This is a genomic window from Macrococcus capreoli, from assembly GCF_025628935.1.
GTDB lineage: Bacteria > Bacillota > Bacilli > Staphylococcales > Staphylococcaceae > Macrococcoides > Macrococcoides capreoli.
This window is the reverse complement of record NZ_JAOTIS010000001.1, coordinates 230,686-288,356: the sequence shown is the minus strand read 5'-3', so window position 1 is coordinate 288,356 and position 57,671 is coordinate 230,686. Positions and strand designations below refer to the sequence as shown.

Sequence of the window (57,671 nt, the reverse complement as noted above, 5' to 3'; positions counted from 1 at the left end):
CTTTAATACTTCATATTGTACTTCCGGGTTTTGTGTCGTCACGTGATTTCCCCCTCTTATTTGATTAATAATTTCTTTAATCACATCTGCTTTGTTGCCGACGTAATCAGTTGTTTGCTGATGTGTTTCAATTGCTGCAAGAATTATATGCTCAACGGAAATATACTGATCGTCCATCGACGTCATGATTTGCTCTGCTTTATTTAACAACGTATTTAATCCATTACTGATATATTGACCGTATTTTACATTCCCTTCAACGCGAGGCAGTTTGTGTAATTGTGTGGTTAAAAGTTGTTCATATCCTTTTATATCAATGTTACTTCTTTCGAACACGGTGTGTAACATACTATCACTTTGATTCACAAAGTGTTTCATTAAATTTTCAACTTCGATTGATTGTAACTTTTGTTCTACTGCGTCGTTTTGTGCAAATTCTAGCGCACTTTGAACGTTATAAGTCATCTTTTCGATATTCATCAATATCACCTCTTCATTAGATTCGTCAACACTAGTTTGACCATCTTTGACTATAATCATATTATAGAACCGAATGTGGAAAAATACAACTCATAAACCTCCTGATTCATATTATATTTTCATTTTGAATATTTTATTGTGTGCTATAATAAGGGTAATTATTATAAAACGCAGGTGAGACAAATGGTACAAGCTGAATACCACGAAGCAAGCAGTATAATTAACTACATAACAGAAGAAGGTAAGCTCGAAACATTTGATCAACATCAATATATTTATCAAGCTGAAGACTTAGCGAACGCAATTTATATCATTAAAAGTGGCAATGTTGTGATTCATCGTGTATTAGAAGATGGTAAGGAATTCTCATTGAAACTACTCGGACCAAGAAATATATTTGGTGCAACAACATTATTTTGCGGAACGAGGAAACATTCGTTATTTGCAAAAGCAAAGACGAAAGTATCAGTTTATAAACTTGATATTGAACAATTTGAAAATGCCATCTTAAATGATGACGTCCTCAATTATGAATGGTTGTTATGGATTCAAAATGAAAATGAAAAACAGGAATATAAATTAAGAGATTTATATACGATAGGAAAAAAAGGTGCCGTTTATTCAACTTTAATCCGCTTATCGAATTCATATGGTGTTAAGACTGAGGACGGTATACAACTGACGATTGATATGACGAACAATGAACTTGCTAACTTCGGGGGTACAACACGTGAAGGTGTTAATCGTATCATTAGTGAATTAAAAGCGAATGATATTATTGCAACGAAAGGTAAACGTATTACGATTAAAGATATTGATTATTTAAAGCAACAAATTAATTGCGATAGCTGTCCAGTTAACATTTGTAAAATTGAATAATATCCATTATGGAACACAAAAAAACAGAAATGCCGATAATCGGATTTCTGTTTTTTTTTCATGTTGATTAAGATACACCTAACGCAATCTTCGCGTAGCGGCTCATCATGTCTTTCGACCATACTGGCGTCCAGACGATGTTAACTTCAACATCTTTCACTTCTGGTAATTCACCAAGTGCTGTCTTCACCTGGTCGATGATTTGTGGTCCCATTGGGCAGCCCATTGACGTTAATGTCATGTCAACTGTCACTAAACCGTCGTCATCCATATCCACGTGATATACTAAACCTAAGTTCACAATATCTATACCTAATTCAGGGTCGATTACATTTTCCAGTGCGCCCATCAAACTATCTTTCATTGCTTCATCCATTCATATCACCTCAATCTTTGTTATAATCTTACTATATCAAAAATCATTTTCAATTCAAATAATATATTTCATATACATGATTAAAGGAGACGTTACTTTGGAACAGCATTTAATTTGTTTAGATTTAGATGGTACTTTATTAAATAAACATCAGAAAATTACACCATACACGAAAGAAATCATTCAAAAAGTACAAGCTTTAGGTCATAAATTTATGATTTCAACGGGACGACCTTATCGTGCCAGCCAAGTGTATTATACAGAGCTTGGTCTTGATACACCGATTGTTAATTTCAATGGTGCTTTCGTTCATCATCCGAAAGATATGATGTTTGAAACCTTTCACCAGCCTTTAGATTATCAAGTGGCGCGTGAAATCTTTGAGAAAATCCCACATTTAAATATTCAAAATATCGTTGCAGAAGTAAAAGATAACGTCTATTTACACTACCATGATGAATATTTATTTGAAGGATTCAGTATGGGGAATCCATTGATTGAAGTTGGGAATTTACTCGACAGTATTAAAGAACCCCCAACTTCTATATTAATTCAGGCCGAAGAAAGGGAAATTCCTGGTATTTATGAGCATCTGGATAATGTTTATGCAGAACATTTAGAACATCGTCGCTGGGGCGCACCATTCCCGGTAATAGAAATCGTAAAGAAAGGGATTAATAAAGCTGTCGGCGTCCAAATTGCATTAGATTATTTAAACATCAAACGAGAACATACGATTGCGTTTGGTGATGAAGATAATGATCATGAAATGATTGAATTTGTAGGTACTGGTGTTGCGATGGGTAACGCGATTGATGCGTTAAAAGACGTTGCAGATGATGTTACGGATACGAATAATGAAGACGGTATCGGTAAATATTTAGCACGCTATTTTAATATAGCGTAATAATCGTTGATTAAAGTATTGAAAACAAACAGAAACGAGGCGATAAGATGAAAGTGATTGTCGTCGGCGCAGTCGCAGGGGGTGCAACGGTTGCATCTCAATTAAGACGATTAAGTGACGCCGAAATTATCATTTACGAAAAAGACAGAGATATGAGCTTTGCAAATTGCGGTTTACCATATTACATTGGCGGTGAAGTGTCACTTCGCGATCAACTTGTTGCAACAACACCGGAACAATTTCAAAATGATAAGCAAATAACGGTAAAGACATATCATGAAGTGATGCAAGTGAATCCGATTGACAAGACGATTACCGTAAAAGACATTGCACACAATAAGACGTTCACAGATCATTATGATACTTTAGTGTTATCACCAGGTGCATCGCAAATTACGTTACCTGTATTAAATGCACCGCATGTATTTTCATTACGTAATTTAGAAGATACTGACCGAATTCATAATTATATTTCGACTGAAGGTGTGAAAGATATACTCGTTGTTGGTGCCGGTTATATCAGTTTAGAAATTATTGAGAATTTAAAGCACCGTGACTTAAATGTAACAATGGTCCATCGCAGTGACCATTTATTAAAGTCTATCGATAAAGATATGACAGAAACGATACCTGATTTATTAACGAACAACGCTGTTCGTGTGATGTTAAGCGATGAAGTGAAAGCATTAGATGGCAAGTCGGTTCATTTTAAATCCGGTCGAAAATTCAATTATGATATGATTATTTCAGCGATAGGTATTCAACCGAATACGGGATTTCTGCAAACGAGTGGCATTAAATTAACGGAAAGCGGACATATTCAAGTGAACGAATATTTTGAAACAAGTGATGCATCCATTTATGCTTTAGGCGATGCTATTCAAACGAAATATCGTCATGTTGATTATCCGGCACAAATTGCTTTAGCATGGGGAGCGCATCGTGCAGCAAATATCATTGCGCATAATATCGTCAAACCAAAAGCGCAAAGCTTTAAAGGATTACTTGGTACAAATATTATTCGACTCTTTGACTATACATTTTCAAGTGTTGGTATTACACCGGATTTGCTCGAACACTTCGATTATGAAGTCATTCGTCAAACGCAGAAGCAACATGCAGGCTATATGCCTGATGCGACACCCCTAACATTATCGGTTTATTTCGATAAGAAGACACGACAAATACTTCGCGCATCTGCATATGGTAAGGCAGGTGTCGATAAAAGAATCGATATTATTGCTACAGCGATCATCGGTGAATTAACGATTGATGATTTAAAAGATATCGAAATTGCTTATAGTCCTGTTTACAGCAGTCCAAAAGATATTGTGAATATGATTGGATATAAAGCTGAGACAAAATAAAAAAACCGCCGTAGCGGTTTTTTATTTTGAATTGAATTAGTTTAGAGATTAACGCCCATTCGACTGCCTCTAAACGGCGTCTCATGGGCAGACGCCTGATAAACTTCGACAAAGCTTTCAAATTCAAAGAGCAATTTTTCTGCTTTGTCTCCAGTTTACTTGCGTCTTAACGCCCATTCGACTGCCTCTCTGCTAAATATTTCTTTCTGTTACGCGATGCGCCGATAATAAATGCTGTAAATAATACGATAATAGTACCAGCAGCTATTAAATAACCGTTATTAAAGCCTTGATTTTTAACAATCGCATATAATTCTGCTTCTTCACGGTTCGTAATTAATGAGAAATGCTGATCTTTAAATCGTACACGGTCACCAATCAATAATCCGCTTAACATTTTATCTTTCGGTACTTGATCTGCTTTAAGCTGAACATTTGTCGCTTTACTCGTATTATTAATATTGTATACAAAATCTACTTTGTTCGTATTAAAATAAATCAATTGATTACCATCTTTGTTATAAATCACTTTTGATGTACCATCAAACATTTCACTATATTTCTCATATACTTTGTGCGTTTCAGCTAAATAATCGATTACTTCTTTATCCACTCGGAAATCAAGCAACTGGTGCATATCCGGCGCTTTATCCCCGTTCATAGCTATTTCTGTGCCATATGTCATACTGATTGGCATCTTTTGAATCATTAAATAGCTCATTAATTGTTTAATGCGCGTTCCCGGGAACATATTCTCATCTGCTGCATATTTAGTAAAGCGTTGCATAAAGAAATTGTCACTTGCCAGTAATTCATTAGCATCATAATGATCTGGAATCTTCTGATCTGTCGTCTTAAATGCATTCGCTAACGCTTTTGTCGTTGCTAATTTCTGTACATGTTTGAATCCTTCTACATGTATATCTTCATTTAAGATTGCAATCGTATCCACATTGTCCGGGAAGATAGCCTTCGCATCAACGCCGTCCTGCATCACATACATTGAAACACCATCAATATGATATTGCTCAACAAACTTTGTAATGGTTTGTTTGTATTTTTGCTGGTTGGCAGCATTCGTTAAATCAATAATTTTTGTATCTTTGAAATATGTTTGCTGAATATTGTTCATTTTTGTATTTGTAGCCGCCGAATAGCCTTCCGTTACAACTGCCGGCATATCAACATATACTTTCATATGCTGATCATGGGCTTTTTTGACTAATTTTTTAAACTGATTTTCGCCACCATACACTGCATCAATTGTTTCATAATTTTTAACTTTATAGCCTAAATAATCTTTTTGCTGTTTTTCAAATACTGGTGAAACATGAATCGTGTTAAATCCCATGTTTTGAATGTAGTCCATCTTATTAATAATACCGTTGAAATCTCCACCGTACGGAAGATTGTCATCCTTTTCATTATGAATATGTTTATTATTATCTTCATTTCCATTCATGAATCGGTCAACGATTAAACTATATATACGTAAATCCGGTTGTTGCGCTGCATAAGCACTATTATTCATTGTCCATAATAATGCCATTACTGCAATCAATGAAACAAGTTTCTTCATAATTCATTACCTCACTTTAGTCGTTACATTTGATTATACTAAAATAAAATGACATTGGGCTAAAATTCATAAAAAGTTCACGAATCAAAAAAGAACCTCAAACATTTGAGGTTCTTAAGTCATTATTTAAACATTGCAGTAATTGGGCCTAACGGTAAATGTACACCTAAGCCGATTGTAATAATCGCTGCTACAATCACCATATAGAAAAAGTTTCTTGATGGTTTCTTTCTTTTCTTACGTGCTAATGTCATTTCCATTAATCCGATTGTTAATAATCCAAATAAGAATTTAATACCATAGAGCATAGCATCTGCGTTCATTGCTTTAAAGAAGATGTAACATCCACTGACTACAGCAAGTAATGCAAATACACGTAATAGCATCATTAACGGTTTAAAGTATTGGCTAGGTCCTAAACGATCTGAAAAATTTTCATATGCCGCAAAAAAGACAATTAATAAAACAACCCAGCTCATGATGTGTAAATGTAACATACCATTAATCATATATGTTCCCCCTAATTTATATTTCATACTCATATAGTTTACCATACAATTTAAAATTAAGTGAATAATGTGTATGAATGAACATGTGTATGGGTTGTTTATCGCTCAGTCGGCATTTATTTAATATACGAGGGAGCGATATTACCGCTTTTTCTCTCCCACGACACTTCCCTACTTTACATAAACATTATCCATATAAATAAGACAGCATCATATATCATTCCGATGCTGTCTTATTCGTCTGTTTATTCTCCAACAGTATTCATTAACGTACCGATACCGTCAATTGTTACTTTAATTTCATCACCGCGTTTTAAATATAACGGTGGGTTCATCCCTGCACCTACACCACTAGGCGTACCTGTTGCAATCACATCGCCTGGATGCAGTGCAACATATTTCGAAATCTCAGCAATTAAATCATCAATCTTTAATACCATATCTTTCGTATTACCGTCCTGACGTATTTCATTGTTCACTTTCGTTACAATATTCGCATGTTCCGGTGCAGGTAATTCATCTTTCGTTACGATATATGGTCCCATCGGGCAGCCACCGATTAAACTTTTAGAAAGAAATGCTTGTGAATGTTCTTTCTGTAGGTCACGTGCTGTAATATCATTAATAATTGTATAACCATACACATAATCTAATGCCATTGCTTTCGGAATCTTATGTCCGTATTTACCAATGACTACTCCAAGTTCTCCTTCATAATCCAGAGCGTTTGTTACATCACTGTGTGAAGGAATGACGTTACCATCTCCAATTAAGCTTGACGGTGCTTTCGTAAATACATATAATTTGTCTACTTCATTATTTAATTCAGAAGCATGTTCTGCATAGTTACGGCCAACTGCAATCACATTATTCGTTGGTGTAACTGGTGGTAAGAATTGAATTGCAGTGAAATCATACTTATATTCGGCTTTCTTATCAGATGCCTCTACTTTTTCAATTGTAGCGCGTACTAATTCCTGAAAGTCGACTGTATTATTTTGTTGCAACGCTTCAAGTAACGTCTTAGGATAATCCCCTTCTTTGAAGTCTGCAAATACTTTCACTAAATCCCATGCTGCATCTTCACGTTTCACTTTAACGCCGTACGTTACTTTATCATTGATCTTAAATGTTAAAAACTTCATTCATCAACACTCCTCTTCTATGTTGTCCCTATTATACAGAATATTTGAATATCTTTCATGCTTTTATGTTTATTTAATGTGATTTCTTTTAATCAATATCACATTCAGCACAACATAAATGAAAGCAAACACGCAACCTGCAATGATTGAGTACTGTAATAACTGCACAATCGTTTGAGCTGGATACGGTAATTTGCCGATTCCCGTAAACAACGCATACACAACACCATCAACCAACAGTATCATCGCAATAAATAATGAAATGTGAAATGTTGGTACTGCCTGTTGCTGTTCAAAATATTGCACACAAATCAACACCATCAATATGAGTCCTAGCCCTTGTAAGCTTGATCCTGTCAATGTTAGCATAAACTGCAGAAATAATAATGATACTTTAAATACCATTAATTTCAAAGTTGTGCCGATGATGAGTGCAGTCAATGCCTGAATCATCATATTGATAGATTTATCGCGTTGCTTAGCATGATATTGTCCCATCAACATGCCAGGCATCAGTCCAGTGATGAATACGAATAAGTAATACGCCAAATGATGAATAAAGTAATCGATATTCAGCATAATATAGTCAACGATGTGATGTTTATTGTTTACCTCAATGAATTTCTGGAATTGATTAATATTCAAATATGATTCGTAATCCCAGTACATCATCGCCACAGGAATGATCACAACAAAAATTGCAATACTATAAATACCCATCGTAATAGATAATAACTTCATCTGGCTTAAGTGTTTGTCACGAAGTATTCTGGCAATCACCAATGCTAATGCAATCCACAAAATAATACTCATACGATGCATTAATAATGACAAACATAATCCAAACACGACAAATATAATTAGCGTCTTCATAGTAAAGCGTTCTATTTGTTGACTGTGATATCCGATAATAAATCCAATCATACTTACATTTATCAATAGAATCATCAAAATGTACAGTGCCATCGTTGGTAATTCCATCGCGTTGTAATATTCGAATGGATTAATCAGTTCTATCGGTTGATTCATAAAATAGGCAGCACTTAATGTGTATAAAATTAACGGTATTGCATACAATCCAGAAACAAGCCACTGCCTCATACTGTCACCTCTACTAATCCACCTTCAAAGAAATATAAATAAGGTGTCACTTGCACATTCAGTACTGCTTCAAGCGCTGCCTTGTAATATTTCATTTGTATCGTATATTTTTCTGCCATTGATTGTAACGTTGCTTCTTTTGAAAGGCCTAAACGCTGAATCACTTTATCCGTCTTATAATCCAGCATATAATAGTGCCCATCGTATTTAAATACGCAGTCGATCATCCCCTGAACAAGTTGATCTGGATGCGCATCCACTAAATATTGCTTACCGATAACGAACGGTAATTCGTGATATACTTCTTCTGCATTTATCATCATGTCAAATATGTTGGATTGCATAAACGTATGAATTTGTTCAATATTAATAAATGGCACATCTTCCGCCTGAATGAGTCTTTTATCAACTAAACTTTGTATGAACACATGGAGTTCTTGTTGCGTCATCTTTTGTTGTGGTAAATGTTGCATGATTAAATGCATTAACGTCCCGATTTCCTGCGCTGTCTTTTTCTGTTCAGCCATAAATTTCGGACGATCATATTGCTTCTTCCCAAGCTTATATTGATTTACGTATGTCCAGGTCATACGTTCATCGTCAGCTTCCGCTTTCTTAATATCCGACACACTTTCTTTCGTTGGTAAAGTAAATTCATGCTTATATCGATACTCATACTGATTTAAATCATCCAGCCATTCAACCGTTGTTGCTGCTGATTCATTTGTGTCAGCAAACTGCTTTGCTTCAGGTAATGTAAGTGAAGATATCATTTGCACTGCAATATTTAACGGTGCATCCGGCTGAAGGATAGCTGGTAATATAAATGATAAAGGAGATGAAGCATTCATTCGGTAAAACAAATCAAGCTTATGATCCATATCAATATTGCGAAACTTATCCATTGCTTCTTCAGACTTAATCGAACCTAATAATATTAACTTCTCACGCGCTCTCGTAAATGCGACATACATTAAGCGCAGTTCTTCAGAAATTTGTGATAGCTTTAAATAATGTTTAAACACTCCATTTAACATTAACGGAAATGATGCATTCGCACTGGCATCATAATAATTGATCGCAAGTCCCAAACGTTGATCGAGCAACACTTCCGATTGCGTATCTCTTAAATTAAACTTCTTATTTAATCCTGCATATATTACAAATGGGAATTCTAAACCTTTCGAAGCATGAACCGTCATCATTCGCACAACGTCCGCTTCATCTGAAATGATATTCACTTCGCCGAAATCTTTATTATGCTGCAGCATATTATCAATATATCGGATAAACTGGAATATCCCGCGATAACTCGACTGTTCAAAGTGATCAGCTAAACTCAACAAACGCTTTAAATTCGCTTCTCGTTGATGTCCACCAGCTAATAACAAATACTTCTCTATAAAATGCGTATCCTCATAAATATAGGCAATTAATTGTCCGACGCTCATTGTTTGCTGACACTGTCTGTAATCGGCAATATCACTTAATACTTTATTTACTTTTGTTTTTAATGCGTCATTTTGTCCACTCTCTTGATACTGTAATAAATTTTGGTACAAATATATCGTCGTATCATTACCACGTATTTCAGCTAATTCATCTGCACTGAACTGATAAATGATACTGCGCAGGACGCCAGCTAACGGAATATCTTGTAATGGATTATCGATAACGCGTAATAAACTCATCATCGATTCAATCTCATCTGTCTTAAAATAACCTTCTTTACTGCTGACATGGAACGGAATATTATATAACTTCATCACTTGCATATGATTTACCGCATTACTGAAACCACGCTCAAGAATTGCGATATCTTTATACGTCGCTTTACGGTAGGCTTGAAGTTTGACATCATATACTTGCTCTTCACGCACAATTTGTTCAATACGCTGTGCTATGTAATGACTTTCTGCATGTTCAAGCGTGACATCTTCTTTATTAATAACAACCATTTCTGTCGTTTGCGGTAATTCATCATAAGGTGCACCGTAATATAACTTTTGTGCATCATCATAGTCGATATCACCAACTGTGGCATCCATAATACGTTCAAAGATGGCATTCGTATCTTCAATGACCGATACACGTGAGCGGAAGTTTCTTGATAATTCAACAACCTTACCTGTTTGATTCGCTTTAAAATCGGCGTATTTCTGCAAGAATAATTCCGGTTCGGCCTGTCTGAATTTATAAATCGATTGTTTCACATCACCTACCATAAATAAGTTCCCTTGTGATTCGGGATGTTTCTTAATCGCCTGGATGATACTTTCCTGTACACGATTCGTATCCTGGTACTCATCTACTAATATTTCATGGTAATGGTCACGTAAGTTCAGTGCAATTTCTGTCGGTTCATTATTGTTTAATAATATTTTTAGAGCGAAATGCTCATAATCACTAAAGTCAATAATTTTACGTTCACGTTTTAATTGACTGAACCGATCAATGACTAGTTCTGTTAATAACGTGAGCGCCGAAACTTCTCCGTACATCGCCTGAATATCTTCTGCCATTTCAGCAGGTGGCGCGTAAACAAGTGATTGTAAATCGGCGATCATGGATTTCACTTGTGCTAAATCATTTGTAATATACATATTCATTACTTTCGCTTCCGGATCATCACTTGTCTTCACAGATGGCTTTCTGCCAAATTGTATACTTTGAATCTTTTCAAACTGAGCATCAAGGTTATCCGGCATTTCAAGTGCTGCATCTATGTCCTGTAAATACGATAATGTCTTATCAAATGCTTCACTGATACAATAATTTTCAGCGCGACGAATTAACTGACGGGCTTGTTGTAAAGTATTGTTTACGAGTATGCTCAGTTGTTCAAAATGTGCATCATGAACGTTTGCCGTTTTGTATGCATTGCTTATTGCATTGAGCCACTCATCGGGTGCACTATTTGCAATAGCATAGTAATACATCTTCTCCAGCAATTTACGTAAAGTGTCATCACTACGCTCATTCGTTAAATGAAGAATGAGCTTTAACTGATGTTCGTCTAAACTTTCATAAGCTTGTTCTAATACGTCATCTATTGCCTGCATCAGTAGTAGCGACATTTCTTCGTCATTACCCGTCCTGAATGTAGGATCTAAATCAATTGTGTAATAATACTTTTCAATTAAGTTCAGACAGAATCGGTGCAAAGTCGATATTTCTGCCTGATGAATCTTCACAAGTTGACGTTTCAAATGTTCTGTCGGATTGTCTTTCACCTCATTGATTAAACGTGCATGAATACGTTCCCGCATTTCTTTCGCACTTGCATTTGTAAAGGTAACAACAAGCATTTCATCGATATTGATTTGTTTGTCAATGATTTTTCGAATAATACGTTCTACAAGGACAGCCGTCTTACCACTCCCCGCAGCTGCAGAAACAAGCGTGTCCTGTCCAAATGTATCAATTGCCTGTTGCTGATCTTTCGTCCATGTCATGGCCATCTGTTTGTTCTCCTTTCAACAACGCTTCAATTGGATCGAGCTTTTCATCTTTCTTACGAATATCTTCAGCATTTAATATCGGATCAAGATGACAAACTGCTTTAAATTCACAAAAATCACACGGTAATTTATTGTCGTACGATAACGGTTTAATGCTGCAATCACCTGCGAGTACATTTTCAGCGGTACTTTTAAAATTGTTTCGATTGTGCTGAATAAAGCGCTGCAATACTTCTACTGGTAATACTTTTGACGCTGCTGTAAATTCCCCTGACTTTTTAAGGCTGACAGGAATCACTTCTGATTTATTCGTTTCTGTAATCAGTTCATCAAAGTAAGGTAACACATCATAATCATCGATGATATAGCCTTCCATTTTATATTGCGCTGCACGTCTCTGGATTAAATCCTGATCTAAATCACGTTTACTATCGAGTTTAAGCTTCGGTTCAAAGACATGGAAATACAACATGCCCGCAGGTATTGTATTGTCTTTTAAGCCGAGTGCGGATTTATTTTGTAATACGACATCCATATACGTCATCATTTGCATTTGAATACCGTAATATACTTTACGCAAATCAAGTTTCGTATGCCCTGATTTATAATCAATAATCGATACATAATCATGATCCAGTTGCTTTAATATATCAATCCTATCAATTTGTCCGCTAATTTCTATGCGCTTTCCACCTGATAATTCAAGGTGCTGGCTCTTTAACGCGCCATTCTTACCGAAACGTGTTTCAAATTTCGACATCTTAAATTGACTCTGTTTCTGATGTGCCTGAATCATCAGAAAAGTGTCTGTCAGCATAGCTTCAATCTTTAAGATCATAAAGCGATAATGTTGTTTAGAATACATGATTTCAAACTGAACAGCTGGTAAATGTTGCGCCAAATATTGGCGTATGGCTTGACGGATATCTTCTTTTGAAACAGTGAATAATTGTGTTTTGAATATTTCACCTAAATAAGCAAGTACTTCATGATAAATATTTCCGAGCTGGAAGCTTTGTAGTTCAAAGTTGTCACGTTGTCTTAATCGTAAACCATGGCCAGCAAAGTGTTTAAAGGCACACTGATTAAAGTTCTCAAAGCGCGAAACACTCGCTTTAATGACGTCACCATATAATGTATTGACATGAGCTCGCTGCAACGGTTCAGTTTGATTGCGATAACGACTTAAATCAAATATATCAGCATAACCATGCGTTTTATAATATTGAACAATCGGTTGCCAGATTTGCGTTTCATAATGATGCGCAACGGTACTAATCCCCGTTGGAATGGTCGTAATTAATTCGTTTGGTGCAAAGTCACGCGCGTATTTAAATGTTACACAATTTAATGCTTTCAAGTCATTCACGTATGGCGAAGGACGCATCGCTTCGTATGATGCATTCATTAAACTATAGGATAAATATAATTGATCCGTTGCATGTGTCATAGCAATATATGCCACGAATCGTTCATCCTGTGTTAATAGGTCAGTCGTTGGAGCGAGCTTCAATCCCCCAATATCAGAGATTTCGCGCTTTTCGTTGTCTGTAATAATCGCATCTTCTTTAATTCGACGTGGCAATATGTCATCATTAAAACCACAAATAAAGACAATTTTTTTATTTTCAACTTTCGCTAAATCCATATTTAAGATTTGAATTTGATCCAGACCTTGTGGTGCTGCACTAAATTCAAGCGCCTCAAAACCAACATCTAATATTTCAGCCATCGCTACATAAGATAATGTACGATCATGCAACACTTGTACGAAATCATCGAGTACTTGATTGATACCTGTGAGCAATTGATCAAATTCCAACGCTTTATAGTTCTGGCCGCTATCGCGCATTTTCTCTTTGTTTGACATTAAATATTCTGGGAGTTGTATCTTCAATAAAAATTGATATAACACTGTCGCAAACGATTTAGCATCACTTGCTGCTATTAATGATTGTCTTAACTCTTCAATTAACGTCACCGTTTGGTCAACATATATTAAGAATTGATCCCATACTTCTGTCGAATACATATCCTCTTTACTATAGTTTAATTTTCTTTTCTCAATTAAATCTTTGTAATGCATGCCTCGTGTTATCATGACATTTTCAAGCATATCGACAAATTGATGATGATTGATATCGACACTTTTCGACACTAAACCTGTCTTTAACGCTCTAAAAAAATGCTCAATTTGATATGTATGCTTAAAGAAATCGAGTAATGAACGGATTAATTCAATACTATGATGATGATGCATCGATTCCTTCTTATCCGTGTGATATGGAATTTGCAATATTTGAGCTCGTTCTATCAATGCTGTTGCAAAAGCTTCATCACGATATAATATCGCCATATCTTTATAACGGTAATTCTCTTTACCTAAATTATATATTTTATGCATAATCGCATTGACTTCTGCCTGTACACTTTCCGCTTCTAGAATCGTTATACTGTCCTGAGGCGTATCACTTATTTGCAGTGCATCAAAATTACTTTCTAAATGCTGAAGTGCCGGATTTTGATATCGATGTCTATGTTGCATTGGCTGTATTGCGTAGTCAATGTGAGCGTCATTTAAATACGCAATGATACTATCGTATGTTTCTTTCGTTTTGCGGAACAAATCACCAGGTACTTCCGGATCGATTGTTAATGCAATCGTCACAGACTTCGCATGTTGACAAAGCGCTAAAATGACTAAATATTCAATCGTCGTAAAGTTGTAAAAACCATCAATATATATATCCGCGTGTTGTATCGTATCAGATTGATTAATTAAATCAATTAAATGGTATAGCGTGTCTTCACTTTGCATAAATTCATTGTGCATTGCTTGATTCAGCGCATCATAAACGAGTGCGATGTCGTGCAATTTATCTTGCGTGCGAACATCGAGTTGGCCATCTGCTACCGCATGAAGTTGCGTAGCTGATACGTTATATTTCTTTAGTTCACTAATCGTCTGAGATAATTTCTGACTGAAACCATAATATTGACTTGACGTTTGAAATCGTTTGAGCGAGGACTGATGTTGCATCATCACATCATACGTCATCATCTCAATGCCTGCTTTAGAAATCGGTGTTAAATCCACACCGCCTAGTTCGCTCTTTAAACGCCAGTACAATCGGTCAAATGAGTAAATTGCTGTTCGCATACTCCCTTTAATCGATGAATCATGACTTAGCGCTTGTTCTATCGAAAATGTACTTTGCCTCGGCGCAATCATAATAATAGGATCACCTAAAGGCTGTTGTTTTAGCTTTGTCTTAATTGATTCGATAATTGTATGAGTCTTGCCTGTTCCACGTCTTCCTAATAAAAAGTTAACGGTCATCTTCGTTGCCTCCTAAAAAAAATACACTTTTTATAATTAAAATTATAAAAAGTGCGTGGCGCTTTACTTTGGATCAAAATTATAATGGAATGCGCTGAATGGCCAGTAACGCAATGTCACTTCACCAACAACATCCTTTTCGTTAATCAAACCGAAAAATCGACTATCTTTACTCATCTCACGATTATCGCCTAAAACGAGAAGTTTCCCTTTCGGAATCGTATCTTTTCCTTTAGTATTCACTAAATCTTTGACACTAAAATTTTCTGTAAGTAATATATTGGTCTTTGCTATTTTGTTTTCTTCAAGATACGGTTCTTCTACTTTCTTTCCATTAACAAATAAGTCATCTTCTTTATATTCAACAGTATCACCTGCACGTCCGATGACACGTTTCACATAATCATATTGCTTATCGGCATGGAAGACGATAATATCACCTTTATGAATATCACCAAGTGTATAGCCTATTTTATTTACAATTACTTTTTCACCATCTTTAAGTGTCGGGTCCATCGAACTGCCCTTTACGGTATATGTCACAAAAAGAAATTGATTTACAACAAATATTAAGGCTAATGCAACAACGATAGCAATCAGCCATTCTAAAATTTCTTTCTTCAAATTGCCACCTCTTAATTTTTATTATGCCAGTACGTATAGATTACTTTGCCTATCATTTGTTCTCGCTTAATACAGCCAAATGTTCTGGAATCCATACTTTCATCCAGATGATCGCCTAACACGATATAGCAGTTCTGTTCTACTGTTCTATCATGGGATGCTTCATATACGAGCGCTTGAAGCGATGCATCGTGATAACGTGTTCGATTGTCATTCACATAAAGGACGCCTCGATCAACTTTAATCGTATCACCCGGTGTTGCAACAATCCGCTTCACCATCACATCATTGGCATTCAATTTAAAAAAATATATATCATCGACGTGTGGTCGTCTAAAAATATCCATCCATTGATTGACGAGCACGCGATCTTTATGATTGAGTGTCGGTTCCATAGAGTGCCCATCTATGATGTAATTAGAAATAATAAAAGACCGTATAAAGACAATGCACAAAAGCGCAGAAATACAAGCAATGAGCCATCTTTTCACATTCATTTATGCACCTCATTGCGTGTCATTTGTCGCTCAATTATTTTTCCTAATCCCCACAATATAAATAATACTATAGCAACAATTATACTCTTTTTCGGTTCACGGACAAAGGAATAAATATCGTTCCCAATGAAACTTAACATAATGAGCATGACCGCTTTACTACACATCACTGCGATTAAATACGCTTTCTTATTCACAGTACTTAATCCCGCAACAACATTTACGACGCTGGACGGTGTGAACGGGAAACAGAGCAGTAGAAATAACGGCATCACACCTTTTTCATCGACACGCCGAATAAACTTTAACGTATGGGGGTGTTTATTTAAATGCCTAAGAAATTGATGTTGACCATACTTTCTCACGATTAAAAACACGATATAAGCACCACAAAAAGCGCCGAGCCACGTAATGATAAAACCCATAAATAGACCATATGTATTGACGTTAATAATTGCAAATAATGCAATCGGTAATATAGGTAAAAACGCTTCAATAAACGGTAATAAAAAGGCAATGATAATACCGAATGACTTGAACGTGTCAAAATAGCTTTGTATCGCTTCTTCACTAAAATAGTGCATAATAAAATCCATCAACGCCACCTACTCTCATCTTATTTTATCGAAATTTAGATGAAAGTGCATTAAAAAAGCCGGGACTTCTGTCCCAGCTTCTTGGCATTAATAAATTATTATTTTAATCGTGCTTCAAGTTCTGCTTTTTTATCTTCAAAGCCTGGTTTACCTAATAAAGCGAACATATTTTGTTTATATGCTTCAACACCTGGCTGGTTGAATGGATTCACTCCTAATAAGTAACCGCTCATCGCAACACTTAATTCAAAGAAATAAACCATATAGCCGAATGTAAACGCATCAAGTTGTGGCACTTCAACAACTAAGTTCGGCACGCCACCATCACTATGCGCTAAAATCGTACCCTGGAATGCTTTCGTATTTACGAAGTCTAACGTTTTACCTGCTAAGAAGTTTAAACCATCTAAATCGTTCTCATCTGCTTCAATTGTAATATCAGCACGAGGGTTTGCAACTTTAACAACTGTCTCGAAGATGTCACGACGACCTTCCTGAACATATTGACCTAATGAATGTAAATCAGTTGAGAAGTTCGCACTTGATGGATAGATTCCTTTAAAGTCCTTCCCTTCTGATTCACCAAATAATTGTTTCCACCATTCATTGAAATATTGAAGACTTGGTTCATAGTTGATTAACATTTCAATTGTATAACCTTTGTTATACAGTACATTACGAATCACAGCATATTGATAAGCAATGTTTTTCTGTAATTCATCTGAACTTAAATCAACTCGCGCTTGATCCGCACCTTGCATCATTGCTTCAATATCATGGCCACTAGCAGCAATCGGTAATAACCCAACAGCCGTTAATACTGAGAATCGGCCGCCTACGTCATCCGGTACGACAAATGTTTCGTAACCTTCAGTTGTTGCTAATGATTTTAAAGCACCTTTTGCCTTATCTGTAGTCGCATAAATTCTTTCTTTCGCGCCTGCTTTACCATATTTTTCTTCTAATAATTTCTTAAATACACGGAATGCAACTGCTGGTTCAGTTGTTGTACCTGATTTAGAGATGACATTGACTGAGAAGTCTTTATCTTTCACATATTCGATTAAGTCGCTTAAGTATGACGATGATAATTGATGACCCGCAAAAATGATTTGTGGCTTTCCTTGTTCAGACTTTAAGTGATCAAAGTGTTTGTTTAACATTTCAATCGCTGCACGTGCACCTAAATATGAACCACCAATACCAATTACAACTAATACTTCGCTATCTGATTGAATCTTCTTTGCAGCTGCTTGAATACGTGCAAATTCTTCTTTATCGTAATCTTTCGGTAAGTTAACCCAACCTAAAAAGTCACTACCAGCACCCGTTCCTTCGTGAATTGTACTGTGAATATTACTTACGATGGATTGCATTTGGTCTAATTCATGTGACCCAAAGAATGATGAAGCTGTACTGTAATCAAATTTAATATGTGTCATTGTAAGTCCTCCTGTTTATAAATTCACATTCATTGTACTCTATCCAAAGGTACATCTCAATGTTATCGCATTTTGTAAACGTATTCATATTTATAAATTTTAATATTTTATGACATTTTGTTTGTTGTTAAAATCATATTACTTTAGACGATACTTTTATGATAATAAAGCATAACAAACTAATATTTATACGATTTTCAGTATATTTAGCTTGATTATTATAATTTGATTTGTTAGTCTGTTATGTATATTCATTCAAAATAGTTAATAAAAATTAATAAAATTAACAAAACATAAATAAAGGAGAGATTGAAATGAAAGAAAAAGTTGTACTTGCTTATTCAGGTGGTTTAGATACGAGTGTTGCTATACAGTGGTTAATTGAAAAAGGATATGACGTTATTGCATGCTGTCTTGATGTTGGAGAAGGGAAAGATCTACAATCCGTTAAAGACAAAGCCCTCACTGTCGGCGCAATTGAATCAATAATGCTGGATAAAGTAGATGTTTACGCACAAGAATATTTAAGCTATGCCATTAAAGGTAATACTTTATACGAAAATACATATCCATTAATATCTGCATTAAGTCGCCCACTTATCGCAAAAGAATTAGTTGCAGTTGCCCATAAGTATCAGGCAAAGTATATTGCACACGGTTGTACAGGGAAAGGAAACGATCAAGTGCGTTTTGAAGTGGCGATACACAGTTTAGATCCAGCCATCAAGACACTGGCACCTGTTCGTGATTGGGGCTTTAGTCGTGAAGAAGAAATTGAATATGCAAAAGAACATAACATTCCCATTCCTATTAATTTAGATTCACCATATTCTATTGACCAGAATATATGGGGCAGAAGTAATGAGTGTGGCATTTTAGAGAATCCGTATATTGAACCGCCAAAAGATGCCTATGAATTAACGAAGTCACCTGAGGAAGCGGACGACACACCTCTTTATTTAGAGATCACATTTAAGGAAGGTCTGCCGGTTGCGATAGATGGTCAATCATTACCGCTTCATAAATTGATTCAACAGTTAAACCTATTAGGGGGACAGCACGGTGTTGGGCGTATTGATCACGTAGAGAATAGACTCGTCGGTATTAAATCACGTGAAGTCTATGAAGCACCAGGTGCAATGATAATTTTAGCAGCGCATCAAGCATTAGAAACGATCACATTAACTAAAGATGTACAACACTTTAAACCTTATATTGAACAACAATTTGCAAATTTGATTTATAACGGTCTTTACTTCTCTCCATTATCAGAACACATTAAAAATATGTTGAACGATATGCAACAATATGTGAATGGAAAAGTAAAAGTAAAACTGTATAAAGGGAATATTACAGTTGTTGGACGTAAAAGTGATAATTCTTTATATAACGAAAAACTTGCAACTTATACGAAAGAAGATGCGTTTAATCAACAAGCGAGTGTTGGTTTTATTGAAATTTATGAATTACCTACGAAACTTGCGACAGAAGTATATAGAGGTGATCTCAATGAGTGATGCATTATGGGGAGGCCGTTTTGAAGCTTCTATGGATAAACTCGTTGAAAAGTTTAACCAGTCTATTGATGTCGACAAGGCGTTATTTTATGAAGATATCGAAGGAAGTATCGCACACGTGACGATGTTAGGTGATTGCGACATTATTACACAAGAAGAAGCCCAGCAAATTAAAGGTGGCTTAAAAGAATTGGTAGCAGCATATGAAAACAATGAACTTACATTTTCATCACAATATGAAGATATTCATTTGAATATTGAACATCTACTTACTGAGCGCATTGGTGCTGTTGCTGGAAAATTACATACAGGTCGTTCTCGAAATGATCAAGTCGCTACAGATATGCACTTATATGCGAATAAAAAAGTAAAGTTAATCATAGATACAATCAATCAATTACAACGAAGTATAATACAATGTGCTGAGCAACATATCGACGTGATTATACCTGGATATACCCATCTGCAACGTGCTCAACCGATACTGTTCGCACATCATATGATGGCATATTTCTGGATGCTTGAGCGTGATAAACAAAGACTGACCGAAAGTTTAGCACGTATTAATGTTTCGCCACTTGGATCTGGTGCACTAGCGGGTACAACATATCCAATTAATCAACAGCAAACGAAAGATTTACTCTATTTCGATTCAGTCTATCCAAACAGTATAGATGCTGTAAGTGATAGAGATTATATTCTGGAAACAATGAATAATATCAATCTCGTTATGATGCATTTATCACGATTTTCTGAAGAAATTATATTATGGTGTTCGCATGAATTCAACTACATAACGTTAAGTGATGCGTATTCTACAGGATCATCAATAATGCCTCAAAAGAAAAATCCGGATATGGCTGAACTCGTACGTGGTAAGTCTGGCACAGTCGCAGGTAACTATATCGGTATGTTAATGACACTTAAAGCATTGCCACTTGCTTACAATAAAGATTTGCAGGAGGATAAACAACCTTTCTTTCACTCGATTGAAGCGTGTATTGATAGCTTAACAATATTCAGTGGTATGATAGCGACGATGACAGTTAATAAAGGGCATATCGCACAATTACTCGAACAAGACTTTTCTAATGCGACAGAACTTGCGGATTATTTAGCTGGATTTGGGATACCATTTAGAGAAGCACATGCGATTACAGGAAAACTCGTACGAGAATGTATTAAGAAGCATATCTTTTTACAAGACGTACCGTTAGAACATTATCAAGCGATTCATCCGGAAATTAATGATGAGATTTATACTATTTTACAGCCAAAATCAGCCATTGAAAGAAGAATAAATGAGAACGGTACGAGTACACAATCCGTACTCGCACAAATCAAAACAGGCAAGTCTAAGTTAATTTAGACTTGCCTGTTTTAAAAATCATTATAATGCCGCTTTATAAATCGCCATAATATCTTCTTTTTGTAATTTATAGAAGTTACCATATGGTCCGTAAATTAATGTTTTATCTGCAAATACTTCTAAGTCTTCTTCTTTCACGCCTACTTCAGATAATTTCGTTGGAGCTCCAAGAGATGACCAGAAATCTGAAATTGCATCGATACCGAAATTGATTTTCTCTTCATCAGAAAGATTTTGATCAACATTAAATACATCTTCAGCAAATTTAATGAAACGTGCTGGAGATTTCTTGCTAACGTAACGCATCCACTCAGGGAAGATGATTGCTAAACCAACACCGTGAGGAATATCGTAAACCGCACTAACTGCATGTTCTAAATTATGCGTTGCCCAGTCACCGTTGTATCCCATACGCATAAATCCATTTAATGCAACAGTAGCACCAAGCATTGTTGTCTCACGTGCTTCATAGTTCTCAGGTTGTTCCATTGCAACTGGACCAGCCATCATAATTGATTTCATTACGCCGCTAATCATTGCATCGCCAATTTCAGTATTTGTTGCTTCATTGAAATACTGTTCTAATAAGTGGCTCATGCTATCGATAATACCATTTGCTGTTTGGTTCTTCGGTAATGTGTATAATAATTCTGGATTTAATAAACTAAATTTAGGATAAACGAAAGGTGATCCCCATCCTAATTTCTCATTCGTTTCCCAGTTTGTAATAACACTGCCTGCATTCATTTCAGAACCTGTTGCTGAAATTGTCAATATTGTACCGAATGGAATCGCACTTTCAACTGTTGCTTTACGCGTTACGATATCCCATGGATCAACGTCACTTGTTGAAGCAGCTGCGATTAATTTCGTACCATCAATAACTGAACCCCCACCAACCGCTAATATAAAGTCGATATTGTTCTCTTTAACTGCCTGTACACCTTTCTTAACTGTTGAAAGACGTGGGTTGGGTTCAATACCAGCTAGTTCGAATATGTTGAATCCTTCTAATAATTTAATTACACGATCGTAAAGACCTGTCTTCTTAATGCTGCCACCACCATAAGTTATAAGGATATTTTTACCATCAGTAAATTTTTTAATCATATCTGGTAATTGGTCTGTACTTGTTTTACCAAAGACTAAAGTCGTTGGATTCTGGAATGTAAAATCGTTCATTTGTGTTTGCTCCTCTCTGTTTGGTTATATTGTATAAGATATTTTTAATTTTGTGTATTATTATGGCTTACGAAATTGGAGATCCTCCAATTTCGAGTTGAATTCTTGTTCTGAAATTGGGGATTCACCAATTTCGACCTCTATATAAACAAAAAAGACACACCCATCAGAGTGTGTCTAATCATCTTATGCCCATCCACGGTAACGTGCAGCTTCTGCTGTACGTTTAATACCAACGATGTATGCTGCTAAACGCATATCAATCTTTCTAGATTCAGCTAAAGAATAAACATTATCAAATGCTTTAACTAATTTTTCACGTAGTTTTTCATTTACTTCTTCTTCTGTCCAGTAGTAACCTTGGTTGTTTTGTACCCACTCGAAGTAAGATACAGTAACACCACCGGCACTTGCTAATACATCAGGTACTAATAAAATACCGCGTTCAGTTAAAATCTTAGTCGCTTCTGGTGTTGTTGGACCATTCGCTGCTTCAACAACAATCTCAGCTTTAATATCATGCGCATTATCTTTCGTAATTTGGTTAGAAATCGCAGCCGGAACTAAAATATCGCAATCTAACTCAAATAATTCTTTATTTGTAATTGTATCTTCAAAAAGGTTCGTTACAGTACCAAAACTATCACGACGATCTAATAAGTAATCAATATCTAATCCGTTTGGATCATGTAATGCACCGTGTGCATCTGAGATACCTACTACTTTAGCACCCATATCATATAAGAACTTCGCTAAGAAGCTACCTGCATTACCAAAACCTTGGATTACAACACGTGATCCCGCAATTTGTTTACCGCGACGTTTCGCTGCTTCTTCGATGGCAATGACAACACCTAATGCAGTAGAACGGTCACGTCCTTGAGAGCCACCTAAAACGATTGGTTTACCTGTAATGAATCCAGGAGAGTTGAATGCATCCATCATACTATACTCATCCATCATCCATGCCATAATTTGTGAGTTTGTAAATACGTCTGGTGCAGGAATATCTTTCGTCGGTCCTACGATTTGAGAAATCGCACGAACATACCCACGTGATAAACGTTCAACTTCATGAATACTCATTTGACGTGGATCACAAACGATTCCACCTTTACCACCACCGTATGGTAAATCAACGATACCGCATTTTAACGTCATCCACATTGATAAAGCTTTTACTTCATCTTCATCAACGTCTGGATGGAAACGTACGCCACCTTTTGTTGGTCCAACTGCATCATTGTGTTGTGCACGGTAGCCTGTAAATACTTTTACAGTTCCGTCATCCATTTTAACTGGGATACGTACTGTTAATAAACGTAATGGTTCTTTTACTAAATCGTACATACCTTCGTCAAATCCAAGTTTATCTAATGCTTCTTTAATAATATTTTGTGTAGATGATACTAAACTTGTAGTGTTTTCTGACATGTTATTCGCCCTCTTTTTTCATTCTTAAATACTTCTGTTGTTATTGTAACATATTTAAAATCTTTTAAAAGCTCTTTTTGAAAACGCTGTCATTTATTTTTCAAATACAGATTTAACTTTTTCAATTGCCCAGTCTAAATCTTCTTTAGAGATGATTAAAGGTGGCGCGAATCGAATCACTGTATCATGTGTTTCTTTACATAATAAACCTAATTCTTTTAATTGTTCACAGTAAGGACGTGCATTTTCAGTTAATTCAACACCGATGAATAAACCTTTGCCGCGTACTTCTTTAATGATTGGATTGTCGATTTCTTTTAATTTAGCCTGGAAATATTCACCTAACTCTAATGAACGTTCAGCTAATTTTTCATCAACTAATACGTCTAATGCTGCCATAGATACCGCACATGCTAATGGGTTCCCACCGAATGTAGAACCGTGACTTCCAGCATTAAATACTTCTAACACTTCTTTATCAGCTAATACACATGAGATAGGGAATACGCCGCCACCTAATGCTTTACCTAAAATATACATATCAGGTACAACGTTATCCCAATCAGTAGCAAATAATTTACCAGAACGTCCAAGACCTGCTTGAATTTCGTCAGCAATAAATAATACGTTATTTTCAGTACATAAGTCACGCACTTCTTTTAAGAAACCATCATGAGGAATGTTGATACCCGCTTCACCTTGAATTGGCTCTAATAATACTGCTGCAGTGTTCGGCGTAATCGCTGCTTTAATTTGCTCGATATCACCAAAGTCAACTAATTTAAAGCCACCTAATAACGGACCATAACCACGTTGATATTCTGCTTCACTCGATAATGAAACAGCAGCCATTGTACGGCCGTGGAAGTTACCATTCATTGCGATAATTTCAGCTTGATCTTTTGCAACACCTTTCACATCATACGCCCAGCGTCGTGCTGCTTTAATTGCAGTTTCAACCGCTTCAGCACCCGTATTCATAGGTAATACCATTTCTTTACCTGCAAGCTTACAAATCTTTTCATACCATGGGCCAAGTTGATCACTATGGAATGCACGTGATGTTAATGTTACACGGTCCGCTTGATCTTTTAACGCTTGAATAATCTTAGGATGACGGTGACCTTGGTTAACTGCTGAATAAGCAGATAACATATCCATATATTTGTTTCCTTCAGGATCTTTTACCCATACACCTTCAGCTTCAGAAATAACGATTGGAAGTGGATGATAGTTTGGCGCACCGTAATGATTTGTGATTTCAATAATATCTTGTGATTTCGTCATTATTATTCTCCTTTGTTATAAAAGCAGTAGTGCCTGCACTACTGCTTTATTTAATTAAATATTTTATTGTGTAAAGACAAGTTCTAAAGCAATCTTATAACATTTCAGAAGTTGTTTTACCTTGCATGTGTAATACTAAATAGTCTGGTCCACCTGCTTTAGAGTCTGTACCTGACATTTTGAATCCACCGAATGGTTGGTATCCAACGATTGCACCTGTACATCCACGGTTGAAATATAAGTTACCTACGTGGAAGTCACGACGTGCTTCTTCTAAATGTTCACGGTTGTTTGTAATGACTGCACCTGTTAAACCATAATCTGTGTCATTTGCAAATTGAATCGCTTCAGTGAAGTCTTTCGCTTTAGCGATACCTACAACAGGGCCAAAGATTTCTTCTTGCATAATGCGGTCATCATGTTTAACATCAACGAATACTGTAGGATGAACAAAGTTTCCTACTGCTTCATCAGTTGTACCACCCACTAATAATTTACCTTCTTGTTTACCGATTTCGATATATTCTTTAATTTTGTTTAATGATTTTTCGTCGATCACTGGTCCCATAAAGTGTTCATTTGTTTCTGGGTTACCTACTGTTAATTTTTCAGCTTTTTCTTTTACTTTCGCTACAACTTCATCGTACACTTCTTCTAATACGATAGCACGAGAACATGCTGAACATTTTTGGCCAGAGAATCCAAATGCAGATTTTACGATTGATTCAGCAGCTAATTCTAAATCAGCTTCAGCGTCAACTACGATTGTATCTTTACCACCCATTTCAGCGATAACACGTTTTAAGTTTAATTGACCTTCGTGAACTTTTGCAGCACGTTCATAAATATGAACACCTACGTCACGACTACCAGTGAATGAGATGAAACGTGTATCAACATGATCCACGATGAAGTCACCGATGTCACGGCTTGAACCAGGGATGTAGTTTACGACACCTTTTGGCATACCTGCTTCTTCTAATACTTCAATGAACTTGTAAGCGACAACTGAAGTGTTTGAAGATGGCTTTAATAATACTGTGTTACCTGTTACAAGTGGTGCAACAGTTGTACCCGCCATAATTGCTAATGGGAAGTTCCAAGGTGAAATAACAACACCAACACCTAATGGAATGTAATCATAACGGTTGTATTCGCCTGGACGGCTTTCAACTTTAACACCGTCTTTAAGACGTAACATTTCGCGTCCATAAAACTCAAGGAAGTCAATACATTCAGCAGTATCTGCATCTGCTTCGTTCCATGGTTTACCTGCTTCTTTAATTAATAAAGCAGAGAACTCATGCTTTCTACGACGAATGATTGCTGCAGCGCGGAAAAGAATATCAGCGCGCATTGCTGGATCTGACTTTCTCCAAGATTCAAATGTTTCTTTCGCAATTGCCATCGCTTTCTCAGCGTGTTCTTGTGTCGCTTGAGATACGTGACCAATTGTTTCTTCTCTATTTGCAGGATTGAAAGAACGTAATTTGTTATCTGTTAAAATGCGTTCTCCACCGATTACTAATGGATAATCTTCTCCTAAATATGCGTTAACTGTTTCTAATCCTTTTAACATCGCTTGTTTATTTTCTTCGATGCTAAAGTCTGTGAATGGTTCGTGTTTGTACGAAATCATTACATTGCCTCCTCTTTGTTTGTTTAATAGAAAACCCTTACATACTCTATAATGACGAATTTTAAGAAATACTTCAACCCTTATTGCTCAAATTTTCAAAATAATTTTTTATGCATGAATATGCAATAAAATAAGAAAAGAAGCCCCTTTATTACTGGAGCTTCTTCCCTTTCTCAACCCACTCCGGCAATTTCTCACGCAATGATTGAAATCCGATATTTTCTGGTTGTTTTAATTCTTCTAATACTGATTTTTTCTCTTTCTTACGTTCCTGACGTTTAAAGTAATCATTCTCTTTCAATGATAAATTTAATTTACCATCTTCAGAAATATCAAGAATCTTTGCTTTAACAATTTGTCCGACTGAGAGAAATAAATTCAAATTATGAACATAATCATTCATTACTTCTGAAATGTGGATTAATCCTTCAGTATGATTTTCGGTTTCTACAAATGCACCGTACGGTTGAATACCTGTAACTTTAACTTTAATAAACTGACCCTTTTTATACTTTTTATTCATCATATTTATCCCTCATTTTTAATATTCTAATTTTACCATAAAAATGAACATAAAAAAAATCATGTAACATCATATGCTACACGATTTCGCAAGTTGCCTTAAGTTGATATATTTTATTTAATATGTCTGTAATTTCTTCTTTTTGAGGTGACTGTTCAAAACTATGCAGAAATACTTCAGAAATGCGGCTAACCGTTTCTTCAAACGGTAATTTTTGGTGGACTAAATCCATGATCTCATAATATTCCATATCACCTTGTGTTGCATCTTCAAGCTGCATAGGATTCCAATCGTTTAAGATTTTGTACATCGCGATATTAAAGTCTGGATTCATGGCGCTCATCCTCTAACTTCTTCATGACTTCAGCTTCAAAAACTTTGAATTTTTCTTCTTGTTGCTTTGAATTTCTAATAAACATTTTAAATGATAAATACGCAAGTGTCATAAAGAAAATTAATGACATGACTGCAGGTACGTATTCCCATTTATTTTCTGGAAAATATAAAAATTCCATCATCACGAATCACCCCTAATCTAATAAAATATTATAGCATTAAAAAACGATAAAAAAAGAATAAGTCATGAACATTTCATGACTTATTCCAAAGGCTGTCGACAAAGCGTTTAGACGCAAGTAAACTGGAGACAATTCCAAAAAAATCGCTCTTTGATTTTGAAGGAATTGTTGAAGTTTACCTAGCGTCTGCTTTGGAGACGCCGTTTCAAAGGCTGTCGAACTAACACGATTCTATTTCAACACGTTAATCTTCTCAATCACAACGTCTTCTAATGGTTTATCTTGTGGACCTACTTGAACATTCGCGATTGTTTCTAATACGTCAAATCCTTCAACTAACTGACCGAACACGGTATGCTTTTGATCTAACCAAGGTGTTCCACCTATTTCAGCATATTTCTCAACAATCTCTTCAGGCCATCCACCTTGTTTTAATTGTGATAACATTTGTGCTGGTACTTGTTTCATTTGGACGATAAAGAATTGTGAACCGTTCGTATTCGGCCCAGCATTCGCCATAGATAACGCACCATATAGGTTATATGCATCCATTGAGAATTCATCTTCAAATTTATCACCATAAATACTTTCGCCACCCATACCTGTACCAGTCGGGTCTCCACCTTGAATCATGAAATCATTAATTACACGGTGAAAAATAATACCTTCATAATATCCTTTTTCAGATAATTGAATAAAGTTTTCTACAGTTTTAGGAGCGATTTCAGGAAATAATTTTAATTTCATCGTCCCTTTTGTCGTCACCATTTCTACTAAACGTTCATTTTCAGAAACTTCTGTATTTAATTGCGGAAAATTAGTCATTTTTTTACTCCTTCATGATATGATTATTACCATAATATATTAACACAAAAGGATGATAAATATGTACTTTAGACTTATGCACAAATCAGGAATTTATATTGTAGAAAAAATTGAAGAACAACCGCATGGTGTTTTAGTTAGTGTCGTGAGCGTCATAACACATCCAATGCAAGGTGACTTACATAGTCGTGGGGAAGTTGAAAATGTCTTCTTCCACGAACGTAAAGCGTTAGCACACCATGAAAAACGTGTTGTCGATGCCAATTTACTCAAACCTTACACTGAAGCGTTTCTACCATATACAGCGTCACTGATTCAAGCCGTTGCTAAAATGGAACTAAAATTACAAACGGACGATACACCTTTTAATAGGAAAGCGCTTGAAACACTTGCTTCTATTAAAAAGGATTATGAGCGCCAATATCAATTCACTTTCCCTCAATAAAAAAGTGACAATTCTTTGACGTTTTATGAATTTATTTTTTGTTTCTTCTTATTTAAGGAATAACGTCTATGAATCGGGTATGCGTTTCAGCTGCAATTCAATGCATCATTTTTCTTGTATAATAGAATGTAAGGGAGGTTACTTTATGATACTTTGGATTGTATTGCTGCCCTTTATTGCAGCTTTATTACCAGTCGTCATTCAGAAGCAATTCAGTAAAATTCATACAGGCTGGTTCGTATTACCCGTTCCAGTGATTGCTTCTTTATTTTTTATCAGCAAACTATCAAACATCAATCCTCCATTCTTTGAATCACATCGTTGGATGCCAAGCATCGGCTTGAATCTCAACTTCAAAATTGACGGGATTGGTTTATTATTTGCACTGTTAATTTCAATCATTGGTGCTTTAGTTGTGTTCTATTCCATTCATTATTTAAGTCACCGTGAGGAACTAGGTAAATTCTATACTTATTTATTATTATTTATGGGCGCCATGCTTGGCGTTGTTTTAAGTGATAATATTTTAGCGCTTTATATGTTCTGGGAGCTAACAAGCATTTCCAGCTTCTTATTAATATCATTCTGGTATGTTAAAGCGCGATCAATTCAAGGTGCTTTAAAATCTATGCTCATTACGGTATTTGGTGGATTAATGTTGTTAGGTGGGATTGCGATACTCATCACCATCACAGACACGACGTCTATTACTGAAATGATTAATCAATCTTCAACGATTCAACAGCATCCATTATTTCCACTCGCATTAATACTCGTATTACTTGCTGCCTGTACAAAATCAGCACAATTCCCATTTCATATTTGGTTACCAGATGCAATGGAAGCACCTACACCCGTAAGTGCGTACTTACATTCAGCTACGATGGTCAAAGCAGGTATATATTTAGTCGCACGATTAACACCTATTTTTGCTGTGAGTGCAATCTGGACATATAGTTTAATCTTTATCGGTTTGTTTACGATGTGCTTTGCATCGATTAAAGCTGTAAACCAGAAAGATTTAAAAGGTGTGCTTGCATTTAGTACGATTAGTCAACTCGGTTTAATTATGTCATTGTTAGGATTAGGATCTTTCGCCTTTTCAAATCAGTTTAAAGAGATGTATATTATCGCTATTACTGCAAGTGTCTTTCATATATTAAATCATGCATCGTTTAAAGGTGCTTTGTTTATGACAGTCGGTATTATCGATCACGAAACTGGAACACGCGATATTCGTAAATTAAATGGCTTGCTGACAATGATGCCCGTTACGTTCACGATGAGTTGTCTCGGCTTATTAAGCATGGCGGGTGTGCCACCGTTTAATGGTTTCTTAAGTAAAGAGATGTTTATTACTGCAGTGCTGAATGTCGTAAATCATGCGATGTCATCTCATTTGATACTATCAATAATTGCGCTACTGTTAATGTTTATCGGCAGTATGTTTACTTTTATTTACTGTATTAAATTATTAAAAGATATATTCTTCGGTCATCCGAAAGACAATACGAGTGAGAAACCACCACACGAAGCACCATTGTTATTATTAGTTTCTCCTATCGTATTGATTACGATGATGTTAATCATCTCTATCGTGCCAAATGTCTTTTTACCATTATTAACGGCAGCTACAGCAAGTATTACTAACCAACATGTTGATGTTGCACATATTCATCATTTCCATGGTATTAATTCACCGTTACTCATAACATTAGCAATTATTGTGTTCGGTGCATTGCTTGTTGCTACATATCAGCACTGGTCTAAACTTTATTCAGTGTTACCGGAACGATTCAGCTTAAATCACGGTTATGATTTCTTACTGAAACATTCGCAAACAACAAGTAAATCGATCAATCAATTTTTAGTCTTTAAGACGATTCGATTTAGTATGTCTGCCATTTTAGTGACCTTAATCTTAATGACCGTTTATGTATTTATCAATCATTCGGTCGCGATTAACTTTAAATCGTTGAGTACAATTCAACCGTATGAAATGATACTTGTCGGTATTATATTAATTGCAACAATCATGATATTAAAAGCACAATCCCGTTTATTTAGTATCATCATGTTAAGTGCGATCGGTTATTCTATTGCATTACTGTTCGTCTTCTTTAATGCGCCGGACCTAGCATTAACACAACTTGCAATCGAAACAATTTCAACGGCATTATTCTTAATGTGTTTCTATCATTTGCCGAAACAATATCGCCATAAAGAAAGTGCTACATTTAAACTCACAAACTTTGTGATTGCACTGCTAGCTGGAATTTGTGTCACGGTTATCGCACTCGCTGCTTATAGCAATAAGTTATATCCATCCATAGCTGACTATTACATTAAACATGTATACGATTTAGCTGCCGGAAAGAATATGGTTAACGTGATATTAGTTGATTTCCGTGGCTTTGATACTTTATTTGAATCAAGCGTATTAGGTATTGCCGGCATCGGTATTTACACATTAATCAGATTAAGACAGAATCGAGGTGAACATAATGAAAAAACAAAATAATGACGTCATCTTACAGTTTTGCACGCTCGTCGTCTTTTTCATCATCATTATGTTCGCATTCGCAATATTTATGGGCGGTCATTATACACCTGGTGGCGGATTCGTCGGTGGTTTATTAATATCATCCGCTTTATTAATTATCTTGATTGCTTATGATATTAAGACGTTACTACATATCATACCAATTGATTTCAAAAAAGTTATCGCAATTGGTCTCATGTTTTGTTACAGTACGCCAATCATCAGTATATTACAAGGCAAGCCTTTCTTTACTCATACATTTGGAGATATTCATATCCCATTACTGGGTGCGCTACATCTCCATACGGCTGTCTTGTTTGATACGGGTGTAATGCTTGCTGTTATCGGCACGACGATGACAATCATATTAACGATTGGGGAGAGTGAATAATGGAAATATTAATGATTATTTTAAGCGGCATACTCGTGACGTGCGGCGTTTATTTAATTCTCTCTAAAAGTTTACTTAGAATTATTATCGGTTCATCTATTATTTCACATGCAGTGAATTTACTATTGCTTACAAGTGGCGGATTGAAGAAAGGTGCCTCACCTATTTATGAGAAGCATCAACAGGTGTACGCTGATCCTATACCACAAGCACTCATTTTAACGGCTATCGTTATTAGCTTTGCGGTCACAGCATTCTTCTTAGTGCTTGCCTTTAGAAGCTATAAAGAATTAGGCACTGATAATATTTCGGATTACAAGGGGGTGCCTGATGATGAATAATTTAATTGTATTCCCGATTATCATCCCTGCAATTACCGCTATCATATTAATATGCATCGGTAAAAAGCCTATTTTAAAGCGTATTGTCGCATTTTGCGGGACATTGATTACTTTGTTTATTACATTGTTTCAGTTTATACAAGTCTTTAATCACGGCACGATGGTTTTAACGCTCGGTAACTGGAAGATTCCGTATAGTATCGTACTTGTTTCAGATATGCTCAGTGCATTACTCGTACTCACAACAACACTCATTACCGTCATCATGATTTATTATTCATATCAGTCAATTGGTATTGAGCGTGAAACGTATTATTACTATACGTCTGTAATGTTTATGCTGACAGGTTTAAACGGTGCGTTCACAACTGGCGATATCTTTAATTTATTTGTATTCTTTGAAGTATTTCTAATCAGTTCTTACGTCATGATGATCATTGGCGGGACAAAAATACAACTGCAGGAAAGTATTAAATATATTCTTGTCAATGTCACAAGTTCAGCTTTCTTCGTATTAGCCATCGGAATGCTTTATTCGGTTATCGGATCATTGAATATGGCGGATATGAGCCATAAAATTCACGGCATACAACATCAAAGTATCATTGTTATTTGCGCGATTCTGTTTATCTTTGTATTTGCAACGAAAGCCGGCATGTTTCCTTTATACTTCTGGTTGCCTGGTGCCTATTATGCACCACCGATTCCAGTGTTAGCGTTATTTGGTGCTTTACTTACGAAAGTCGGGGTTTATGCTTTATACAGAACATACAGCTTATTCTTTAGTCAGACAGGTGTGATTGTGCACAATATCCTACTAATACTCGCACTCCTTACAATCATATTTGGCTGTATTGGTGCACTTGCTTATCACGATATGAAGAAGATAATTATTTATAACATTATGATCGCAATCGGTGTGATTATCGTCGGTCTTGTGCTCTTCACAAAAGATGCAACGATCGGTGGTATATATTATTTAATACACGATATGATCATTAAAGCGAGTTTGTTTATGCTCATCGGTATTATTATGAAAATAACGCATGAAACAGATATCCGTAAGCTTGGCGGCTTAATTAAAGATTATCCGCTTCTTGGTGTCACATATTTTATTGCAGCATTATCGCTTGCTGGTATTCCACCGCTGAGTGGCTTTTACGGTAAATATTTTATCGTTAAAGCTGCGATGCAGGAAGGTTATATTATTAGCGCAATCGTTATTTTATTAAGCAGTTTAGTAGTACTCTATTCTGTCATCACAATATTTTTACATGTATTTTTCGGAACAGGACAAACTTATGTTAAGCCTGCCATTAATAAAATGATGTTTGCTGCAGTGACAATGACGGTCATTGCGATATTGTTTGGAGTAATGAGCGAATCACTATATCCTGTAATTGAAAAAGCAGCGTTATCGATTCATTCACCTGAAACTTATGTCAAAGCGTTAGGAGTGAAATAATGGCTATACAAATGATGATTCATACCGGCCTCGTCATACTATGGTGTATATTAACAGGTTCTGTATCGTTCGGAAATATGCTCCTTGGTTATCTGTTTGGATTATGTGGCATATACATTATGCGCCCATTTCTTCCTGGCGGTTTTTATTTAGTGCCGTTTTTAAAGTTTATTCGATTAATGGGTATCTTTATTATCGAACTATTGAAAGCAAATATAAGTGTACTGAAGATTGTAATGGCGCCTAAAATTGATGTACAACCCGCTTTCTTTATGTATCCAACGGACTTACGGAAAGACTGGGAAATTAGTTTGTTATCTTTATTGATTACATTAACACCAGGGACTGTTGTCGTTGCGGTTAGCGATGACAACAGTAAACTCTATATTCATGCCATCAACTTTAGCGATTTAGAATCAGAAATTAAAGGTATTAAGCATTCATTTGAGGATGCGATAAAGGAGATTGGCGTATCATGACAAATGACATTGTAAATATCATCATTATCATCGCACTAATTATCGTCGCGTGTGCAATGCTAGGCATCGTTTATCGTGTCATTAAAGGACCAACGCTTGCCGATCGCGTCGTTGCACTGGATGCTTTAGGGATTTCACTTATGGCAATGATTGCGTTATTCTCTGTATTACTGAATACAAAATACTACATTAGTATTATTATGTTACTCGGTGTATTAGCATTTTTAGGTACTGCAGCATTTGCGAAATTTATGGAGAGAGGAGAAATCGTTGAATATGATAGACACAATCGTGATCATCGTTAGTATGATATTTATAATACTAGGCGCGTTACTTTCAGTAATCAGTGCAATTGGATTAATTCGTTTGCCAGATGTTTATACGAGAGCCCATGCAGCAAGTAAATCGTCAACACTCGGCGTCATGTTTATGATGTTCGGCGTATTTCTATACTTTCTTGGACGTGACCATCATTTTGAACCGACGTTATTACTCGCCATCTTATTTATATTCACGACTGGCCCTATTGGTGGTCATTTAATTATGCGTAGTGCGTACTATTCAGAAACACCGTATACAGAGACGACAGTACGTGATGATTTGAATATTGAGTAATAGAAAAGAAGAGGAATGGATTATTTTATCCTTTCCTCTTCTTTTTAATTGCTACGGTACAACGAGATGTTGAAAGTAGTCTATTCGCTTCGTCATATACTTTAATATCCCAAACATGTATCGTGTTGCCTTGATGTAATATATGTGCATGAGCAAATACTTCACCTGATTTCGCACTGGTAATATGATTCGCATTAATTTCAAGACCTAACGGAATTTCGTCGTCCGCAATTAGCAATGCTGAACCATATGAAGCAGCTGTTTCACACAACGCAACAGTCGCCCCACCATGTAAATAACCAAATGGCTGACGTACAACATCTGTAATTGGCATCTTCATAATCAGTGTTTGCTGATCAAAGCTCACTTTTTCAATATTAAAGTGTGTAATTAAACTCGGTATCGACAATAAATCTTGTGACATCGTATCCTCCATTGAGTGCTTTTTATTTATAATACCATTGCTGCAATAAATCCAAAAATAATTAACGGTATGTTAAATAGTAAAAATGTCGGAACACATGTGTCATATATATGGTTGTGCTGTCCATCCATATTCAGCCCTGCTGTCGGTCCTAAAGTGGAATCACTCGCTGGACTTCCTGCATCACCTAGCGCACCCGCTGTTCCGATAACTGCAATCATCGCCATTGTACTTAAACCAATCGCCTCTCCCATCGGAATAAAGATTGCCGCAATAACCGGAACGGTCGCAAAGCTTGAACCAATACCTAAAGTAACGATTAAACCGATAAATAACATCGCTATTACCGTTAATGATTTCGAACCGTGTGTCATCTCTACTAATGATTTCACAAGCGTTTCCACTTGTCCTGTTTCCGTCATCACACTCGCAAATCCATTCGCTACAAGCATCACCATACCGATATATGCCATTACTTTCATACCATCGATTAATTCATTATCAAGCTCTTTCCAGTCAAACTGAAATGAGATAAAGAAGATTAATATCCCGGTTAATGCCCCAAATATCATTGAGCCCGTTAATGTCTGAACAATAAATGTTCCTAATATCGCAACAATTGTTAATGTGACTAACAAAGGATTTAATTGTTCTGGTGGTGCTTTCGTAGTAAACTGAACATCTTTATACTCACGCTCTTTACGATATATAAAGAATGCAATGAGTAATCCAACGATAAATCCGAACGAAGGAATTAACATTGCTTTCCATATATCACTGAATTCAATTGCAACATGCGCTTTATCAAATCCTTTTTTAATAATACCGTGGAAGATATAACCAAAGCCATACGGTAATAATGTATATGGAAATGTTAAACCAAAAGTAATAATCACTGCAATCAGTCGTCTATCAATCTTTAATTCATTGAATAAACTGAGTAACGGTGGAACGACAATTGGAATAAATGCGATATGTATCGGAATTAAATTCTGTGAGAAACAGCTCAATATTAATAAAAATAAGAAAATAACTAATTTCGTGATAACACGTGTTTTCTTCGTGTTCTCCTGATTGAGTTTATCAATTATTTTTGCAACAAAATAATCGGTAATACCTGAATACGAAATTAAGGCAGCAAACCCACCAAGCAGTGCATAACTTAATGCAATCTCACTTCCATCTACAATACCACTACTAAATACTTTAATCGTCTTCTCTACACCTAAACCTGCAGTAATCCCGCCGGCCAATGCACCTAAAAACAAACTTAATACAACATTTAATCTAAATAAACTTAATATGACCATAATCGCGATGGCTAATAAAACTGCATTAATCACGTTACCCACTCCTTTAGTTCGCTAATGTACTACCATGTTAAAGCACAGTATCATTTTAGTCAAGTATTTCTTATGTAAATGAAATATACAATAAATAAAAAAACACATAGCATTGAAACTATGTGCTCATAATAGTGAAAAATATTTAAAACATTGTATACCCACTGCGTCTTAAATTTCGTATTACAAATCCTGCTGTTACTGCACCTACAAGTCCACCTGACAACATAATAATATCTGCTGGCATCAAATGTGTCAGACCTGTCCATAATTTATTAAATGCAAAAGCAGGCTTTAATATATAGTCCGCAGTTGAAATTTTATCAACAATCGCAAATACAACTAATGGATATAACGCGGTCATTATCCAAGTGGATTTCAGTAACATATTTAATATAAATGCGATGCCAAAGAACAATACAAAGAACAATAACGTTGATATAATCAACTGAATTAAAGCTGTCAAAAAGCTACCTCCTATGTGAACAAATGATAATGTGTATAATTAAATTTCTTTCCAGGAGACACAGTGCTCGTCAAAGTAATCGGTTCACTCATGTCGTTAAGTAAATGATGAATCATCGGCGAAACAGTATCATCTTGTAATATAGATTGTGGTGATCGCCATGCAACGATTTCAATTTCATCATTCGGCACTGTAACAGTAATTTGTGTCGATAAAGGTTTAACGAGAAATAATATCATGTTATCAGAAATTTCTTCTTTAATCACACCCGTACGTAAACCCATTATGCCAATTACTTCACCTTGAATCCCTGTTTCTTCGTACAGTTCACGTAATACTGCCTGATCTGCAGTTTCGCCATTGTCTACAAAGCCAGCAGGCGTGCTCCACATACCACGCATCCCACCGTACTGTTTCTTTAATAGTAACCATTCACCTTTTTCATTCATAACAATTGCATTAACACCTAACCATACTTTATCTCTCATCATATGTGCTCCTCGCTTACAAAAAAAGTGAGGCAGGCTTGTTACATGCCCTTCTCACTTTTAAGCATTTAATATTGTTTCAATATTAAAATTTACCTTTTTTATATGCAACACCTGCGCCACCAATTTTGAATAAAGCACGTGTATCGATTAATTTTTTCATGAATGCTGCTTTTTTACCTGTAATTTCTTTACCGAATACTACACCAACACCGTCATGAGAACCTAAAGAACACACTGTTCCTTTATCATCATAAGCAAAAGCTGATAATTTTTCATTGTTTAATAACTTTTGAATTGCTTTAGCAGTATATTCACCTTGTTGCATCGCAATTTGTGCAGTAGTTGGTAATGGACGTTCCCCGCTCATAACTGCTGAACAGTCACCGATAACGAAGATGTCATCATAACCGTCAATACGTAAATCATCACGTACAATGATACGACCACGTTTAACGCCATCAAATGATTCTTCCATTAATTTAGATCCACGAACACCTGCAGCCCAAATCACTGTATTAGCAAATAATTGTTCTTCCTGTTCGTTTACTTTTACAACGAAACCATTTTCGTTTGCAGCTACGATTGGTGTCGCAATCTTGAATTCAACACCACGTTTCTCTAAGAAGTTCATTACGTATTTCACTAAATCATCTGAGAACATTGGCAGCATTCTTGGCGCTGCTTCAACACATGTTAATTTCACTTTTGATTGATCAATGTTGTACTCTTTGCATAATGCAGGTACTTTCTCAACTAACTCCCCTAATAATTCGATTCCTGTAAATCCGGCACCACCTACTAAGATTGCTAAGTCTTTCTCATCTTTCTCAGTGCTACTAGCATAATGTGCGAAACGTTCTTCAATATGCGCTGCAATACGACGTGCAGTATTGATGTTTTCAATTTGGAATGCATGTTCTTTCATTCCTGTAATACCGAAAGTTTCAGATTCGAAACCTAAAGCTACAACTAAAATATCAAATTTAAATGTACCTTTCGTTGTTTCAACTGTTTTTTCATCTTTGTTGATTTTTGTTACTTCACCAACAACGAAATCGACTTTGGAATGATTTAAAACACTTGCGATTGGATATAAACAATCTTTATATTCACGTGTTCCAGCAGAAGCTTCGTGTAACCAAGTTGCTTCATAATGATATTCATTTTTGTTGATTAAAGTAATGTCGCAGTCTTGTGCTGAAACTAATTTTTGAAGTTTAGCTACAGTTTGTAAACCTGCATAACCTCCACCTAAAACAACAACCTTTTTTCTTTCAAATCCCATTCGTATTCACCCATTCTCAATAAATTTTTTAAGCATCAAATCATGTAGTCATTGATATAAAATGTGATTTTTGTCACAAAGTTATTTATGAATATTCCAACTTATATATTAAAACTTTTAAGCTATAAATACAAGTTAATTCTTATGAATTCATATACAGTTTTAACAATTTTCCGGTGTACCTGCAACGTCTTTCGTTCTAAACGAACTACCACATCCACATGATGCAATAGCGTTTGGATTCTCAATGGCAAATCCACCGCCCATCAATGATTGTTTAAAGTCAACTGTTGTCCCGTTTAATATCGGCGCATCTGCTTTATCAACTAACACTTTCACACCATAGAATGTTAGTACTTCATCATTCTCTCCAGCTGCTTCTTCAGCACTCATTCCGTATGATAGTCCAGTACAGCCGCCACCTTTGACAGAGATGCGTAACATCCCATTGGGTAAACCGTTTTTTTCCATCATTGACTTTACTTCATAAGCTGCCGCTTCTGTTAATATTATTGTTGACATAATAATTCCTCCTTAAAATAACCATGTTGCTTCAATATGCTGATAAATATTGGCTTTTAAAGCTTCAGGCGTTTCACCTGTCACAATATCGCCATTAACTAAGGCGTATAAACTATCACTACATTGTCCACAATACGTTAAACAACCATAATCTAATACATCTATATTCGGATCGTTAGAAAGGTCATCAAAAACACTTTGACTCCCTTTCGCTAAATTTGAAATACAAAACTCCACAATAGGATTCATTTACATCTTCCTCAATTATGATAACTTTTACTTATCATTTTATATTAGCGATTGTTATCGCTCGATTGATATAATCGCTATAATTTAATGTTAATCTATATTATAATTTAGATTAAAGAAAAACAATAGAACTTTGACTTACGAAGGGGATTAAAACAATGAAAAATTTAGTGTTACTCGGTGGGGGATACGGTAATATGCGTATTATGCAAAAACTTTTGCCTAATACATTACCAGCAGAATATAATATTACATTAATCGATAAGATTCCATTTCATGGTTTAAAGACAGAGTTTTATGCTTTGGCAGCAGGTACTGAATCTGATAAAGATGTGCGTGTAGAGTTTCCGCAAGATAAACGCCTTAATATTGTTTACGGTGAAGTTACACAAATTGATTTAGATAAACAAATCGTTTCTATTGGAGAGAATCATGTTGATTACGATGAACTTGTTATCGGATTAGGTTGTGAAGATAAATATCATAATGTACCAGGTGCTGAAGCGTTTACCTATAGTATTCAAACGATGACAAAAGCACGTAAAACGTATCAAGCGATTGCTGACTTACCATCAGGTGCAACAGTGGGGATTGTTGGCGCTGGGTTAAGTGGTATTGAACTTGCAAGTGAGTTACGTGAATCTAGAAAAGACTTGAATATTAAACTATTTGACCGTGGTGAACGTATATTACCAGCATTTCCTGAAAAACTGAGTAGCTATGTAAAGAAATGGTTCGATAAAAATAACGTCGAAGTCATTCCTAATTCGAATGTCGTTAAAGTGGAACCAGGAAAACTTTATAATAATGACGTATCATATGAAGTAGATATATGTGTATGGACAGCAGGTATTCAACCGGTTGAGATTGTACGTAATCTACCTGTAGAATTAGGTGACGGTAATCGAGTGAAATTGAATCAATTTCACCAAATTCCAACACATACAAACGTTTATGTCGTAGGAGACTGCGCATCATTACCGCATGCTCCGAGTGCGCAACTCGCTGAATTGCAAGCTGAACAAATCATCGATGTGATGAAGACAATATGGTCAGGTAATGCTTTACCTGAAGTCATGCCTGAATTAAAGCTACAAGGATTTATGGGGTCATTAGGAGAAAAAGAAGGCTTCGCTTATTTAATGGAGAAAACAGTGACTGGCCGATTAGCTCGTTTAATGAAATCAGGCGTATTATGGCTATATAAATATCATAACGGATAAAAAAAGCGATCAGCAACGTGATCGCTTTATTTATTGTAATGTTCTTCTACGAACTTTGTCACTTGAGGTAACTGAATGTAACCATCCGCAACGATTTCGTCGTCCATCGTGATTAATGGATAGAATAATTCATCGTTATTAATCTGCTCGATAATATTCTCGTCATGGTCTGTAAGATTTTCAGCTTGATTAATATCGATGTAATTGTAATTGAATTGTAAATCCGGAAATTTACGATTTAAATTCGGTTGAATCCAGTCGTAAATATCTTTAGATGTTGGTGCATTTACGCAACTAGCGCACACAACATCCGCCCCGTAAATGATAACATTTATCATTTATAATACATCCCCCTTTAAACTATTAATTTATTATGCTATATTGATTATACTAAAAAAGTTAGAGTAAACCACTACATTTACTCGAAAGGAGTTATCATGACAACTGAACAACAAACAATGTTTGATGCTGTTAATGAAGTATTAGAAAAATTACGTCCATTCTTATTAAGAGACGGTGGCGATTGCGAATTAGTAGATGTTGAAGACGGTATTGTAAAACTACGTCTTTTAGGTGCATGTGGAACTTGCCCATCATCAACGATTACTTTAAAAGCTGGTATTGAACGTGCGTTATTAGAAGAAGTACCAGGCGTCGTAGAAGTAGAACAAGTATTTTAATACGCTTTAAAGCCGGGACAATTTGTTCCGGTTTTTTTTATTTTTTTAAATACCTTAGCGAAATGAATGGATGATCTATGAAAATACCGTACACGCAACAATTATGACCTACTACTAATTTCTATTCCTAATGTTTGTAAACCTATGATATAATTTAGTTAACATATAATAGAGGAGGTTTTCAATTGAACTACGCAAAACAAGTCATTAACGGTTATACTTTAACGAAAGAAGAAGCATTGCAAATTCTACAAACACCAGATCATCATGTCCTTTCATTATTAAATGATGCATATCAAGTGCGATATCATTATTATCAGAATAAAGTAAAGCTCAATATGATTCTCAATGCTAAAAGTGGTTTATGTGCTGAAGATTGTGGTTATTGTGGTCAATCGATTAAAGTCGATAAAAATGAAACGGGTTGTACGCCCTATGCATTAGTTGACGAAGAAAAAATTATTCAAGGTGCTACAAGCGCGGTTGAAAATAAAATCGGTACGTATTGCATCGTGATGAGTGGTCGTAAACCTACTAACCGTGAAGTTGATCGTGTAACAAGTGCAGTTGAAACAATTAAAGAAAATCATCCCCAGCTTAAGATTTGTGCTTGTCTCGGCCTGACAAATGATGCGCAAGCGAAACAGTTAAAAGCAGCTGGCGTCGATCGTTATAACCACAATATTAATACGAGTGCGCGATATCATGATGAAGTCGTTTCAACACATACTTATGAAGATCGGGTGAACACGGTTGAAATTATGAAGGAAAACAATATTTCACCATGTTCCGGTGTCATTTGCGGTATGGGAGAAACGGATGAGGATATTGTCGATATGGCATTCGCATTAAAAGCAATCGATGCTGATTCAATCCCGGTTAATTTCTTACATGCAATTAAAGGGACAAAATTCGAAGATAAAGATGAACTGACACCAAATAAATGTCTCAAGATTTTATCACTATTCCGTCTCATCAATCCTACGAAAGAAATTCGAGTTTCAGGTGGTCGAGAAGTCAATCTTCGTTCATTACAACCACTCGCTTTATACGCTGCCAATTCAATCTTTGTCGGTGACTATTTAGTGACATCAGGCCAACCGAATAAAGCAGATTATCAAATGATTGAAGATTTAGGCTTTGAAATTGAATCCAATGCATTTGAACAATCTCCTTACAACATCGAAACAGTCGTTTCATAAAAAAATGTATGGCGTCACAAAAGGACGTCATACATTTTTTATTTCACCTGACTCACAGGTGATTTATCTTGTAATATTAATTCAGCATTCTTTATACATAGTTCTATCATTGCATCTCGTGTATCGACGGTTGCACTACCGATATGCGGCAATACAGTAATTCGATTATCAGTTAAGAATGGATGATCTTTACCGACAGGTTCGTTATTTAACACATCAACACCAGCCGCATAAATTGACTCACTTTGGATCGCTTCAAGTAAATCTTCATCTATAACGTGTCCTCCACGTCCGATATTAATGAATATTGCACTGGACTTCATTTTATTAAAAGCTGCCTGATTAAATATACCTTTCGTTTCATTAGTCAGTGGCGCTGTACATACAATGAAGTCACTCTTTTCAAGCAGCTCATCAAAACTGACATAATCCGCTCCTAGTTCAGCTGCATACTGACTTTCGCTGCGATTATGATATTGAATATGCATATTAATCCCTTTGCAACGTCTTGCAAGTGCTACTCCAATACTCCCCATACCATAAATGCCGACCGTCTTTCCGTATACATCAAGACCTGCAAGTAAATATGGTGACCAACCGACCCAGTTACCAGTCTTCACAAGTTCACTTGCTTCAACGATACGTCTCGCTGTTGTTAACATTAAAGTAAAGCCTAATTCAGCTGTCGTTTCAGTTAATACATCTGGCGTGTTGCACACGATAATACCTTTTGATCTGGCGTATTCAATATCGATATTATCATATCCTACAGCTAGATTGATCACCGCTTTAAGCTGTGGATTTCGATCGATAAAGTCTTTATCAATCTTATCGCTCAACATTGAAATGATAATTTCTTTATCTTTCGCCGCTTCTAACAATGCATTCTTAGGCATCGCCTTTATCGTCTCTGGATATACTTCCACTTCTGCTAATTGACGTAATCGCGCTATGAAATGGTCAGGAATACTTCTTGTAATCAATACTTTCATACTACTTACCTTCGTATATGTCGATAACTTCTAATAAATTCTTCACACTATACGTTGGTGGTACCGCTTCAGCCATTACTTGCTCATACGTTGATACACCGGTTTGGACATGTAACGTATCAATACCGCTATTAATACCACTCATAATGTCCGTCATGTATAAATCACCAATCATCACAAGGTCAGATTTATCCAGACCAATCATCTCTACCGCTTTATTCATAATTGTCGGCATCGGTTTACCGATAAATAACGGATCTGCACCTGTTGACACGGTAATAACACTTGTTAACGCACCATTACCCGGTAAGAAACCACGTTCAGTCGGAATAGAAGTATCTGGATTCGTTGAAATAAACTTAGCACCATTACGAACGGCTAAGCATGCTTTCGATAATTTCTCATAATTAATATCGACATCTAACCCGATAACGACATAATCAACATGCTCTTCATCTTTAATAACTAGACCTTCGTCTTCTAACGCCTTACGAATACCAGTACCACCAATAACATACACACTCGCACCAGGTTTTTCGTCTGCTATATATGAAGCCGTCGCCATCGCGCTTGTGACAACATTATCTGCATGTGCAACAAATCCCATTTGTGATAACTTTTCTGCAACTTCATCTGGTCTTTTCGATGCATTATTTGTGACGAATAAATATGGTAAATTGTGATCCGCTAAATATTGAATAAATTCTTTCGCACCCTCGATAATACGAGTACCTGCATACATCGTGCCATCTAAGTCTAATAAATACCCTTTATATTTTTTCATTTTTTCTGCCCTTTCCGAAAGCTGATACGGGTCCTAATTCATTTGCAATAAACGTATCAACGTCCTCTTTAAATTGTTGATAAGCTTTTATATTATCCATAAATAGTCGCTTCACTGCTGCGTGATCAATGGCCGTATACGTTCTCACAAACGATTGACGCGACGGTAACGTATTGCTGATCGCAATTTTAGATTCAGGAGAAATCACCTTTTCCATTTCTAAAATATCAATTACATCTTGGTAACTACCTGGGTCACGCATTACAAATCCATCAATAACCATATTCCCCACATCAACGACTGCTTCGATTAACATATGGCATATTCGCTCTAATGCAAATCCTTCTGCATGTTCAACTTCATGGGATAATTGATTAATATAAACTAACTTTTCTTCTAACTCATCTCGATCTACAAAATACATGTCATCGCCTCCAATGCTATTTTATCAAATTTTGAAAAGTAAAACACAACATGTATAATAAAATTAATGGAGGAATGATGAATGATAGATATGTTTTTATATGATGATACAGAGAAAGCCAATATTCGATTCGTAAGTTTTGTCGGTGAAAATCGTCACGATTTAGCTTTAATACAAACAGATAGACATTATGGTAAAACAATCATACTTAATACACAATCCAATAAATTTGGTATTATTGGTCGTGATGACTTAGCAGAAGAAGGATATATCGCGCATGTGTTCGGCATTAGTGAAGCCGATGCACAAGAAATTACGTCCTTTTTGGAAGACGTAATACATTAAAAAATCACCCGAAATATTATTTCGGGTGATTTTTACTAATATATTAATGATTGAACTTATTGACAGGCATGTCAGGATATTTACCTTGCATATGGAGAATCATTGCAGCATCCGCAAATGCCCAACCTTCCCATCCAATATGAACCGCATCTTTAATAACATATGGCATATAATCCATACCTGACATATCATACGTTTTAAACCCATATTTATAAATATGGTCATTAATCTTCTGATAAACAGGTTGTCTTCTTTCATATGGTAAATTAATATGGTCATACCACTTACCATTTACAGGCAATACGATAAATAACGGATCAGCTTCTGCTTCTTTTAATGCTTCAAGTAATAAATCTAAATCATCAAATTCCTTTGAGTTAATAAAAAATTCATTATTTCTATACAATTTCTTTTGATGATGTAATATTTTTTTATAATACGCGTTATCCATACCATAAATATTATTCGTCGAATGATGCTTACCGTATTGCTCAGCGATTTGATAAATCTCATCCCAGCTCTTACCTTTAATATCAACTGTTTTCGAACGTTGTAACACATTATTCGATAACATTAATACCGATTTAACAGCATCATTTTTCTTCATTAAATTATTATAAATCTTTTCTTCAACCGTTAAATTATGACGATCACCGTCATTGGCATAATATTCTACTAAGCGCTTATCTTTCGTGGCAGTAAAGTCCATTAAACGACGACTCATTTTCTGTTTAAACGCTTTTGAAAGATGTTCATTGTTAAGTAAATCATCTAATTGTAACTCTGAATAACGTGCTGAGAAGTTATTGTCGTCGACACCTTTATCTGTAAACCATTGTGGAGAGATGATAATCGCAAGTTTCTTACCTTTGATTTCACCTACTTTGCTACCAATATTGATAGCATGAATGATATCAGTCGATCCACCAGTCCCAATTAAAAACGGCTTCTTACCCGTATCCATTGCTTTGAACATATGAATGGGGTGGAATGGATCTGGTTTCTCAAGCTCACTTGATCCTAATATTGGATAGTACTCTTGTGACTTAAATAAATTCTCCTGAATGACACGACCTTTAAACGTCGTGTCATTTAAATTTGCACCGTCACTTGTCGTTACCTTTAACGGCGACTTCTTGCTGATTAAATCAGGTGGCAGGCAAATAAACAGGAGAAATATTGCGATACTGATTATGGCAGGAATAAATTTCTTCACTTATCTTAACTGCTCTAATTCAGCAACAATCATATTTGGTGTAGCCCATGCATCTCTATCAAAATCAGTAATCGTCACATCAATATCAAGGCGGTCATTCAATACCATTAATAAGTTTACAGTTGCAAATGAATCTAAAATACCTTCGTCAAAAATACGTACATCTGGATTCGTTTTTACGATATCATCTTCTGCTACTTCTGCAATTACATCTAATACTTCATCTCTAAAATTCATTATTATTCACTCCTAAAATAGTTTGCCTGAGAAAATTAAAAATCCAAATGCTACGATATGGAATGTAACGATAATACCGATTACATCCATCACTTTCACTGGAATTTTCACAGGGTGTTTCTTCTTCCATTGTTCATAGTAACCGTACAACACAAATAGTATACCATGATATAAACCATATAAAATATAAAACCACTCGATACCATGCCATATCCCCATAACCATAAAGTTAATCATAAACCCTATGTTCGATACTAACAAGTTATTTTTAATATATTTTTTCTTTGACATAAAGAATACGAAACGCATATAAATCATGTCTCTAAACCAGAACGATAAAGACATATGCCATCTGTTCCAGAAATCTTTAATGTTCTTTGATAAGAACGGCTTGTTAAAGTTTTGTGGCGTTTCAATACTTAATAAATAACTAAATGCAATTGCAAATAAACTATAACCTGCAAAGTCAAAGAATAAATAGAACGAATAGGCATACATATAAGCGAGTTTATAAAGTAATGGGTCTGTCGCAAAATGTAAGTTGCTAATAATATACGTATTTATTAAATACGCAATAACATACTTATATAAAAAGCCCATAAAAATATAATGAATCGCTTTATGTAGTAACGTACTATAACGTTCTTGCGTTAATGGCTTCGATTCATCTTTTAAGAAACGCTTATAACGATCAATCGGTCCTGACGAAATCGTCGGGAAAAATAATAAAAATCTTAATAAATCATAGATTTTTATTGATTTAATACGTTTATCACGAATTTCTAAAATAATTTGAATACATTTAAACATAATATACGAAATACCAAGGAAACCGAAAATCGCTTTTATAGGTGTATCATGAAATGTCCACGATGATAAGTGAAACATTGAGCTTTGTAATACTTTAACGACGGCTAATGGCAATATTGATAAACAGATCATCAATATAAAGATAGGTAATGTATTCTTTTTAGCAGCAATCTTAATATAAAGTTTAATTAAAATACATTGGAATGCTACAAAAAACGCTAAGCTCATGAAAGAATACGATAAATAAGGTATACCTAATATATGTTTATGGTTATCTTTAAATATTATTGCAATCATAATCACCGTTGCAATAAAGTTTAAATGTATATTTTTCTTACCAAACAAACCATAAATGATAATCGGCAGCAACACAGCAAATGCTATAAAGAAGAACGGAAAATCACCATATGGTATCATAGGCTTTCCTCTTTCAATTGTTTGCGGTCAACTTTACCGTTTGGTGTCATCGGAATAACATCATGTGCTACAAATTTCTTCGGTATCATATAGGTAGGTAACGTTGCTGATAATGCTTCTTTTATGTCATCGTTCGTTACGTCATCTGCTTTAACGATATGCGCAACTAAATAACTTACTTTTCCATTCTTCTCGATTGGTGTAACGACAGCCTGACTAATCCCTTTAATTTCAGAAATCACATGTTCAATTTCTTCAAGTTCCATACGGTAGCCGTTCAGCTTAATTTGGAAGTCTAGTCTACCATTTACAAACAGATAGCCATCTTTCAATTCCCCTGCATCACCTGTACGATACACACGTTGTCCATCTTCTTCATAGAATTGCGCTGATGTCTTCTCAGGTGATTTCACATAACCAATACTTACAGCATCACCTTTAATAAGGATTTCTGATGATTCAGAAATAGCAATTTCAACACCAGGACGTGCAGCTCCTACAGGTAACGGATTAAATGTATTTAGTACCTCTTGTGTAACTTGAATACCTGTCACCGCAACAGTCGCTTCAGTTGGTCCATAAGTGTTGTAAATGTAGCTTTCTGAGAACTTATTAAATAACGTTTGTGCCGTTTTATGTTTAAATAATTCGCCACAGAAGTAGAAGTATTTCAAGTTTGGATGTGAGGACTGTTCAAATTCCGGTAATAATAAACACATTTCCAGGAATGATGGCGTCGACACCCAAGCTGAAATTGGATATTGCTTTAACACATTATAAATTTCAATTGGTTTCTTAATCATATCTTTATCAATCATGACAAGTGCACTACCCGTAACAAGTGAAGGATATACTGCCATAACCGATAAATCAAATGAAAGTGGCGCCTGGTTTAACCAGTAATTTTCATTTTGATGGTCATATAAACTTTCCATCCAGTTTGTAAATTCATCTAATGATGACGCTAATATTTCAACACCTTTTGGCGTTCCAGTTGATCCAGAAGTGAATATTGTATATGCCACATCTTGCGCAGTAATATGTATAACACTTTCTTCAGAGGGTTGAACATCAACTGGTTGAATTAATGTGCCGTTAAATGCAGGTCGTGATTCTTCTGCATCTAACATGAAATCTGGCTCGATGACTTCAATCATCTTCGAAATTCGGTCCATTGGTATAGATGTATCAATAGGTACATAACCATTCCCACTTTTAAGTCCGGCAATCATCCCAACAAGCATCCATTTAGACATATGACCGTAGACAAAGATAGGTTTTTGACTTTGTTCAATCATCTTGCTTAAACCGCTACTTAAACGTTCTAACTCTCCAAATGTCATTTGTTCATCTCTATGGATGAAACAAATACGTTCAGGTTCATTTTGTGCAAATTGTGTAATTCTTTTTAGTATATTCATTGCAAATCTCCATTTTTAAAATTCATTGTAAATAAAATTGTTTTCTACTGAACCGCCTGCGTAAATCCAGAACAACGCAAACAGTATTGCTAAGTAAAGAAAAGTTAATCCTACTAATTTCAAATTTTCTTTTGTAGTTTCTTTCATGAATCGGAACATCTCCTTTTTGCCATAATGAGATTATAGTAATATTACAGAAATATTTCAATAGATATATTGAAAAAATATACATTATACACAATACATCTTCTCCACATATATTGAAAACCGCTATAAATCAACGTTTCAGAAAAATTAACAAAATCGACATATTTACTAATTAAACTCATTATACCATTAATAGGATATTATATTACAACATTATTAAGATAGTGAAGCTATAGATTTACTTTCTTTGCTGCTTATTAATATAAAGTTGTTCTACTAAATGTTCACAACGTTTCGGATCTTCTTCTAGTATTAAGTGCGAAGCGACGATGATAGTTTGTTCTTTATTAAACCATGCCGTGACATCTACACCATTGAGCACACCTCTTATTCTGAAGTATCCTTTCTTCACACCAAATCCGAAGCGATAATCTTGTACATAACGTTTGCTCGGTTCAATTAATGACTGTTTCGTGTCAGCATCAAGCACTTCATTATTAACAAATGCCTGACATAGACGATCAATATCATGTAATGTCATATACATATTTCCTGCACCATAATATTGTACAAGCGGCTCTTCATACGTTGCACATAACGTATGCTTCACTTTTGACATACCGCCAACCGTATAACCTTTCGCTTCATCGTAAAAATATGATTGATACATCTTTAACGGACGTAAAATATGCTGATAAATATTTTCTTTGTATGAATATTCCGTAACAATCTCAATTATTTTAGATAGTAATATATAATTCGCATCATTATATTCATATTGACCAAACTTATCAGCTTGAAATGAGTCCTCTAAAATATATGCAATACATGTTTCATATGTTGATAAATTTCCAGGATGATATGCTTTCATGCCACTGCGATGTAGCAGTAAATCTTCTAATGTAACTTTATCGCTATTGATGTCAGGAAAATAGCGTTTAACTGCGTCTGTTCTATTTAATATGCCTTCACTTTCTAACTGAGCAATGCGAATACCCGTTAAAAATTTCTGAATTGAACCCGTTAAATATAAACTATCATCTGTGATGAGACGACGATCACTTTGGCTTAAATAACCCACATTATACTGACTGTATTGTTGCTGATGTCTTATCCATATACTTCCGGAAAATGTCTCATCATTTATCATCGGTTGAATTGCACTTAAACTTCTCATTTGTGTCGTTTTGACACGCTTAAAATAATGTTCAAACTTCACAGGTACCCCATGATACATACATGTCGCAATATATCGCATTACGGTATTCAATTTCATCTGTTTCCCTCACTTTCAACATAACGATAATTATACAAAAAATAAAGTAGAATCGGAAATGATAACACGATTCTACTTTTTATTTCATTATTATTTCAGGAAATCTTTTAATGTCTTATTATGTGTGATAACTGGTTGTTGCGGCGATGGAGTATCTTGCTCTTCAACTTGTTCAAAGTCATGCCTTGCCAGTTGAACCTCTTCTATCGGTTCGGCAAAAGACAGTTCTGGTGCTTCAACAGCTTCTTTTTCAGCCATTTCAACTGTTTCAGTCGATTCAATCGTATCAATTGTTTCCGGTTGAATCAATTTCACAATTTCATGTTCAGATAATCGTCTTAATATAAAATAAGCACAGCCGAAATTGCAATATTCTAATAAATAATCCTGTATTGAAGAAAATCTTTTACTAACATCCGTACCTTTTTTTCGATCGTCAAAAAATCCCTTTAACCTTAACTGTTCAAAACCAATATCCCCAACGATATACGGATAGCGGTCGAGTATTTCTGAATAGCGTCCTTCAAACATTTCCTGATTAAACGCATCTTTATGGTTCTCTATTACTTCAAAATAATGTTGATTCAATTGAATGATCATATGTCACCTACTCGCTCGCTAATTCACCTAGTCTATGTTTTTCTTTTGCTGCCGCATTCACTTGCTCATCTGCATGGTATGAACTACGTACCATAGGTCCAGCTTGACAATGTTTAAATCCTTTTTCCATCGCAATTTTGCGTAATTTACCGAATTCAAGTGGTGTATAGTATTTCTGTACTTTTAAATGTTTACGTGTCGGTTGTAAATATTGACCGATTGTCATAATATCAACATCGTTTGCACGTAAATCATCCATGACCTCTAAGATTTCTTCCCAAGTTTCACCTAAACCTACCATTAAACTTGATTTCGTCGGAATATCCGGTTGTAATTCTTTAGAACGACGTAACACTTCTAATGAACGATCATATTTCGCACGCGCACGCACTCTCGGTGTTAATCGACGTACAGTTTCGATGTTATGGTTTAAAATATCTGGACGAGCATTCATTAATCGTTCCCAGTTCTCAAAGCTTCCCCCCATATCTGACGGTAACACTTCAATTGTAGTATAAGGATTTACTTCACGTACTTTACGGATTGTCTCAGCATACACTTCTGAACCTCCGTCTTTAAGGTCATCACGGGCAACCGCAGTAATTACGACGTGTTTTAAGTTCATTAAACGTACTGATTCCGCTACACGCTCTGGTTCATTTAAATCAAGTTCATTCGGTAAACCTGTTTTAACCGCACAGAAACGACATGCACGCGTACAAACTGCACCTAAAATCATAATTGTTGCTGTACGACGTTCACCCCAACATTCATGAATATTCGGGCATTTTGCTTCTTCACATACCGTATTTAAATTGTGCTCACGCATCATTTTCTTTAAACCTGTATAGTTCTTATTCGTGTTTAATTTTATTTTCAGCCATTCGGGCTTTCTTAAGATCTCTTCATTCTTCGTCGCCAATTAAATCCCTCCAAGTTAATTATTCTACAATTATAACATAAACAGACTTAATTGAAATTCTTACATTTCAATGTTTTATGAATTGTATTCATTATTTTCAATCGCTGTTTTCATAATATCTCTTAAAAATTCCGGCATAAAATATTCTTTTTCATTTTGTACAAATTGCGGGAAGAATCGGCCAAAAGTATACATATCTAATGTAGCCAGTTGATACGTTTTATGGTTATCAATTTCTTCTGTACCAATAAAATATCGTTGCTGTGATTGTATATACCCAATGTTATGCAGCACGTACATACCAAAAATATCGCCTCTAAAACCAAATCCTTTAACAATTTCATCACGATAAGCATGTTGCTGACTCATATTAATTACTTCTTTTAATTCTCTGCCCGTTAACGTAATACGAACCGGATTAATGGGATGCGGCAACATTTTATGTAAATCGTATTGTGTCAATGCATGTCCTGTATATCCGTTCACAATCAAACCAGAGTTAATTAAAGCCCCATCACTGTTCGTGAAATCCATTAACTTTTGTGCAAGTAAATATGTTGTATATGACGCACTATATAAACGTCGTGGAAATTCAGTGTAACGATCTGTTATCTTATGTGCGAGTAATACCTTACCTTTTGCATAATAATCATCTTCCGTATTGCGAATATCATCTGTATTAATCAGCCGAGCACTTTTGCGTTTCAGTGTATGGCCATCAAACGATAACGTTACTTCACCTAAATATTCACCATATCGCCCTGCTGCTCCGATGAGGACACCATTCACCATTTCACCATGTTCAAAATAATGATGCGTATGGGCACCTAATATTAAATCAATTTCAGGATGACTTTCTGCGAGCGTACGGTCAAAGAACTTGCCTAAGTGACTCAGCACAATCACTACATCAACAGATGGGCGTATTGATTGAATTTCTGTTGCAATGGCTGACATCGGATCAGTGACATCCCAGCCTAATGCCTTATAAAACGGTGTAAATTCAGCTGTCGCACCGATAATACCAAATTTAATACCATGCTTTTCAATGATTACAGACTTATCAATATGATGTGGCAGCTGACCTTGTTCGTCGTATAGATTACAGCACGTAACTTTAAAGTTGGCCTCCTGATATAAACGATTAAAGTCTTCAAAGTTTAAAGTAATTCCTTCATTATTACCAATCGTCACAACATCAACCTGCGCTTCATTGAGTAATGCAATATTGGCTAGTCCTAAAGTTGCTTCAGTATAGGGATGACTTCTATCAACGTGGTCACCTAAATCTAAATATAAAATATTATTCGCTTCAGATTTTATATCTAATATATAACGTGTTATTTTCTTATAATTGGATAAATAACTATGTATATCGTTCGTATGAAATATTTTAATATCCATGTATTCGCCCCCTATTCCTGGTTAACCGATATAACTTTTAATGATTAAATAAATACCCAGTAACATTAATATCATGCGCAACATGAACACTACTGTTGCAGATTTCATGCGCTTGTTAATTTGCACACCAATTTTAGCACCGATAAAGCTTGCTATAATAAGAATTATGGCATAAGACCAAATAATATTCCCTTGTAGGATATGACTCGCTGCCCCACTAACACTTGATACGAATATCATAATCATACTTGTACCGACTGCGATATGCGGTGGAAATCTAAATATAATAATCATAAGTGGCGTCATTAAAGCACCTCCACCGATACCAAATAAACCGGTTAAACACCCAACAAGAAATGTCAGAATGATAGCTGGTATTGGTGCGATACTATAATAAAACGTAGTACCTGTAATATCGGTAAATGATTTTTCGTATTTGGGATTCTGGAAGAATTTGATTGGCTTGATCTTATCGCGTACCATTAATACGATACTCATAATGATTAAGAAAATACCAAAATATAAATTAAATCGATGTATCGTTAAATATTGACTCATATGTGCACCGACTAACGCACCTGGAATAATACCAATCATAAAGATGACGGCATTTTTTAAATCTGCTTGTTTATTTTTCAAATATCCAAGCGCTGCGGATAATCCTGTAGAAATAAGAATTACCGTTGATGTTCCGATTGCCTTCTGTGGTGTGATACCGTCGATTAATCCGATTTCCATCCCTAAATAAATGAGCGCAGGTACGATGATAATCCCCCCACCAATACCTACGATTGAACCGATAATACTTGAAAATAATCCTAATATAATTAATACAATAATTGCTGACGTACTCATTTCGACACTTCCTAAAATAGTTTTAATTGTTTAAAGTTTAAACCGCTATATTCAATATTTAATATTTCACACATCCGTTTAGCGTTCCCTGCTGCATGTCCTCCGGAATTGTTGTTAAAGACGACATAAACATTTCTAGCTTTCTTATTTAATATTTGGAGTTCTTTCGCCAATGATTGCAATTCATGTTCGTTATAATCATATAAATAACGAATATCATGCCATTCCTGATCTGTCATATCCTTTTTCGTCCAACCAAATGCATTTCTTCCATGAAAGCGCACAAGTGCATCTTGATGCGTGATGCGGTTTACGAAAGGAATGCAACCATGTCCTGCTTGCGGTTCATCGCACACCGAATGCATCACACCTTGCTCATATAGAAATGTCAACGTATGTTCTTTCATATCATCTGTAAACCAGCTGTCATGTCGAAATTCTATGCTGATTGGAAATGCTTTAAAATGATTAATTAAATACATCATATAATTAATATGCGCTGTCGTGCAATCAAACCACGGTGGAAATTGAATAAGCAAACATCCGAGTTTATTGCTTCCATGTAATGGCTGCAACATTGCTTTAAATTGATTAATGAGTTGCTCTCGATTATCCGCGAAATCTTCAACCGAAGCATGTCCCGTCAATGCCTGATGAATCTTAACAATAAATTTGAAATTATCTGGAGTCTCTTTTATCCACTTTCTAATATTGCGTTCCGGTTGCACAGCATAATACGATGCATCAAGTTCAACAATCGGAAAGTGTGCGCCATAATGATAAAGCTTGTCCTTTTTATGAGTGAGATCTGCATATAATGCATCATGATCTCCCCATCCTGTTAATCCGATATAAATCATTTCATCACCTATCCGTATTTTAACACAAAAAACGAGGCCCTTTTAAAATAAGGAATCCTCGTCTGTTAAAATATTTTACGCTGTAATAAAAATAAAAATGTGAGTAACATCATGACTAATGCCACGCCTATCGTACCCATCCATCCCATTGCCGGTAACGTCACATTCATCCCAAAGAAACTAAACACAAGCGTCGGTAACGTTAAAAATACTGTAAATAAAGTTAACACTTTCATAATATTGTTCATTTCATTACCAATAAGCGACGAGTAAGAACCTGTAATACTTTCTAAAATTCTCGTATATAATTCGGTCGTATTTAATGCTTGCGTATTTTCAATCATTAAATCTTCAAGTAGTTCTTTATCTTCATCGTATAGTTTAATTGACCTTGATCTGAATATTTTCTTAATCGTGTCGCCATTGGCTGTTAATGATGTTAAGAAGTAAACTAATGATTTTTCAATTTCCATCAGTTCATATAATTGTTTGTTCGTTAAGGAATGACGTAAATTACTTTCTATTTTCACACGCTCTCGGTTAATTTTTTTAAGGGTATTATTAAATAATGTTGATACGATTAATAATACTTCCAATAAAAATCTAGATTTCATGCGCAAATCAAATTTACGATTAATTAATTTATTAAACATTTCATGTGGATGCGAACAAATTGTAATAATGTAACCTTTACTTAGTATAATGCCTATAGGTACTGTAATATAAGATTCCGTTTGTCTTATATTTTTGTCGAGTATCGGAAAGTTGCTAATGATAAGGGTACTATTTGTTTCATCATCATACTCAATACGTGCACTTTCTTCCAAATCCAGTGGATCTTCAATAAATTCAATCGGAATATTAAAGTATTCTGCAACTTCCTCCATCTCATCACGTGACGGCTGAATTAAGTTCACCCAATTATTATATTGAAATTTATCAGATTTTATTAAAGTCATATCTTCTGAATTGACATATGTCGTAATCATGAAATGCCCTCCTCTCTATAATACTTAAATAGATTAACCTATATTTTGTTTAAAAGCTACATTTAATAGATGGTTCAATATAAAAAAGTGACCAGCATCACTGATCACTTCAATATTACGTATTGATAATTTGCTTTATTTCAGTAATTTAAAAATTTCGCGCGCAAGTTTCTCATTATTCGGTATGTCTTTTTCTTTTTGTTTATTCGTTGCTACGACTACGACTTTGTTTCGATTAAATAATCCGACAAAGTCTGTCCCGAAAAAGTAACCGCGCGTTCGATAAAATCCTTTCTTCAAATAAAAACCGTAGCGATAATTTGAATCTGTATTGAATATCGAAGGCGCAAATAAGTCATCTAACTGCTGCTGATTTAATACTTTATTCTGCATTAAATAATTTAAAAATACACCCATATCTTTTGGTGACATATAAATATTACCTGCCCCGACAAACTTATCTAAACCAAACGGTTCAATCTCTTCCCATTGATTGTTAACATCAGTTAATCCCTTCACAAAGAATGGTCTTAAATTGTTATCGTCAAAGAATCCAGATTCTTTTAAATGATACTTATTAAAAATACGCGCTTCAACATTTTCTTGATATGTTTTGTGTGTAACATTTTCAATGACTTTTGCCAGCAAAATGTAGTTGGCGTCATTATATAAATACGATCCATAAGGTACAGGTCCGAAGCCGTTTCTGTTAATTTCAGCAACAGATGCATCTAAGCCATGATAATGACCGGTATTGGCATACTTTACAAGTCCAGAACGATGAATGATTAAATCTTTAATTTTTATCTGTTTTAAATCAAAGTCAGGAATATATTGTTGTACAGCTGCATTGACGTCAATTTTACCACTATCGACCAATTGTTTCGTAATAATGCCTGTAATTAATTTTTGACTTGAGCCGATTAAGTACATGCTTTTCTTGCCAAATTTTTCTTTTTGCGCCGCATCTTTAAAGCCATATGATTGATCAACAACAGTCTCATTATTATATGTAATATAAACACTACCATTGTAGTTATATTGTTTGATGAGTTGATTTATTTTATCTCTTAATGTGTCATTATGGCTTACTTTAAATCCTTTCGTATAAGATTGTGCTGATATTTGTGCTGTTCTTTTCTGTTCTAAATAATCTTTACCAAATAATTGAAAGAATACTGCACTCCATAATATGACGATGAACAAAACAAC

At 35.4% G+C, this 57,671-nt stretch carries 60 protein-coding genes and 1 pseudogene (2 of these 61 only partly in view); 17 read left to right on the top strand and 44 right to left on the bottom strand.

The genetic code is table 11. From position 1 onward, the window contains the following. Positions 1 to 480: the beginning of an ATP-dependent chaperone ClpB gene (gene clpB / locus OCL94_RS01490; protein WP_262993817.1), read on the bottom strand. 2,103 nt of this gene lie to the left of the window's left edge; 480 of the gene's 2,583 nt are visible here — the first part of the coding sequence; the start codon lies at positions 478 to 480; its stop codon lies off the left edge, out of view. 183 nt (positions 481 to 663) lie between these two features. On the opposite strand from clpB, the gene OCL94_RS01485 reads away from it, so the two are divergent. Further along, positions 664 to 1,359: a Crp/Fnr family transcriptional regulator gene (locus tag OCL94_RS01485; RefSeq protein ID WP_262993815.1), complete on the top strand. Its 696-nt coding sequence runs from the start codon at positions 664 to 666 to the stop codon at positions 1,357 to 1,359. 67 nt (positions 1,360 to 1,426) lie between these two features. Here OCL94_RS01485 and OCL94_RS01480 read toward each other — a convergent pair whose 3' ends face one another. Further along, positions 1,427 to 1,735: a metal-sulfur cluster assembly factor gene (locus OCL94_RS01480; RefSeq protein WP_262993813.1), complete on the bottom strand. Its 309-nt coding sequence runs from the start codon at positions 1,733 to 1,735 to the stop codon at positions 1,427 to 1,429. 97 nt (positions 1,736 to 1,832) lie between these two features. Between OCL94_RS01480 and OCL94_RS01475 the strand changes: the two genes are divergently transcribed. Then, positions 1,833 to 2,642 carry a Cof-type HAD-IIB family hydrolase gene (locus OCL94_RS01475; protein WP_262993811.1) on the top strand — a complete coding sequence of 270 codons (810 nt, stop codon included), beginning with the start codon at positions 1,833 to 1,835 and terminating at the stop codon, positions 2,640 to 2,642. Positions 2,643 to 2,689: 47 nt separating this feature from the next. Next, entirely contained in the window at positions 2,690 to 4,009 is a 1,320-nt protein-coding gene (locus OCL94_RS01470) for a CoA-disulfide reductase (RefSeq protein WP_262993809.1), read from the top strand. Between the two features lie 166 nt (positions 4,010 to 4,175). Here OCL94_RS01470 and OCL94_RS01465 read toward each other — a convergent pair whose 3' ends face one another. From OCL94_RS01465 to OCL94_RS01420, 10 genes are all read right to left on the bottom strand, one after another. After that, complete coding sequence (locus OCL94_RS01465; RefSeq protein WP_262993807.1) at positions 4,176 to 5,588, bottom strand: alpha-amylase family protein; 1,413 nt, start codon at positions 5,586 to 5,588, stop codon at positions 4,176 to 4,178. A 122-nt stretch (positions 5,589 to 5,710) separates the two neighbouring features. Beyond that, positions 5,711 to 6,097, bottom strand: coding sequence for a YisL family protein (locus OCL94_RS01460; protein WP_262993805.1), 387 nt, complete (start codon positions 6,095 to 6,097; stop codon positions 5,711 to 5,713). A 245-nt stretch (positions 6,098 to 6,342) separates the two neighbouring features. Next, positions 6,343 to 7,242 carry a fumarylacetoacetate hydrolase family protein gene (locus tag OCL94_RS01455; protein WP_262993802.1) on the bottom strand — a complete coding sequence of 300 codons (900 nt, stop codon included), beginning with the start codon at positions 7,240 to 7,242 and terminating at the stop codon, positions 6,343 to 6,345. A 69-nt stretch (positions 7,243 to 7,311) separates the two neighbouring features. Beyond that, positions 7,312 to 8,343, bottom strand: coding sequence for a hypothetical protein (locus OCL94_RS01450; protein WP_262993801.1), 1,032 nt, complete (start codon positions 8,341 to 8,343; stop codon positions 7,312 to 7,314). Continuing rightward, positions 8,340 to 11,804 (bottom strand): helicase-exonuclease AddAB subunit AddA, encoded by a 3,465-nt coding sequence (gene addA, locus OCL94_RS01445; RefSeq protein ID WP_262993799.1) that lies wholly within the window; start codon positions 11,802 to 11,804, stop codon positions 8,340 to 8,342. The genes OCL94_RS01450 and addA overlap by 4 nt, the downstream gene beginning before the upstream one ends. Next, positions 11,764 to 15,144: a helicase-exonuclease AddAB subunit AddB gene (gene addB, locus OCL94_RS01440; protein WP_262993798.1), complete on the bottom strand. Its 3,381-nt coding sequence runs from the start codon at positions 15,142 to 15,144 to the stop codon at positions 11,764 to 11,766. Before addB ends, addA begins: the two co-directional genes overlap by 41 nt. A gap of 63 nt (positions 15,145 to 15,207) precedes the next feature. Continuing rightward, positions 15,208 to 15,768, bottom strand: a complete 561-nt coding sequence (lepB, locus tag OCL94_RS01435; RefSeq protein WP_262993797.1) for a signal peptidase I — start codon at positions 15,766 to 15,768, stop codon at positions 15,208 to 15,210. Positions 15,769 to 15,779: 11 nt separating this feature from the next. Then, positions 15,780 to 16,265, bottom strand: a complete 486-nt coding sequence (gene lepB, locus OCL94_RS01430; protein ID WP_262993796.1) for a signal peptidase I — start codon at positions 16,263 to 16,265, stop codon at positions 15,780 to 15,782. After that, on the bottom strand, positions 16,262 to 16,861 hold the full coding sequence (locus OCL94_RS01425; RefSeq protein ID WP_262993795.1) for a TVP38/TMEM64 family protein: 600 nt from the start codon (positions 16,859 to 16,861) through the stop codon (positions 16,262 to 16,264). Before OCL94_RS01425 ends, lepB (OCL94_RS01430) begins: the two co-directional genes overlap by 4 nt. Positions 16,862 to 16,959: 98 nt before the next feature. Further along, on the bottom strand, positions 16,960 to 18,303 hold the full coding sequence (locus tag OCL94_RS01420; protein WP_262993794.1) for a glucose-6-phosphate isomerase: 1,344 nt from the start codon (positions 18,301 to 18,303) through the stop codon (positions 16,960 to 16,962). 314 nt (positions 18,304 to 18,617) lie between these two features. On the opposite strand from OCL94_RS01420, the gene OCL94_RS01415 reads away from it, so the two are divergent. Next, positions 18,618 to 19,820, top strand: coding sequence for an argininosuccinate synthase (locus OCL94_RS01415; protein ID WP_262993793.1), 1,203 nt, complete (start codon positions 18,618 to 18,620; stop codon positions 19,818 to 19,820). Continuing rightward, positions 19,813 to 21,189 (top strand): argininosuccinate lyase, encoded by a 1,377-nt coding sequence (gene argH, locus OCL94_RS01410; RefSeq protein ID WP_262993792.1) that lies wholly within the window; start codon positions 19,813 to 19,815, stop codon positions 21,187 to 21,189. The genes OCL94_RS01415 and argH overlap by 8 nt, the downstream gene beginning before the upstream one ends. A 21-nt stretch (positions 21,190 to 21,210) precedes the next feature. On the opposite strand, the gene OCL94_RS01405 is transcribed toward argH, so the two are convergent. The 8 genes from OCL94_RS01405 to OCL94_RS01370 form a co-directional block, all read right to left on the bottom strand. Further along, on the bottom strand, positions 21,211 to 22,371 hold the full coding sequence (locus tag OCL94_RS01405; RefSeq protein WP_262993791.1) for an iron-containing alcohol dehydrogenase: 1,161 nt from the start codon (positions 22,369 to 22,371) through the stop codon (positions 21,211 to 21,213). Between the two features lie 186 nt (positions 22,372 to 22,557). Beyond that, complete coding sequence (locus OCL94_RS01400; protein WP_262993790.1) at positions 22,558 to 23,805, bottom strand: Glu/Leu/Phe/Val family dehydrogenase; 1,248 nt, start codon at positions 23,803 to 23,805, stop codon at positions 22,558 to 22,560. Between the two features lie 93 nt (positions 23,806 to 23,898). Next, a complete protein-coding gene (locus OCL94_RS01395) occupies positions 23,899 to 25,092 on the bottom strand; it encodes an ornithine--oxo-acid transaminase (protein ID WP_262993789.1) in 1,194 nt (397 codons plus the stop codon). A 94-nt stretch (positions 25,093 to 25,186) separates the two neighbouring features. Next, positions 25,187 to 26,731 carry an L-glutamate gamma-semialdehyde dehydrogenase gene (pruA, locus tag OCL94_RS01390; protein ID WP_262993788.1) on the bottom strand — a complete coding sequence of 515 codons (1,545 nt, stop codon included), beginning with the start codon at positions 26,729 to 26,731 and terminating at the stop codon, positions 25,187 to 25,189. A 151-nt stretch (positions 26,732 to 26,882) separates the two neighbouring features. Next, positions 26,883 to 27,254 carry a S1 domain-containing post-transcriptional regulator Ygs gene (gene ygs / locus OCL94_RS01385; RefSeq protein WP_262993895.1) on the bottom strand — a complete coding sequence of 124 codons (372 nt, stop codon included), beginning with the start codon at positions 27,252 to 27,254 and terminating at the stop codon, positions 26,883 to 26,885. 76 nt (positions 27,255 to 27,330) lie between these two features. Beyond that, complete coding sequence (locus OCL94_RS01380) at positions 27,331 to 27,597, bottom strand: DUF1871 family protein (protein WP_262993787.1); 267 nt, start codon at positions 27,595 to 27,597, stop codon at positions 27,331 to 27,333. Beyond that, positions 27,572 to 27,772 (bottom strand): hypothetical protein, encoded by a 201-nt coding sequence (locus OCL94_RS01375; RefSeq protein ID WP_262993786.1) that lies wholly within the window; start codon positions 27,770 to 27,772, stop codon positions 27,572 to 27,574. Before OCL94_RS01375 ends, OCL94_RS01380 begins: the two co-directional genes overlap by 26 nt. 231 nt (positions 27,773 to 28,003) lie before the next feature. Next, on the bottom strand, positions 28,004 to 28,597 hold the full coding sequence (locus OCL94_RS01370; protein WP_262993784.1) for a peptidylprolyl isomerase: 594 nt from the start codon (positions 28,595 to 28,597) through the stop codon (positions 28,004 to 28,006). A 61-nt stretch (positions 28,598 to 28,658) separates the two neighbouring features. Here OCL94_RS01370 and kapB point away from each other — a divergent pair, with 61 nt between their 5' ends. The 8 genes from kapB (at position 28,659) to mnhG (ending at position 34,875) form a co-directional block, all read left to right on the top strand. Further along, the gene (kapB, locus tag OCL94_RS01365) at positions 28,659 to 29,042 is read left to right on the top strand and encodes a kinase-associated lipoprotein B (protein ID WP_262993782.1); all 384 of its coding nucleotides are present in this window, start codon (positions 28,659 to 28,661) and stop codon (positions 29,040 to 29,042) included. A 145-nt stretch (positions 29,043 to 29,187) separates the two neighbouring features. After that, the gene (locus tag OCL94_RS01360) at positions 29,188 to 31,563 is read left to right on the top strand and encodes a Na+/H+ antiporter subunit A (protein ID WP_262993781.1); all 2,376 of its coding nucleotides are present in this window, start codon (positions 29,188 to 29,190) and stop codon (positions 31,561 to 31,563) included. Further along, positions 31,547 to 31,975 carry a Na(+)/H(+) antiporter subunit B gene (locus OCL94_RS01355; protein ID WP_262993779.1) on the top strand — a complete coding sequence of 143 codons (429 nt, stop codon included), beginning with the start codon at positions 31,547 to 31,549 and terminating at the stop codon, positions 31,973 to 31,975. Before OCL94_RS01360 ends, OCL94_RS01355 begins: the two co-directional genes overlap by 17 nt. Further along, positions 31,975 to 32,316 (top strand): Na(+)/H(+) antiporter subunit C, encoded by a 342-nt coding sequence (locus OCL94_RS01350; protein ID WP_262993777.1) that lies wholly within the window; start codon positions 31,975 to 31,977, stop codon positions 32,314 to 32,316. Before OCL94_RS01355 ends, OCL94_RS01350 begins: the two co-directional genes overlap by 1 nt. Further along, positions 32,303 to 33,781 (top strand): Na+/H+ antiporter subunit D, encoded by a 1,479-nt coding sequence (locus OCL94_RS01345; RefSeq protein WP_262993894.1) that lies wholly within the window; start codon positions 32,303 to 32,305, stop codon positions 33,779 to 33,781. Before OCL94_RS01350 ends, OCL94_RS01345 begins: the two co-directional genes overlap by 14 nt. After that, the gene (locus OCL94_RS01340) at positions 33,781 to 34,260 is read left to right on the top strand and encodes a Na+/H+ antiporter subunit E (protein ID WP_262993774.1); all 480 of its coding nucleotides are present in this window, start codon (positions 33,781 to 33,783) and stop codon (positions 34,258 to 34,260) included. The genes OCL94_RS01345 and OCL94_RS01340 overlap by 1 nt, the downstream gene beginning before the upstream one ends. Then, entirely contained in the window at positions 34,257 to 34,565 is a 309-nt protein-coding gene (locus OCL94_RS01335) for a Na(+)/H(+) antiporter subunit F1 (protein ID WP_262993773.1), read from the top strand. The genes OCL94_RS01340 and OCL94_RS01335 overlap by 4 nt, the downstream gene beginning before the upstream one ends. After that, positions 34,537 to 34,875, top strand: coding sequence for a monovalent cation/H(+) antiporter subunit G (gene mnhG / locus OCL94_RS01330; protein ID WP_262993892.1), 339 nt, complete (start codon positions 34,537 to 34,539; stop codon positions 34,873 to 34,875). The genes OCL94_RS01335 and mnhG overlap by 29 nt, the downstream gene beginning before the upstream one ends. 25 nt (positions 34,876 to 34,900) lie before the next feature. On the opposite strand, the gene OCL94_RS01325 is transcribed toward mnhG, so the two are convergent. From OCL94_RS01325 to OCL94_RS01295, 7 genes are all read right to left on the bottom strand, one after another. Continuing rightward, positions 34,901 to 35,299, bottom strand: coding sequence for a PaaI family thioesterase (locus OCL94_RS01325; protein ID WP_262993770.1), 399 nt, complete (start codon positions 35,297 to 35,299; stop codon positions 34,901 to 34,903). Positions 35,300 to 35,325: 26 nt separating this feature from the next. Further along, positions 35,326 to 36,642: a Na+/H+ antiporter family protein gene (locus OCL94_RS01320; RefSeq protein ID WP_262993768.1), complete on the bottom strand. Its 1,317-nt coding sequence runs from the start codon at positions 36,640 to 36,642 to the stop codon at positions 35,326 to 35,328. A 145-nt stretch (positions 36,643 to 36,787) separates the two neighbouring features. Beyond that, complete coding sequence (locus OCL94_RS01315; protein ID WP_262993767.1) at positions 36,788 to 37,108, bottom strand: YuiB family protein; 321 nt, start codon at positions 37,106 to 37,108, stop codon at positions 36,788 to 36,790. A gap of 11 nt (positions 37,109 to 37,119) precedes the next feature. After that, positions 37,120 to 37,599 (bottom strand): NUDIX domain-containing protein, encoded by a 480-nt coding sequence (locus OCL94_RS01310; RefSeq protein ID WP_262993765.1) that lies wholly within the window; start codon positions 37,597 to 37,599, stop codon positions 37,120 to 37,122. An 82-nt stretch (positions 37,600 to 37,681) separates the two neighbouring features. Then, positions 37,682 to 38,884 carry an NAD(P)/FAD-dependent oxidoreductase gene (locus OCL94_RS01305; protein ID WP_262993763.1) on the bottom strand — a complete coding sequence of 401 codons (1,203 nt, stop codon included), beginning with the start codon at positions 38,882 to 38,884 and terminating at the stop codon, positions 37,682 to 37,684. 162 nt (positions 38,885 to 39,046) lie between these two features. Next, positions 39,047 to 39,406 (bottom strand): HesB/IscA family protein, encoded by a 360-nt coding sequence (locus OCL94_RS01300; protein ID WP_262993761.1) that lies wholly within the window; start codon positions 39,404 to 39,406, stop codon positions 39,047 to 39,049. 12 nt (positions 39,407 to 39,418) lie between these two features. Then, positions 39,419 to 39,655, bottom strand: coding sequence for a YuzB family protein (locus OCL94_RS01295; protein WP_262993759.1), 237 nt, complete (start codon positions 39,653 to 39,655; stop codon positions 39,419 to 39,421). A 158-nt stretch (positions 39,656 to 39,813) separates the two neighbouring features. Here OCL94_RS01295 and OCL94_RS01290 point away from each other — a divergent pair, with 158 nt between their 5' ends. After that, a complete protein-coding gene (locus OCL94_RS01290) occupies positions 39,814 to 40,878 on the top strand; it encodes an NAD(P)/FAD-dependent oxidoreductase (RefSeq protein WP_262993757.1) in 1,065 nt (354 codons plus the stop codon). 26 nt (positions 40,879 to 40,904) lie between these two features. Here the strand turns inward: OCL94_RS01290 and OCL94_RS01285 are convergent, their stop codons facing one another. Then, on the bottom strand, positions 40,905 to 41,216 hold the full coding sequence (locus OCL94_RS01285; RefSeq protein WP_262993755.1) for a YuzD family protein: 312 nt from the start codon (positions 41,214 to 41,216) through the stop codon (positions 40,905 to 40,907). Between the two features lie 24 nt (positions 41,217 to 41,240). On the opposite strand from OCL94_RS01285, the gene OCL94_RS01280 reads away from it, so the two are divergent. Together OCL94_RS01280 and bioB are read left to right on the top strand one after the other, a co-directional pair. After that, positions 41,241 to 41,558, top strand: coding sequence for a NifU family protein (locus OCL94_RS01280; protein WP_411268461.1), 318 nt, complete (start codon positions 41,241 to 41,243; stop codon positions 41,556 to 41,558). Positions 41,559 to 41,743: 185 nt separating this feature from the next. After that, complete coding sequence (gene bioB, locus OCL94_RS01275) at positions 41,744 to 42,760, top strand: biotin synthase BioB (protein WP_262993753.1); 1,017 nt, start codon at positions 41,744 to 41,746, stop codon at positions 42,758 to 42,760. 38 nt (positions 42,761 to 42,798) lie between these two features. Here the strand turns inward: bioB and OCL94_RS01270 are convergent, their stop codons facing one another. From OCL94_RS01270 to OCL94_RS01260, 3 genes are read right to left on the bottom strand one after another with little or no spacing between them, the layout of a single operon-like run. Further along, entirely contained in the window at positions 42,799 to 43,752 is a 954-nt protein-coding gene (locus tag OCL94_RS01270; protein ID WP_262993751.1) for a 2-hydroxyacid dehydrogenase, read from the bottom strand. 1 nt (position 43,753) lies between these two features. Beyond that, positions 43,754 to 44,536 carry a TIGR01457 family HAD-type hydrolase gene (locus OCL94_RS01265; RefSeq protein ID WP_262993749.1) on the bottom strand — a complete coding sequence of 261 codons (783 nt, stop codon included), beginning with the start codon at positions 44,534 to 44,536 and terminating at the stop codon, positions 43,754 to 43,756. Further along, positions 44,523 to 44,960: a DUF86 domain-containing protein gene (locus OCL94_RS01260; RefSeq protein ID WP_262993747.1), complete on the bottom strand. Its 438-nt coding sequence runs from the start codon at positions 44,958 to 44,960 to the stop codon at positions 44,523 to 44,525. The genes OCL94_RS01265 and OCL94_RS01260 overlap by 14 nt, the downstream gene beginning before the upstream one ends. Positions 44,961 to 45,041: 81 nt before the next feature. Between OCL94_RS01260 and OCL94_RS01255 the strand changes: the two genes are divergently transcribed. After that, on the top strand, positions 45,042 to 45,305 hold the full coding sequence (locus tag OCL94_RS01255) for a DUF3055 domain-containing protein (RefSeq protein WP_262993745.1): 264 nt from the start codon (positions 45,042 to 45,044) through the stop codon (positions 45,303 to 45,305). A gap of 43 nt (positions 45,306 to 45,348) precedes the next feature. On the opposite strand, the gene dltD is transcribed toward OCL94_RS01255, so the two are convergent. The 13 genes and pseudogenes from dltD to OCL94_RS01190 all read right to left on the bottom strand — a co-directional run. Continuing rightward, the gene (dltD, locus tag OCL94_RS01250; RefSeq protein WP_262993743.1) at positions 45,349 to 46,521 is read right to left on the bottom strand and encodes a D-alanyl-lipoteichoic acid biosynthesis protein DltD; all 1,173 of its coding nucleotides are present in this window, start codon (positions 46,519 to 46,521) and stop codon (positions 45,349 to 45,351) included. Continuing rightward, complete coding sequence (gene dltC, locus OCL94_RS01245; protein WP_262993741.1) at positions 46,522 to 46,758, bottom strand: D-alanine--poly(phosphoribitol) ligase subunit 2; 237 nt, start codon at positions 46,756 to 46,758, stop codon at positions 46,522 to 46,524. A gap of 12 nt (positions 46,759 to 46,770) precedes the next feature. Further along, positions 46,771 to 47,985 carry a D-alanyl-lipoteichoic acid biosynthesis protein DltB gene (gene dltB / locus OCL94_RS01240; RefSeq protein WP_262993739.1) on the bottom strand — a complete coding sequence of 405 codons (1,215 nt, stop codon included), beginning with the start codon at positions 47,983 to 47,985 and terminating at the stop codon, positions 46,771 to 46,773. Further along, on the bottom strand, positions 47,982 to 49,406 hold the full coding sequence (dltA, locus tag OCL94_RS01235) for a D-alanine--poly(phosphoribitol) ligase subunit DltA (protein WP_262993737.1): 1,425 nt from the start codon (positions 49,404 to 49,406) through the stop codon (positions 47,982 to 47,984). Before dltA ends, dltB begins: the two co-directional genes overlap by 4 nt. Positions 49,407 to 49,421: 15 nt before the next feature. Then, complete coding sequence (locus tag OCL94_RS01230) at positions 49,422 to 49,553, bottom strand: teichoic acid D-Ala incorporation-associated protein DltX (protein WP_262993735.1); 132 nt, start codon at positions 49,551 to 49,553, stop codon at positions 49,422 to 49,424. A 238-nt stretch (positions 49,554 to 49,791) separates the two neighbouring features. Next, a complete protein-coding gene (locus tag OCL94_RS01225; RefSeq protein ID WP_262993733.1) occupies positions 49,792 to 50,829 on the bottom strand; it encodes a serine hydrolase domain-containing protein in 1,038 nt (345 codons plus the stop codon). A 300-nt stretch (positions 50,830 to 51,129) separates the two neighbouring features. Continuing rightward, positions 51,130 to 51,426 (bottom strand): annotated as a pseudogene (locus OCL94_RS13260) (YutD family protein); the annotation flags it as partial. A gap of 10 nt (positions 51,427 to 51,436) precedes the next feature. Beyond that, complete coding sequence (gene lipA / locus OCL94_RS01215; RefSeq protein WP_262993731.1) at positions 51,437 to 52,351, bottom strand: lipoyl synthase; 915 nt, start codon at positions 52,349 to 52,351, stop codon at positions 51,437 to 51,439. Between the two features lie 75 nt (positions 52,352 to 52,426). Further along, a complete protein-coding gene (locus OCL94_RS01210; protein WP_262993729.1) occupies positions 52,427 to 53,755 on the bottom strand; it encodes a bifunctional metallophosphatase/5'-nucleotidase in 1,329 nt (442 codons plus the stop codon). 21 nt (positions 53,756 to 53,776) lie between these two features. After that, positions 53,777 to 54,610, bottom strand: a complete 834-nt coding sequence (locus OCL94_RS01205; RefSeq protein WP_262993727.1) for a sulfite exporter TauE/SafE family protein — start codon at positions 54,608 to 54,610, stop codon at positions 53,777 to 53,779. Between the two features lie 11 nt (positions 54,611 to 54,621). After that, the gene (locus OCL94_RS01200; RefSeq protein WP_262993725.1) at positions 54,622 to 55,470 is read right to left on the bottom strand and encodes a DUF72 domain-containing protein; all 849 of its coding nucleotides are present in this window, start codon (positions 55,468 to 55,470) and stop codon (positions 54,622 to 54,624) included. Positions 55,471 to 55,535: 65 nt separating this feature from the next. Beyond that, on the bottom strand, positions 55,536 to 56,459 hold the full coding sequence (locus tag OCL94_RS01195) for a magnesium transporter CorA family protein (RefSeq protein WP_262993723.1): 924 nt from the start codon (positions 56,457 to 56,459) through the stop codon (positions 55,536 to 55,538). A 135-nt stretch (positions 56,460 to 56,594) separates the two neighbouring features. After that, positions 56,595 to 57,671, bottom strand: the 3' portion of a protein-coding gene (locus OCL94_RS01190; protein WP_262993721.1) for a serine hydrolase domain-containing protein. It continues 15 nt past the right edge of the window; 1,077 of the gene's 1,092 nt are visible here — the last part of the coding sequence; its start codon lies off the right edge, out of view — the gene reads right to left on this strand; it ends in the stop codon at positions 56,595 to 56,597.

What these genes read in the sequence shown, in the direction of transcription:
- OCL94_RS01485 (WP_262993815.1), top strand. Translation starts at nt 664, where the DNA reads ATGGTACAAGCTGAATACCACGAAGCAAGCAGTATAATTAACTACATA.
- OCL94_RS01480 (WP_262993813.1), bottom strand. Translation starts at nt 1,735, where the DNA reads ATGGATGAAGCAATGAAAGATAGTTTGATGGGCGCACTGGAAAATGTA.
- OCL94_RS01470 (WP_262993809.1), top strand. Translation starts at nt 2,690, where the DNA reads ATGAAAGTGATTGTCGTCGGCGCAGTCGCAGGGGGTGCAACGGTTGCA.
- OCL94_RS01465 (WP_262993807.1), bottom strand. Translation starts at nt 5,588, where the DNA reads ATGAAGAAACTTGTTTCATTGATTGCAGTAATGGCATTATTATGGACA.
- OCL94_RS01460 (WP_262993805.1), bottom strand. Translation starts at nt 6,097, where the DNA reads ATGATTAATGGTATGTTACATTTACACATCATGAGCTGGGTTGTTTTA.
- OCL94_RS01455 (WP_262993802.1), bottom strand. Translation starts at nt 7,242, where the DNA reads ATGAAGTTTTTAACATTTAAGATCAATGATAAAGTAACGTACGGCGTT.
- OCL94_RS01450 (WP_262993801.1), bottom strand. Translation starts at nt 8,343, where the DNA reads ATGAGGCAGTGGCTTGTTTCTGGATTGTATGCAATACCGTTAATTTTA.
- addA (WP_262993799.1), bottom strand. Translation starts at nt 11,804, where the DNA reads ATGGCCATGACATGGACGAAAGATCAGCAACAGGCAATTGATACATTT.
- addB (WP_262993798.1), bottom strand. Translation starts at nt 15,144, where the DNA reads ATGACCGTTAACTTTTTATTAGGAAGACGTGGAACAGGCAAGACTCAT.
- lepB (WP_262993796.1), bottom strand. Translation starts at nt 16,265, where the DNA reads ATGAATGTGAAAAGATGGCTCATTGCTTGTATTTCTGCGCTTTTGTGC.
- OCL94_RS01425 (WP_262993795.1), bottom strand. Translation starts at nt 16,861, where the DNA reads ATGGATTTTATTATGCACTATTTTAGTGAAGAAGCGATACAAAGCTAT.
- OCL94_RS01420 (WP_262993794.1), bottom strand. Translation starts at nt 18,303, where the DNA reads ATGACACATATTAAATTTGATTACAGTACAGCTTCATCATTCTTTGGG.
- OCL94_RS01415 (WP_262993793.1), top strand. Translation starts at nt 18,618, where the DNA reads ATGAAAGAAAAAGTTGTACTTGCTTATTCAGGTGGTTTAGATACGAGT.
- argH (WP_262993792.1), top strand. Translation starts at nt 19,813, where the DNA reads ATGAGTGATGCATTATGGGGAGGCCGTTTTGAAGCTTCTATGGATAAA.
- OCL94_RS01405 (WP_262993791.1), bottom strand. Translation starts at nt 22,371, where the DNA reads ATGAACGATTTTACATTCCAGAATCCAACGACTTTAGTCTTTGGTAAA.
- OCL94_RS01400 (WP_262993790.1), bottom strand. Translation starts at nt 23,805, where the DNA reads ATGTCAGAAAACACTACAAGTTTAGTATCATCTACACAAAATATTATT.
- OCL94_RS01395 (WP_262993789.1), bottom strand. Translation starts at nt 25,092, where the DNA reads ATGACGAAATCACAAGATATTATTGAAATCACAAATCATTACGGTGCG.
- pruA (WP_262993788.1), bottom strand. Translation starts at nt 26,731, where the DNA reads ATGATTTCGTACAAACACGAACCATTCACAGACTTTAGCATCGAAGAA.
- ygs (WP_262993895.1), bottom strand. Translation starts at nt 27,254, where the DNA reads ATGAATAAAAAGTATAAAAAGGGTCAGTTTATTAAAGTTAAAGTTACA.
- OCL94_RS01380 (WP_262993787.1), bottom strand. Translation starts at nt 27,597, where the DNA reads ATGAGCGCCATGAATCCAGACTTTAATATCGCGATGTACAAAATCTTA.
- OCL94_RS01375 (WP_262993786.1), bottom strand. Translation starts at nt 27,772, where the DNA reads ATGATGGAATTTTTATATTTTCCAGAAAATAAATGGGAATACGTACCT.
- OCL94_RS01370 (WP_262993784.1), bottom strand. Translation starts at nt 28,597, where the DNA reads ATGACTAATTTTCCGCAATTAAATACAGAAGTTTCTGAAAATGAACGT.
- kapB (WP_262993782.1), top strand. Translation starts at nt 28,659, where the DNA reads ATGTACTTTAGACTTATGCACAAATCAGGAATTTATATTGTAGAAAAA.
- OCL94_RS01360 (WP_262993781.1), top strand. Translation starts at nt 29,188, where the DNA reads ATGATACTTTGGATTGTATTGCTGCCCTTTATTGCAGCTTTATTACCA.
- OCL94_RS01355 (WP_262993779.1), top strand. Translation starts at nt 31,547, where the DNA reads ATGAAAAAACAAAATAATGACGTCATCTTACAGTTTTGCACGCTCGTC.
- OCL94_RS01350 (WP_262993777.1), top strand. Translation starts at nt 31,975, where the DNA reads ATGGAAATATTAATGATTATTTTAAGCGGCATACTCGTGACGTGCGGC.
- OCL94_RS01340 (WP_262993774.1), top strand. Translation starts at nt 33,781, where the DNA reads ATGGCTATACAAATGATGATTCATACCGGCCTCGTCATACTATGGTGT.
- OCL94_RS01335 (WP_262993773.1), top strand. Translation starts at nt 34,257, where the DNA reads ATGACAAATGACATTGTAAATATCATCATTATCATCGCACTAATTATC.
- mnhG (WP_262993892.1), top strand. Translation starts at nt 34,537, where the DNA reads ATGATAGACACAATCGTGATCATCGTTAGTATGATATTTATAATACTA.
- OCL94_RS01325 (WP_262993770.1), bottom strand. Translation starts at nt 35,299, where the DNA reads ATGTCACAAGATTTATTGTCGATACCGAGTTTAATTACACACTTTAAT.
- OCL94_RS01310 (WP_262993765.1), bottom strand. Translation starts at nt 37,599, where the DNA reads ATGATGAGAGATAAAGTATGGTTAGGTGTTAATGCAATTGTTATGAAT.
- OCL94_RS01305 (WP_262993763.1), bottom strand. Translation starts at nt 38,884, where the DNA reads ATGGGATTTGAAAGAAAAAAGGTTGTTGTTTTAGGTGGAGGTTATGCA.
- OCL94_RS01300 (WP_262993761.1), bottom strand. Translation starts at nt 39,406, where the DNA reads ATGTCAACAATAATATTAACAGAAGCGGCAGCTTATGAAGTAAAGTCA.
- OCL94_RS01295 (WP_262993759.1), bottom strand. Translation starts at nt 39,655, where the DNA reads ATGAATCCTATTGTGGAGTTTTGTATTTCAAATTTAGCGAAAGGGAGT.
- OCL94_RS01290 (WP_262993757.1), top strand. Translation starts at nt 39,814, where the DNA reads ATGAAAAATTTAGTGTTACTCGGTGGGGGATACGGTAATATGCGTATT.
- OCL94_RS01285 (WP_262993755.1), bottom strand. Translation starts at nt 41,216, where the DNA reads ATGATAAATGTTATCATTTACGGGGCGGATGTTGTGTGCGCTAGTTGC.
- OCL94_RS01270 (WP_262993751.1), bottom strand. Translation starts at nt 43,752, where the DNA reads ATGAAAGTATTGATTACAAGAAGTATTCCTGACCATTTCATAGCGCGA.
- OCL94_RS01265 (WP_262993749.1), bottom strand. Translation starts at nt 44,536, where the DNA reads ATGAAAAAATATAAAGGGTATTTATTAGACTTAGATGGCACGATGTAT.
- OCL94_RS01260 (WP_262993747.1), bottom strand. Translation starts at nt 44,960, where the DNA reads ATGTATTTTGTAGATCGAGATGAGTTAGAAGAAAAGTTAGTTTATATT.
- OCL94_RS01255 (WP_262993745.1), top strand. Translation starts at nt 45,042, where the DNA reads ATGATAGATATGTTTTTATATGATGATACAGAGAAAGCCAATATTCGA.
- dltC (WP_262993741.1), bottom strand. Translation starts at nt 46,758, where the DNA reads ATGAATTTTAGAGATGAAGTATTAGATGTAATTGCAGAAGTAGCAGAA.
- dltB (WP_262993739.1), bottom strand. Translation starts at nt 47,985, where the DNA reads ATGATACCATATGGTGATTTTCCGTTCTTCTTTATAGCATTTGCTGTG.
- dltA (WP_262993737.1), bottom strand. Translation starts at nt 49,406, where the DNA reads ATGAATATACTAAAAAGAATTACACAATTTGCACAAAATGAACCTGAA.
- OCL94_RS01230 (WP_262993735.1), bottom strand. Translation starts at nt 49,553, where the DNA reads ATGAAAGAAACTACAAAAGAAAATTTGAAATTAGTAGGATTAACTTTT.
- OCL94_RS01225 (WP_262993733.1), bottom strand. Translation starts at nt 50,829, where the DNA reads ATGAAATTGAATACCGTAATGCGATATATTGCGACATGTATGTATCAT.
- OCL94_RS01210 (WP_262993729.1), bottom strand. Translation starts at nt 53,755, where the DNA reads ATGGATATTAAAATATTTCATACGAACGATATACATAGTTATTTATCC.
- OCL94_RS01205 (WP_262993727.1), bottom strand. Translation starts at nt 54,610, where the DNA reads ATGAGTACGTCAGCAATTATTGTATTAATTATATTAGGATTATTTTCA.
- OCL94_RS01200 (WP_262993725.1), bottom strand. Translation starts at nt 55,470, where the DNA reads ATGATTTATATCGGATTAACAGGATGGGGAGATCATGATGCATTATAT.
- OCL94_RS01195 (WP_262993723.1), bottom strand. Translation starts at nt 56,459, where the DNA reads ATGATTACGACATATGTCAATTCAGAAGATATGACTTTAATAAAATCT.